The following is a 53620-nucleotide window of genomic DNA, read 5'->3' as shown; positions in this document are numbered from 1 at the left end:
GAACCCTTGGAGTGGGCCCCTTGGGGTGGACGGATTGGGCAAGGCTGATTGACCGACTGGCTGGGTCTTCGAAGGATGAAGACCATGGCACGACACCGTTCTCACAGCGTCGCGTTCAAGCGTCAGGTCGCGCAGGAGTACCTGTCGGGCGAGACGCTGCACGGCTTGGCCAAGCGCCACGATCTCTCGCGCAACCTCGTGCGCGTCTGGGTGCAGAAGTACGAGACGGGCGCGTTCGACGACGACGCGGCCGCCGCCGACACGATCCAGACCTATGAGGCGCGCATCGCTGCGCTCGAACGGCTCGTCGGCCGGCAGGCGCTTGAGCTTGAGTTTTTAAAGGGGGCTCTGCGCAACGGACCGCCGCCGCGAAGCGGGCCTATGTCCGTGATCACCGGCCCGGCAGCCTCTCCGTCGCTGCGGGATGCCGGCTGATGGGTCTGGCGCGCTCCACCTACTACGACGCTCCGACGCGGGCTGCCGACGATACCGCCCTCGTCGAGGCCATGGCCGCGATCTGCGACGCGTTCGAAGCCTACGGCTGGCGCCGCGTACAGGCGGCCCTGCGCCAGCAGGGCTGGCAGGTGAACCATAAGAAGGTCCGCCGCCTCATGCGGGAGCACGACCTGCAACCGCGCGTCCGGCGCCGCTACGTCACGACCACCGACAGCGATCACGACAGCCCGATCTTCCCGAACCTGGCCCGGGACATCGCGCCGAACGGGCCCGATCAGCTCTGGGTCGCGGATCTGACCTATGTCGCGGTAACGGTTGGCTTCGTCTACGTCGCGATCATCCTGGATGCCTGGTCGCGCCGCGTGGTCGGCTACGCGCTCGGCCGGTCGATCGACGCCCGCCTGACCCTCGCGGCTCTGCGCGCGGCGATCGAGCGGCGTCGGCCGGCACCGGGACTGACCCACCACACAGACCGCGGCAGTCAATACGCTGCCGAGGCGTATCGAAAGGTGCTGGCTGAGCACGGGATCGTCGGCTCGATGGGCCGGCGCGGCAATCCCTACGACAACGCCAAGGCCGAGAGCTTCATGAAGACGCTCAAGGTCGAGGGAGTGTACCCGATGGCGTTCGAGACCTTCGCCGATGTCGCAGCCGAGCTACCCCGCTTCATCGACGAGGTCTACAATACCAAACGGCTGCACGCCGCGCTCGGGTATCTCAGCCCTGTGCAGTTCGAGAAGCAACACGCCCGGCCGACGGTCAAAACCGCTGCCTGATCGTGCCCACCGTCAGGGGCCCACTCCACCTTCAGGGGCAATCCGGCACACCTCATCCCGGGACCGTACAGGGGTCGTGTCCCAGGCGGTGGTGTAGCTGACGGGTGGTCATCGGCGATTGCCGGGTAGGGTCGGGTTGCGACAGCCAACCCTGAACCCGAAAGCCCCCCGATGACCGATGAGATGATGACGTTGCGCGGCCTCATGGAGAAGAGCGCCGACGCGGATTTGCTGCGTGAGATGATCGGCTTTGCGGCCGAGCGGCTGATGGAACTGGAGGTGGGCGGCCGACCGGCGCAGCCCACAGCGAGATGAGCGCTGAGCGACTGGTCCAGCGCAACGGCTACCGCGACCGGGACTGGCAGACCCGGGCCGGCACGGTCGAGCTGCGTATCCTAAAGCTGCGCAAGGGTTCGTACTTCCCCGGCTTCCTAGAGCCTCGCCGCATGGCCGAGAAGGCGCTGACCGCGGTGATCCAGGAGGCCTACATCCAGGGCATCTCGACCCGCTCCGTCGATGACCTCGTCCAGGCGATGGGCGGCACGGGCGTCTCGAAGAGGCAAGTCAGCCGGCTGTGCTAGGGTCGGCGCGTTCCTCGACCGCCCCATCGAGGGCGAGTGGCCGTATCTCTGGATCGATGCGACCTACGTGAAGGTTCGCCAGGCCGTCCGGATCGTCTCGGTGGCGGTGATCGTGGCGGTCGGCGTGAACGCCGACGGCCGGCGCGAGGTCCTCGGCATGGACGTGGGCCCGTCGGAGGCTGAGACGTTCTGGACCGCCTTCCTGCGCAAGCTGGCCCGGCGCGGCCTGCGCGGGGTCACGCTCATGATCTCGGACGCCCACGAGGGCATCAAGGCCTCGGTGGCCAAGGTGATGAACGCGACTTGGCAACGCCGCCGGGTGCACTTCATGAGGAACGTGCTCGCCCATGATGGCCGCAGCGGGCGGCGCGTCGTCTCAGCCTTCATCGCCACCGCATTTGCTCAGGACGACGCCGAGGCGGCCCGTCAGCAATGGCAGCGGGTGGCCGACCAGCTCCGCCCCAAGATGCCCAAGCTCGCCGCCCTGATGGACATGGCCGGGCCCGACGTGCTGGCCTACATGGGCTTCCCGGCCGCCCACCGGGTCAAGCTGCATTCGACCAATCCGTTGGAGTGCCTGAACGGCGAGATCAAGCGCCGGACCGAGGTCATGGGCATCCTCCCCGACGAGGCTGCCATCACCCGCCTCGTCGGCGCGATCCTGCTCGAACAGAACGACGAGTGGGCCATGCAGCGGTCGCGCTACATCACCCTGGAAAGCATCGCCCCGATCGGCGATGATTCCCTCGTCAGCCTGCCAACTCTGGCAGCCTGATCGTCCCGGCCCGAGCCGGTGATCGTGGTGGCCCTCAACAAGCTACACCACGCCGCGGGACACGACCGAGGCAGATGCACGAATTATGAGGGACGCGGAGGCGCGGCGCAGCTTACCGACGCGCGTTAAAGCAATCACCTATGCTCCCGCGGTAAGCGGATTTTCGCGGTTACACACAAACGAAGGCAGTCAGCTCCATACACCGCTCAGCCGAAGAATACTGTGACTCTACCGGTATACAGAACCAGGGCAACAGAGATCTATGTCATTGAATAAACGCAGTTTTTAGGCGCTTCACGCACTTGCTGTAATATTGGGGCCATTTCGGTCCCTGCGCGGCCTTGTCGGCCACCGAGAGGGCGCGCCACTCGGCGCCGCACTTCTTCTGGCGCGCGCGGGCCGCGCTCTGGCCGACGCTGAGCTCCTTGGCGGGCTTGGGCGCCGCCGCGGCTTGTGCCAGCGCACCGCCGGAGACGACGGGGCTTGTCACAACCAGGGGACTTGCCAGAAGCAGCAAGCCCGCGAACAAGGCACCGGCGCGGCACGAACGGAACGACAGCATGACGACCCCCTGGACGTTTGTGCGCCGCCATCCGGCGGCCCGCCCGCATCACAGCCACAACCGTGGGCGAGGGCAAGTGCCATCTGTGCGGGTAGGCGTGCGATCCACTGCTCCCGCCACCGCCCGTGCCGATGGCACGGAGTCTGCAACCTTCCGCTCGCGTTCCGGATTGTTTCGGCGAATCGAGCGGGCCTGAACAGGGTCGGAAACATCAGCATGGCACACGCCCCGGGAAAACCCATCGACGTGCACACCTGGAGCACGCCGAACGGCTGGAAGATCCCGATCATGCTGGAGGAGTGCGGGCTGCCCTACCGGGTGGTGCCGGTGAATATCGGCCGGGGCGACCAGATGGCCCCGGACTTCCTGCAGATCTCGCCCAACAACAAGATCCCCGCCATCGTCGACCCGGACGGCCCGGGAGGCGAGCCGATCACGGTGTTCGAGTCGGGCGCGATCCTGCAATATCTCGGGCGCAAGACCGGCTGCCTCTATCCCGCCGACGAGCGCGCCCGGGTGGCCGTGGACGAGTGGCTGTTCTGGCAGGTGGGCGGCTTCGGGCCGATGCTGGGCCAGGTCCACCATTTCCGCATCTACGCGCAGGAGAAGATCCCCTACGCGATCGACCGCTTCACCGCGGAGGCCCAGCGCCTCTACGGCGTGCTCGACAAGCGCCTCGCGGACCGGGACTATGTGGCGGGCGACTTCTCCATCGCCGACATCGCGATCCTGCCCTGGGCCAAGTACCACGAGAAGCAGAGCATCGAACTCGCCGCCGTGCCCCACGTGCGGGCCTGGCTCGACCGCGTCATGGCGCGGCCGGCCGTGCAGAGGGGCTTCGCGGCGGTCTGAACGGAGAGCGCCCCGATCCCGGGCCGCCCCCCCTCGAAGTGCTGCCCTCACTCGGCCGGGGCGGCGGCCTTGGCAGGCGCGACCTTGGCGGCCTTCGGCGCCGGGCGCGGGGCCGATTCGGGCGTGGCGGCGGAAGCCTGCTGGTTCACGTCCGGCACCCGGGTCCAGGTCTGCGAACCGCACAGGACCTTGAGGAGGCAGCCGGAGACCGAGAGCTCGGAGCCGCTCTCCCGCTCCAGGCTGACCTGGTACATCTTGCCCTCGTCGGCGTTGTAGATCTCGCCGGAGAACTTCGTCTCCTCGGGCTTCAGGTTGTCGAGGAGCGTCAGGCCGAGCACGGGGCGGGAGCGCTTCTTCGGATCGGGGTTCTTGATGTCGGTGCGCGGGGTGCCGTCCTCGTTGGTCGCGGTCTTGGCCCAGACCACCTTGCCGCAGATGTTGGCGGCACCCGGACCGCAGCGGTCGATGCGGACCTTGGCGCGGCCGTCCCCGGTGAGCCAGGTCCCCGACGGGTCCTGGGCCGGCGCGGCGGAGGCGGGGGCGAGGCCGGCAAGGATGAAGGCGGCGATGAGGGCGACGCGCATGTCCTGGTCTCCATGTGGCGTGGCTGCGGCGGGACGCCGGCGGCCAGAGGTCGGCAGGGATCGGTATCGGCCCCTTCGGAGGAGGCCGTGATCGTCTGGCCACAGGAGGCGTCCGCATTCGGGCGATTTTCCGGCGCTGTTGCGCCAAAGCCATGGCGGCCGGAAAACCGGTGCCATGACCCCGGTTATCCCCCGCGAATCCGCCTCGGGTTGAGGGTCGGGAGTCCGCCCGCTATAAGCCCGGCGCCGAAGCCATTTTCGGCTGAGCGATCACAACCGGACGGACCATGGCCACCGAGCGCACCTTCTCCATTCTCAAGCCCGACGCGACGAAGCGGAACCTGACCGGCGCGGTCAACGCCGTGATCGAGAAGGCGGGCCTGCGCATCGTCGGTCAGCGCCGCATCCAGATGAGCCGCGCCCAGGCCGAGAAGTTCTACGAGATTCACAAGGAGCGCCCGTTCTTCGGCGAGCTCGTGGAGTTCATGACCTCCGGCCCGGTCGTCGTGCAGGTGCTCGAGGGCGAGAACGCCGTCGCCAAGTACCGCGAAGTGATGGGCGCCACCAACCCGGCCAATGCCGACGAGGGCACCATCCGCAAGACCTTCTCCGAGTCGGTCGGCGAGAACACCGTCCACGGCTCCGACAGCCTCGAGAACGCCAAGGCCGAGATCGCCCAGTTCTTCCAGGATTCCGACATCGTCGGCTGAAGCCCGCGGGGCGCCGGAGCTTCGCGGAAGCTCCGGCGTTTGCCGTCCCAGTGTGGCTCCGGCGCCCTTGCGCGGCGGGGGCACGGACGTGAAACCGGTTCGTTCCCGAATCGCTTTCACGGACCCATCATTCCATGCGCTCCATCGCCCCGCGCACCGGCCGGCTCCTGCTCGCCGCCGGCCTGCTCTCGCTCGTCGCCGCCTGCAACGCCAACAAGTCCGGCCCGACCGCGTCCCTCGAGGGCTACACCCCCGATCCGGCACTGAAGACGGCCTCCACCGGCAACCTCACGGGCCGTGTGCGCCACGCCTGCACCGTGACCCAGGCCCGACTGCAGAACGTCTCCGAGGTCTCCCTCGCGCGCCCCTGTGGCTGCTACGCGAACCAGACGCTCGCGAGCCTCGACAAGGGCGAGCTCGATGCCTACCGCAGCACCGGCTACTTCAACGATTCGGCCCGCGCCAAGGCCCTGAACGCCCTCGACAGCTGCAAGCTGCCGCGCCCGGCGTAAGGCGCGGCGCGCCCCGGGCTCAGGCCCGGGGTGCCTCTTCCGGCCGGCCCTGCGTGAAGTCCCGCCAGAGTAGGATCAGCGCGGCCATCACGGCCGGGCCGAGGAACAGGCCGAGGAGGCCGAAGGTCTCGACGCCGCCGAGGATGCCGAGGAGCACCCAGAGGAAGGGCAGGCGGGTCGTGCCACCGATCAGCGCCGGGCGCACGAAGTGGTCCGCCACGAAGGTGACGACGAAACCCGCCACCACGACCACCACCGCCGGCACCACCGCGCCGTTGGCGAGCAGGATCGCCGCCGCGATGCCGAAGACCAGGGGCGCCCCGAACGGGATCATCGCCGCCACCGCCGTCAGCGCCCCGAGCAGCACCGGGTGCGGCACACCGGCGAAGTAGTAGACGATCCCCAGGAGCACGCCCTCGCCGAGGCCGACCAGGACGAGGCCGTCCACGGTGCCGTGGACCGAGGCCACCATCTGCCGCGCCACCCGCTCGCCCCGGGGCCCGAACAGCTTCGCGCTGGCGGTCAGCGCCTGGGCCGCCACCGCCCGCCCGTCCCGGAACAGGAAGAACAGCGCCACCAGGGTGAAGCCGAACAGGACGACCCGCCGGACGATCTGCGCCCCGAGGCTGCGGGTGACCCCGATCACCGAGGAGTTGTCGAAGCGGTGCAGGAGTTCCGAGCCGGCCGCCGGATGGCTCAGGTTCTCCGCCCACCAGGCCTGCGCCTGCGCCGCGCCGAAGGGGAGATGACCGAGGAAATCCGGAACCGGGATGCCGGACGTCTCGAAGGAGCGCGCCCAGGCGACCACGTCGTGGGCCTCGCGCGCCGCCTGCACGCCCAGAACCACCAAGGGGATCAGGAAGACCAAGGCCACCGCCGCGGTGAACAGCAGGGGCAGCAGGATGTTGTGCCGGCCCGGTGGCCAGCGCCGCTCGGCGCGGGCGTAGAGGGGCCCGAGGGCGATCGCCAGGATCACGGCCCAGACCAGGGCCGGGATGAAGTGGTGCAGCACCCAGATCCCGAGGCCCGCGAGGACGAGGACCAGGGCGAAGCGGGCCAAGCGCTGCGACGGCCCCGACAGCGGGTGCGCGCCCGCACGCGGCGGATGGTCGGGGGCCAGGCGCGGGTCGGGCACGCCCGCCGGCGGCGCTCCGGCCGGCGTCACGGAGGGGAGATGTGCCATCGTGTTGATCGACCTCGTGGGGACCGGCCGCGGCGGCACGTCCTCAGCGTCCATCTAGTCCATCGCCGCAGGATCGGAATGGAGGCGGCCGCCCGATCGCGACGCCGTGATGGCCAAGGTTGCCCCTCCTACACCCCTCGTGTAAGGGACCGCCTTCACTGTCCAGGGCGGCGGTAATGCCGGCCGAAGGGGCATGCTGCGCGACCGGGGGCACCGGGCACCATGCGCCGGATCGCTCCGGCCCCCGATCGGCTCGGGCCGAACCCGGTGGAATACCCAGTCACACGGCGAGAACGCATGTCCGACCAGACCCATACCGCAACCTTCGACCGCGTCGCGGACATCATCAGTGACACCGCCGACATCCCGCGCGACACGATCACGCCCGAGAGCCACGCCATCGACGATCTCGGGATTGATTCGCTCGCTTTTCTCGACATCGCCTTCGCGGTGGACAAGGCCTTCGGCATCAAGCTCCCGCTCGAGCGTTGGACCCAGGAGGTCAACGAGGGCAAGGTGCCGGCCGAGGAATACTTCGTCCTCAAGAATCTCTGTGCCCGCATCGACGCCCTGGTGGCCGAGAAGGCCGCCAAAGCCTGAATCCGAGCCGCCCGGAACATCCTCGGCGACCGGCGCGGCCTCTTCGAAACACCCGCCCGTACGGGACCCTGGACGCCATGCGCCTCGAATATTTCGAGATGATCGACGCCGTGACCCGGTTCGACCGGGAGGCCGGCCGGATCGAGGCCCTGGCCCGCGTGCCGATGGAGAGCCCGGTCTTCGAGGGGCACTTCCCCGATCACCCGCTCGTGCCGGGCGTGCTGCTCACCGAGACCATGGCGCAGGCCTCGGGCTATCTCGTGCTCGCCCATCTGGGGTTCCGGCAGATGCCGTTCCTGATGGGCGTCGACAAGGCGCGATTCCGCTCCTTCGTCGGCCCGGGCGCCGAGCTGCAGATCGAGGCGAGCCTCGAACATGACGGTTCGGGCTACGCGGTGACCAAGGCGGCGATCCGTCACGACGGCAAGCCGCTGGCCAATGCCGAGCTGCGCTTCCGCACCATGCCGTTCCCGGCCGGCCTCGACGCGCCGATGCGCGAGCGGGCCCGCCGGATCGGGCTGTTCGATCTCGCGGGCGAGCCCGCATGAGCATGACCGCATGAGCGAACTTCGCGACGTCGTCGTCACCGGCATCGGCCTCGTCTCCTGCGCGGGCGAGGGCCTCGCGGCGCATCTCGCGGCCTTCGAGGCGGGGGCACCGGCGCGCACCGACACCGAGACCTTCGCGCCCTACACGGTGCATCCGGTCGCGCCCCTCGCCCTCGACGGACAGATCCCGAAGAAATCCGACCAGCGCCAGATGGAGCCCTGGCAGCGCCTCGGCGTCTACGCGGCTGGCCTTGCCCTCGATTCCGCCGGGGTGAAGGGCGATGCCGACCTCAAGGGGCGCATGCATCTCGTGGTCTCGGCCGGCGGCGGCGAGCGCGACACGGCGGTGGACGGCGCCATCCTCACGGGCCTGCGCGAGGCGGAGGACCCCGGCGCCTACCTCAACGAGCACCTGCAGAACGACCTGCGCCCGACCCTCTTCCTGGCCCAGCTCTCGAACCTGCTCGCCGGCAATATCGGGATCGTCCACGGGGTCACCGGCGCCTCGCGCACCTTCATGGGCGAGGAGGCCGCCGGCACCGACGCCCTGCGCATCGCCCAGGCGCGGATCGCCTCGGGCCAGGTGGACTGCATGCTGGTCGGCGGCTCCTACAGCGCTGAGCGCCCGGACGTGATGGTGATCCACGAGATGGGCGGCTACCTGCGCGCCCGCGACTTCCGCCCTGTCTTCGACCGCAAGCCGGAGGACGAGGCCGGCTTCATCCTCGGCAGCGCTGCCGCTTTCCTGGTGCTGGAAGCCGCCGAGCACGCCGCGGCGCGCGGCGCGCGGGCTCTCGCCCGCCTCGGCCCGGTGGGCAGCGACCGCACGAAGCGCGCGCCGGGCAGCACCGAGGCCAGCCTCGCTGGCCTCTGGGCGGCGGCGGGCGTCGCAGCGCCCGACGCCGTGCTCGCCGGCGCCACCGGCGTCGCCCCGGTCACGGCCGAAGAGGGCGCGGCCCTGGCGCGCCTCGCGCCGGGCGTGGCCGTGACGGCCCTGGGCGACCTCGCCGGCCACACCCTCGAGACGGTGGCCCCCTTCGGCGCGGCCCTGGCGGCGGCGCTCGTCGCCGAGCGGGGCCTACGCGAGGTGGCGGTGACGGTGGTGGGTCATCGCCGCGGCGAGGGCGTGATCCGGGTGACGGCGGCCTGACCCGGGGTGATCCCAGGCCTCGGTCGCGGCGAAAAGAGTGTAAGACGGCGCGATGACGAACCAATCTTTTCGTGATGCCAAGGTCCGGGACGCGAAGGGCCGGCCGCTGGTGGCGGTCACCGGCCTCGGCATCGTCACCTCCCTGGGACAGGGGCAAGCCGACAACTGGGCCGCGCTGACCGCCGGCCGGTCCGGCATCCACGCCATCCGGCGCTTCCCCACGGAGGGCCTGCGTACCCGCATCGCCGGCACCGTCGATTTCCTCGACACCGACCTGCTCGTGGCGCCGGCCCTGTCGCAGCGCTTCGCCGAGGCCGCCGCTGACGAGGCGATCGCCCAATCGGGCATCGGCCGCCCCGGCGACTTTCCCGGTGCCCTGTTCATCGCCGTGCCCCCGGTGGAGATCGAGTGGCCGCAGCGCCAGGCCCTGGCCGAGGCCTCGGGTCAGAGCGGCCCGATCACCTACACCGACCTGCAGCGCGCCGCTGCGAGCCGGCGCTTCGACCCCTGGCACGACCTCTTCATCTTCGGCACGGTGGCCGACCACATCGCCGACCGGTTCGGCACCAAGGGCTCGCCGATCTCCCTCTCCACCGCCTGCTCGTCCGGCGCCACCGCGATCCAGCTCGGCGTCGAGGCGATCCGGCGCGGCGAGGTCACCGCCGCCCTGTGCATCGGCACCGACGGCTCGGTGAACCCGGAATCCCTAATCCGATTCTCGCTGCTCTCGGCCCTGTCCACCCAGAACGATCCGCCGGAAGCCGCCTCGAAGCCGTTCTCGAAGAACCGCGACGGCTTCGTCATGGGCGAGGGCGCCGGGGCGCTGGTGCTGGAGGATGCCGAGGCGGCACGGGCCCGGGGCGCCAGGATCCTCGGCTACGTGCTCGGCTGCGGCGAGAAGGGCGATGGTTTCCACCGCACCCGGTCGAGCCCCGACGGCGCCCCCGGCATCGCGGCGATCCGCGCCGCCCTGGAGGATGCCGACACGGCCCCCGACGCCATCGACACCGTGAACGCCCACGGCACGTCGACGCCGGAGAACGACAAGATGGAGGCGATGAGCTGCGCCGCCGTGTTCGGCGACCGCATCCGCGCCCTGCCGGTTTCCTCCAACAAGTCGATGATCGGGCACACCCTCACGGCTGCCGGCGCGGTGGAGGCGGTGATCTCGCTCCTCACCATCGCGCACGGGCGCATCCCGCCGACGATCAACTACGCGGTGCCCGACCCTGCCATCCCCCTCGACATCGTGGCCGAGGCCCGGGACGTGCCCGTGCGCCGGGTGCTGTCGAACTCCTTCGGCTTCGGCGGCCAGAACACCTGCCTCGTGCTGGCGGACGAGCCGGCATGAGCGCGGGGGTCGATAGCGCGGGGGTCAATCGCCGCGTCCTCGTCACCGGCGGCGCCTCCGGCCTCGGCGCGGCGATCGTGCGGGCGCTGGCCGCCGCCGGCCACGACGTGGCCTTCACCTACCGATCCTCCGCCGAGGCCGCCGAGCGACTGGTGGCGGAGCTGTCGGCGGCCCATCCCGGCCGCACGATCACCGCGCAGGCCCTCGATCTCGCCGACCGCGCCGCCGTCGAGGCGTTCTGCGAAGAGATCGAGGCCGGCGAGGGTTTCCACGGCTTCGTCCACAATGCCGGCCAGTCCTACGACGCGCTGGCGGCGATGCTGGACCAGGACCGGGCCGAGGCGGCCATGCAGGTGAACTTCTGGTCGCTGACCCGCCTGGCGAAGTCCCTGGTCCGGGGCATGATCCGCGCGCGCGCGGGGCGCATCGTCGCCATCGGCTCGGTAGCCGCCCTCCAGGCCAATCCCGGCAACGCGGCCTATGCCGCCACCAAGGGCGCCCTCATCGCCTATTGCCGCACCCTGGCGGTGGAATCGGCCAAGCGCGGCGTCACCGTGAATGTGATCGCGCCGGGCTTCATCGATACCGGGATGATGGCTCCCTACGCCGCCTACCGCGCCACGATGGAGCGTCAGATTCCCGCCGGCCGCTTCGCGCGCCCCGAGGATGTCGCCGCGCTGGTCGCCTTCCTGATGGGCGAGGGGGCCGCCTACATCACCGGCGCGGTGCTGCCCGTCGACGGCGGACTGACCGCGATGATGGGCGTCCACCGCTCCTGAGGCCCGAGCCGACCATGGTCCCGATCCCCGCCGCGCTGGTCCTCCTGCTTCTCGCCGCCGGTCCCGCCGCCGCGGCCGAGGCGTTCCGAGTCGACGGGCTCCCGCGCGGCGAGACCCTGAGCATCCGCGAGACGCCCGATGCCGCCGCGCCCGCCCTCGGCCAAGCCCCGATGGGGGCCCGCCTGCGCGGCTTCGGCTGCACCGCCGAGACCCCGAGCGGCCTGACCTGGTGCCGGGTCAAGGCCGGCCCGATCCTCGGCTGGGCCCGGCGGCGCTACCTGTCGCCGGAGTGACCCGCACCGCCCTTGTGGCAGCCGCGCCCGGTTCCTAGACTGGCCGCTCCCACCAGGCGGACAGAGGAGGGCGTGCCATGGCGACCACGATCATCCGCGACGATGCCCTCTGGGCAGGCCAGATCGAGGGCGATCCGGACTTGGCTCGGCGTATCCGCACGCTCCCGGCGGACGACGCCATCGTCCTGCGCGTCGAGGGACGGACCATCCGCTTCCGCAAGATGCGCGATGATCGAGACGGACGCCCGACGGACGGCCTGAAGCCGGATCCGGATTTCCGGGAGATCTGGCGCAGCCTGCAGGCGCGGCGCGGCATGGCGGTAACGGTCGAGCCCGAGACCGGCCCGGACCCCTATCTCCTCTCCCTGACCGCGACGCTCACCGAGTGGAACAGTCCCGAGGACGCCGCGGCCTATGACGGCCTTTGAGCGATTCGACGTCCTGACCGCGCTCTTCCCGTTCCTCGATATTCCTGTCAGAAAGCCCCGGCCCGTCCTCGTCCTCTCGGCGCGCGCCTTCAATGCCGGGCACGGCCACGTCATCGGCGCCATGATCACCACCGCCGCAGTCGGTTCCTGGCCCAGCGACCACGTGATTCAGGACCTCGCGGCGGCTGGCCTGAAGCACCGCTCGGTGGTGCGCTGGAAGGTCTTCACCCTTCCGGACACGGTCATCGGCCAGCGGATCGGGGCCCTAGACGGAGCCGACCGGCACGCCGTCGAGGCGGCCTAGGCCCCACCTTCTCTCAGCGGTCGGCCTGAACGGGCCCGGCCCCGACACGGATCGTCCTGCCCCATGCAAGCCCTCCAGCTCCACGGTGACCGCGACCTGCGCCTCGAGGATGTCGCGGAGCCCGCCGCCCCCGGCCCCGGCGAGGTCCAGATCCGCGTGCGCGCGGTCGGCCTGAACTTCATCGACGTCTGGGGCTTCCGCGGCATGGCCTTCGCCAAGCGCAAGCTGCCGCTCGCGGTCGGCGCCGAGGCCTCGGGCGAGATCATCTGCGTCGGCGAGGGCGTCGAGGGGCTGGCGCCGGGCGACCGGGTGGCGATGTACGGCGCCCAGACCTGCGGGCGCTGCAAGGCATGCCGGGAGGGCCGCGACAACCTCTGCGAGGACGTGTCCGGCGTGATGGGCTTTCACATCGACGGCTTCGCACGCGAGCGCGTGATTATGCAGGCCCGCCTCGTGGTGAAGATGCCGGACGGCGTCAGCTTCACGGACGCCGCCTGCGCGCCCGTCGCCTTCGGGACCGTGCAGCACATGCTGTTCGACAATGCCCGCCTGGAGCCCGGCGAGAGCATCCTCGTGCATGCCGGCGGCTCCGGCATCGGCACCGCCGCGATCAAGATGGCCAAGGCCATCGGCTGCACCGTGTTCACCACGGTGGGCGACGATGCCAAGGGCGAGAAGGCGAAGGCGCTCGGCGCCGACCACGTCATCAACTATCGCGAGGAGCGCTTCGAGGGCGAGGTCCGGCGCATGACGAAGCGCAAGGGCGTCGACGTGGTGTTCGAGCATGTCGGGCCCGACACCTGGAACGGCTCGCTGCTCTGCCTCAAGCGCGGCGGGCGCCTCGTCACCTGCGGCTCCACCTCCGGCGTCTCGACCACCATGAACCTGATGCAGCTGTTCCAGCAGCAATACCGCATCACCGGCTCGTTCGGCTGCTCGATGGCCAACATCCGCGACGCGATGGCCAAGATGGCGCAGGGCATCACGCCGGTGATCGACACGGTGCTGCCCCTGGCGGATTTCGCGCAGGGGCTGGAGCGCCTGGAATCCCGGAAAGTGTTCGGCAAAATCCTCGTGACGCTCTGACAGGAGTCCCGTGACGCTCTGAGTTGCAGCGCACACGGGTGCCCACCCGCGTAAAAATGAATTATGCCAGGAACCAGGGTCGTCGCCGGAACGTCCCGCGTCACGGGATTCGTTTTGCTTCGCCTCGCCCTCGTCCTGAAGCGCAACCTGCCACGCCTCGCCGGGCTCGCGATGATTCCCCTGATCCGGGGCCTGTTCTGGCTGGCGCGGAGCCTCGGGGCGGAGCGCGCAAGCCAGCTCGGCGGCCGAATCATCCGGACCGTCGGGCCGTTCCTGCCCGCCCACCGCATCGCGATGGCGAACCTGCGGGCGGCCTTTCCCGAGCGCGACGAGGCCGCGATCCGCGCCCTCGCCCTGGAAGCCTGGGACAATCTCGGGCGCACCGGCGCGGAATACGCCCATCTCCACACCCTGATCGACATCGACCCGGCCGATCTCACGGCCAGCCAGCGCATCACGGTCGCGGGCGAGAGCCACTTCGCCGACCTGCGCGACGACGGCAAGCCGGGCCTGATCTTCTCGGCTCACTTGGCGAACTGGGAGCTGCCGGCGATCTGTGCGGCCCGGTTCGGCCTGGACGCCACCGCGATCTTCCGCCCCCCCAACGACGCGGCGTCCGCCCGCCTGGTGCAGGAGGTCCGCCGCCAGACCATGGGCGGTCTGGCCGCGGCGGGGCAGGGTGCGGTCTTCGCCATGCAGGGCGTGGTCGAGCGCGGAGGCCATCTCGGCCAGCTCATCGACCAGCACTTCACCCGCGGCGTCGTGGTGGAGTTCTTCGGCAAACCCGTGCTGGTCAATCCGCTGCTGGGCAAGCTCGCCCGGCACTACGAGTGCCCGGTCCACGGGGCCCGGGTGGTCCGGCGAGACGGATCGGGCTTCCACCTCGAGTTGACGCCGCCCCTCGAGCTTCCGCGCGACGCTTCCGGTGCCATCGACGTCCAGGGCGCCATGCAGGCCATGACGCGGGTGATCGAGGGCTGGATCCGCGAGAATCCCGGGCAGTGGCTCTGGATGCACCGGCGCTGGCGCCCCGCGATGCTGCCGAAGCCGAAACCGGCGCAGACGGACGCAGCGGGCCAGGATCGAGCGACCGTGATGACCGGGAATGGCCGGGCGGCAGTATCCTGAACTCATGAGCCGCGCCGCCACGCCCCTCCCGCGTCGAACCGCCGGCCTGCGCCTCGCCCTGCTCGTCGCGGCCGGCGTCCTGGTGTCGGCTGCCGCCCGAGTCTCGGCGGGCGAGCGCATGCCCGTGGTGATCGAGCTCTACACCAGCCAGGGTTGCGCCTCCTGCCAGCCGGCCTCGCGGGTGCTCGGCGAGTTCGCCCGCGACCCCGGCATCATCGCCCTGACCTTCCCGATCACCTACTGGGACTATCTCGGCTGGAAGGACGTCTACGCCCAGCCCGCCTTCACGGCGCGGCAGCGGGCCTACGCGTCCCTGCGCGGCGAGCGGCAGGTCTTCACGCCGCAGGCCATCGTCAACGGCGAGCCCTCGATGATCCGCTCGGACCGCAATTCGCTGGAACGGGCCCTGCGCCGCGCCCGGGCCGGGAGCCCGGCCCAGGTGTCGGTCCGAAGCTGGGAAGAGGGCGACCGCATCTGCATCGACGTCGGCGCGAGCACCGTGACGGACGCCAAGGCCGAACTCTGGCTGCTGCCGGTGATGCGCCGCCGCCGGATCGCCATCGGCGGCGGCGAGAACAAGGGCCAGGCCTTCGATTACATCAACGTCGTGCGGGGAATGCACCGGATCGGCCCCTGGACGGGCCATGCGGCCCATTACGAAGTGCCGCGCCACGCGGCCGAGATCGCCGAGGCCGATTCCTACGTGGTCGTGCTGCAGGGCGGCAACGAGGGTCGCCCCACCCGCATTCTCGGCGCCGCCAAGGCCCCGGGCTTCTGAAAGGCTTTCCGCCGCGGCACCACCCCGGGATCGCTCCCGGGGTGCCGTTTGACTGAGCGGCCAGTCTGATCGGGCTGGGGATGCTCAGGTCAAAAGGAGGTCCGGCCGACGCCTCAGTACGTGCCGAACTTGTAGTTCAGGCCGGCTCGGACGACGGCGAATTCGTCGGAGCGACGGCTGGCAAATCCCGTTGCGGCTGCATAATCCGTGCCGGAAACGCTGTACTGGGTCCCGGTGGAGTTCGAGTAGGCGAACACGCCGTTGCTGCTGTTGCGGTCGAGGCTGACATACAGCCCTTCGACCTTCAGCGTGACGGCCGAGGACCGGAAGAAGTTCAGGAACGAGTCGGTCGGCAGGGCATACTCGATGCCGCCGCCGGCGGCCCAGCCCGTGCGGAACGTGTCCCGGGCGCTGTTGGGCAGGCCGAAACTGGATCCGCCGCCACCGCCATAGGCGAAGCCGCCGGTGCCGTAGACCAGGGTCCGGTCGAAGGCGTAGCCGAGGCGACCGCGTACGGTGCCGAAATAATCGAGGTTCGACAGGCCGTTCGGGTTGACGAAGGTCAGGTCGGAATTGGGCGTACCGACGAAGGATGCCGTGTTGCGGCTGGTTTCGAAGCCGAGATACTGCGCATCGGCCTCGACGCCGACGACGAAGCCCGAGCCCGGCGTGAACTGATAATTGTAGCCGATCTGGCCGCCGCCGGTGAAGCCGTCGTTGGCGTTGCGGTTGCTGAAGGCGACGAGGCCCGGAGCGGCGCCGTTGGCGATGATGCCCGAGGCGGCCGTGGTGCCGATGACGGTGGCGCCGCGGCTGCCGTTGGCATCGAAGCCGTAGCCGGCGTTGAGACCCGCATAGAAGCCGGTCCAGCTGAAGACGGGCACCGCGGTGAAGACCGGCGGCGCCACGCGGCGCGGAAGGTCGGCGGCGGAGGCCGCCCCGGCGAGCAGCGCGGCCATCGGGCCGGCCAGCAGATAGGTCTTGGTCATGAGATCCTCGTTGTCTCCCGCGGGAGATCGCGAGCCCGGACGACGGGTCCGATCCGCGGGTCGATACCCGCCCATCCGTCCCGGGGCACGAGCGTGCATCCGGACGGCGTCGGGATCGGCCGATTCGATCGTCGCGCGCGCGTGCCGGCAAACGCGCGGCGCGGTGATCGGACGGTTTCCCGAACGATGGGCTCGGGAAGCGGGTTCGGAGCATCGGCCCGTCAGGGCGGCTGCAGGTCCGTGGCCGGTACGACCACGTCCTGACCTTGCGTGGGAATTTTGCCCACGTCAATCGAGCGAGCCGGAGTGGCGTGCGCCCGCACACGAGGGAGGCGCACGCAAATGGCTGCGGAGCTAGTCCGGCCGGAGGTGCCGGCTCAGGCGACCCATTCGCCGGCCCGCATCACGGGGATCGCCCGGCCCTCGGCGGACAGGCCGTCGACGTCGATCCGATCGGAGCCGATCATCCAGTCGATGTGGATCAGGCTGCGATTGGCGCCCCGCGCCGCGAGGTCGTCCTCGCTGAAATCCGCGCCGCCGTTGCGGAAGCACTTGCTGTAGGCTTGGCCCAGGGCGATGTGGCTCGCGGCGTTCTCGTCGTAGAGGGTGTTGTAGAACAGGAGCCCCGAGGCGGAGATCGCCGAGGAGGCCGGCACCAGGGCGACCTCGCCGAGGCGACGCGCGCCCTCGTCGGTCTCCAGCACCTTGGCGAGCACGTCGCCGCCGGTACGGGCGGTGGCCTCGACGATGCGCCCGCCCTCGAAGCGCACCTGGATGCCGTCGATCAGGGTGCCCTGGTAGGAGAGGGGCTTGGTGCTGGTGACGGTGCCGTCCACCCGGTCCTTGTGCGGAGTGGTGAACACCTCCTCGGTGGGGATGTTGGCGTTGCAGAGGATGCCGCTCCGCGAGGCCGAGGCGCCGCCGCACCATTCGTGGTCGTCGGCGAGGCCCACGGTGAGGTCCGTGCCGGGCCCGAAGAAGCGCAGGGCTGCGAAGCGATGGGTGTTGAGCGCGTCCATCCGGGCGTGCAGGGCGGCGTTGTGTGCTTCCCAGGCCGCCACCGGATCCGGGCCGTCGACCCGCGAGGCCGCGAAGATCGCATCCCACAAACGGGACACGGCCTCGGCCTCCGGCAGGTCGGGGAACACCGTGCGGGCCCAGGGCGTCGTCGCCGCCGAGACAATCGTCCAGTTGGTGGAGAAGTTGGCGATGAGCTCGAGGGCCGGCACGTAGGCCTTGGAGCGGGCCCGGTTCGCGCGGGCCACCTTGGCCGAGTCCTGGCCGGCGAGGAGGGAAGGGTCGTCGCCCGCGATGGCGAGGCGGGCGGCGCCGTTCCGGTAGGCCTCGGCCATGCCGCTGTATAGCCAACCGGCGGCGGTGTCGAAGGCCGCGTCGGGCGCGTGGGCGAACCGCGCCAGGGTGGCGGCGTCGTCCGTGTAGAAGGTGGTCACCAGCGAGGCGCCGGCCTTGTAGGCCTGCTCGGTGATCCGCCGGGCCAGTGGCACCGTCTCCAGAGGGGCGGTGATCACGAGTTCCTGTCCGGGCCGGAGGCCCAGGCCGACCTTCACGGCGACCTCGGCCAGGCGCTCCAGGCGCTCGGCATGCCGTGTACCCTGTGCAGGGGCAGCCCCGCTCGTTGCCTGCGCGATCCCGTCCATGCCTGTCTCCCGGTGCGTCCCGACGCGTCTCGCGCTCAAGATCAGGTCCCGGGACGACAGGTCAACCCTCCGCCGACGCGGACCGGGCCGACCGGCCGCGGCAGGAATTCAGGCGGCGCGCGACCAGGTGATCTCGCCGAGGTTCTCGCGGAAGGCGAAGCGCAGGAGATGATCGGACACCACGTTCTCCAGGCGCGTCAGGGCGGCGGGATCGGGCGTCGCGACCCGCATCAGCAGGGCGTCGGGGCCGGCCTCGAAGGTGCAGACCCGGTCCTCGCCGAAGGGCACGCGGCCGGCATCCTCGGTGGCTTCCACCGGGAACTTGTGGCTCCAGTGGCGGCAGAGCTGCTTGAGGTAGCGGCTCGCCTCCGCCGTGGGAACTCTCGCCTGGGAAGTCGGCATCGAACGTGTCTCCTGCTCGGTCTTCGATCGCGACGGCCGATCTGATCTCTCTTCCAAGAGAAGCGGCAAGGGTTAAGACCGGGCTAACCCACCGCACTGCAACCAGCCGTCCGTCGTTGTCGCGCAACCTTTTCCGCCCGCAGCCGAGCCGATTTATGGCGCGTTGCGGTCCATAATCTGGCAAGTCCTTGTGCGTCGCACAACGTCAATCCGGCGACGACAGGTCGGGTTCCGGCTAATTTTTTGTTGAGCCTTCCGAAAAACTGAATGATGCCGGACCGGCTGCCCCCTCCGTCCGGTGAACCTGGTCCGGCGAGTCCTTAGCGGAGCTCAAGACCTTGCCGGGGTTGAGGATATTGGCTGGGTCCAAGGCCGCCTTGAGGCTTCGCATCAGGTCGAGGGCGACCGGGTCGGCATAGCGCGCCAGTTCCGCGCGCTTGCGCAGGCCGACGCCGTGCTCGGCCGCGATCGAGCCGTCGAGCGCCGCGACGATGTCGTGGACGATCCGGTTGAAGCGCTCCCAGGCGGCGAGGAAGGCGGCGCGGTCCATACCCACGGGCTGGCTCAGGTTGAAGTGGATGTTGCCGTCCCCAAAATGCCCGAAGGCGCAGACGCGCAGGCCCGGCATCTCCGCCTCGCAGGCCCGCGTCGCCCGGGCGAGGAATTCCGGCAGGCGGGAGAGCGGCACCGAGACATCGTGCTTGATCGAGGCGCCCTCGGCCTTCTGCACATCCGACAGGCTCTCGCGCAGGTCCCAGAAGGCGTTCGCCTGCGCCTCGCTCGCCGCCAGGGCGGCATCGTCGAGAAGCCCCGCCTCCTGCGCCCGAACGAGGAGCGACTCCAGCAGGGTGCCGGCATCGTCGCAGGGGCGGGTCGTCGAGATCTCCACCAGGGCGTAGGCCGCGTGCGAGCCCGCGAGCGGCCGGCGGGCCCCGGCCCGGTAGCGCAGCACGATCTCCAGGGCGAAGGGCGCAATGTACTCGAAGGCGGTCAGCGCCGGACCGGCCTCGGCCCGCAGGCTTCGGAACAGGGCGAGGGCGGCCTCCGCCGAGGCGAGGCCGAGGAAGGCCACGGACCGCGAGACAGGCCGGGGATAGAGTTTCAGCACCGCCGCGGTGATCAGCCCGAGGGTTCCCTCCGAGCCGAGGAACAGGTGCTTGAGGTCGTAGCCGGCATTGTCCTTGCGCAGGCCCTTCAGCCCGTTCCAGATCCGACCGTCGGCCAGCACCACCTCCAGCCCGAGGACGAGGTCCCGGGCATTGCCGTAGGCCAGCACCGCGGTGCCGCCCGCATTGGTGGCGAGGTTGCCGCCGATCCGGCATGAGCCCTCCGAAGCCAGGGAGAGCGGGAACAGCATCCCGGCCTCCGCGGCGGCCGCCTGGACGTCGGCCAGCACCATTCCGGCCTCCACCGTGATGCTGGCATTGACGGGATCGAGCGCGCGCAGCCGATTCAGCCGCGCCAGCGAGAGGACGATGCCCCCCTGCGGCAGGCCGCCCCCGACATGACCGGTATTCCCGCCCTGCGCCACCACCGGCACCCCCGCCTCGGCACAGGCGCGCACCACGCAGGCGACGGCCTCGGTGTCGGCGGGCCGCACCACCGCCAGGGCATGGCCGCGCTCCAGGCCGCGGGTCTCGGCCAGATGGGGCGCGAGGTCGGCGGGGTCGGTCAGGACGTGGTCGGCACCGAGATGCGCGGCGAGGTGCGCCAGCAGGCGGGAAGGGTCGGTCACCACGGATCTCACAACGGCAGGCCGCGGGTGGCGGCGGGATGGCGCGGCCGGGCCTGCCGCCTATGATAGGGATGGCGCGCCGTCCTGTGCAGGGCGAGCGACCGGGCGCCGTGCCGCAGCGACCGAGAGAAGAGGTTGGAGAGACCCATGCTGTCCGTGATCCCGAACCCGCACCGCACCGCCCTCCCGATCGTCGGCAGCGACGACCTCTTTCCGGTACGGCGGGTCTATTGCGTCGGCCGCAACTATGCCGCCCACGCCCGAGAGATGGGCAAGGACCCCGACCGCGAGCCGCCGTTCTTCTTCATGAAACCCGCCGACGCCCTGCAGATCGTGACCGGCGACGCCCCCGTGGACCATCCCTATCCGCCGCGCACCGAGAACTACCATTTCGAGGTGGAGATGGTGGCAGCCCTCGGGCTGGGCGGCCGCGACATCCCGGAGGCCTCCGCCCTCGACCACGTCTACGGCTATGCGGTGGGCCTCGACATGACCCGGCGCGACGTGCAGGACGAGGCCAAGCGCCTGGCGCGGCCCTGGGACCTCGCCAAGTCCGCCGACGCCTCGGCGCCGATCGGACCGCTGCACCCGGCCTCGGCCATCGGTCACCCGGTGCGGGGGGCCATCACCCTGGCGGTGGATGCCGGCGAGCGCCAGCGCGGCGACCTCTCCGAAATGATCTGGTCGATCCCCGAGCAGGTCGCGCTGCTCTCGACCTATTTCGAGTTGCATCCCGGCGACCTCATCTTCACCGGCACCCCCTCGGGCGTCGGCGCGGTCCGGCGCGGCGAGACGATGACGGCCGCCATCGACGGCCTCGGCGCCATCCGCCTGCACGTCGTCTGAGCCGGATGCTCCTCGACCGGTCCTGGATGCGGCGCCTCGTCCATTACGGCGCGCTCGCGACCCGCGGCATGACCCTGGGCGTGCGCGGGGCCGCCATCGATGCGGAGGGCCGGGTCTGCCTCGTGCGCCACACCTACGTGGCGGGCTGGCACCTGCCGGGCGGCGGCATCGAGGCGGGGGAGAGCGCGGTGACGGCGATGATCCGCGAGTTCCGCGAGGAGGCCGAGATCGTGGTCGATCCCGGCAGCCCCCTGCAGCTGCACGGCTTCTACCACAACCGCACGGCGGCCGGCCGCGACCACGTCGCGCTCTACGTGGCCGCCGGCTTCTCGGTGCGGGCGCCGAAGCACCCCGACCGCGAGATCGCCGCCTGCGGCTTCTTCCCCCTCGATGCGCTGCCGGCCGAAACCACCGCCGCCACCCGCGCCCGCCTGCGCGAGATCCGCGAGGGCCTGCCCCCGGCCGCCCACTGGCAGGCCTGACGGCCGTCATGACGCCGGCAAACGGCCCCGGTGTCCGGCGCCCGGATTCAGCGCTTGCAACGCCCGGCGGAATGGTGTTTAGAGACGCCGTCCGGGGCCGCCGGCGGGTCTTTCCCACCAGCGGCGCGGTTGTGAGCGGGTGTAGCTCAGGGGTAGAGCACAACCTTGCCAAGGTTGGGGTCGAGGGTTCGAATCCCTTCGCCCGCTCCAAATTTTCCCAACCAGGATTGAGACGATGCAACGCCCTCCGGGGCGTTTTTGTGTTTCCTGACCGTGTGTTGACGGCGTCCGTTCACGCCTTTTCGAGGCGCGGGGCACGGCCGGCCCGATAGGCCGCGGGCGTCACCGCGAAACGGCGCCGGAAGTGCTGGCGCAGGGTCGCGGCCGTGGCGAAGCCCGCCGCCTCGGCGACGGCCTGAAGCGGCTGGTCCGCCTGGTCCAGCAGGTCCCGGGCCCGGGCGAGCCGCAGGTCGAGGAGCCAGCGGGCCGGCGTCGTGCCGGTGGCGGCGGAGAAGCGACGCAGCAGGGTCCGGGGGCTCATGCCGGCACGGTCCGCCAGATCGGCGACCGGCCAGTCGCGGGCCGGCGCCGCCCGCATCGCGTCGAGCAGCGGCCCGATCCGCGCCGCCTCGTGAAGCGTCGGGACCGCTCCCGCGACGACCTGGGCCTGGCCGCCGTCCCGGTGGGGCGGGACGACGAGGCGCCGGGCGACGGCGTTGGCGGCGCCTGGCCCGAAGTCGCGGCGCACGAGGTGCAGGCAGAGGTCGATCCCGGCGGCCGAGCCGGCGGAGGTCAGAATCGCTCCCTCATCCACGTAGAGCACGTCGGGGGTGAAGCGGATGCCGGGATGGCGTGCGGCCAGCGCCGCGGCGTGACGCCAGTGGGTGGTGGCGCGCCGCCCCTCCAGCAGGCCGGCGGCGGCGAGGACGAAGACGCCCGAGCAGATCGACAGGACGCGCGCCCCGCGGGAGGCGGCCGTGCGCAGGGCGGCGGCGAGGGCCTCGGGCACCGGCATCTCCGCCCCGCGCCAGCCCGGCACCACGATGGTGCCCGCCCGATCGAGGAGGTCGAGGCCGCCATCCGCGAGCAGGCGCACGCCGCCCTCGGCCCGCATCGGACCCGGATCGACCGCCGCCACGGCGAAGCGGTACCAGTCCGGACCCATCTCGGGGCGCGGCAGGCCGAAGATCTCCACGGCGACGCCGAACTCGAAGGTGCAGAGCCCGTCATAGGCCAACACCACCACGAGGCGGTCGGCGGGGGAGAGGCGGGCCTGCGGCTTTGGCATGATCGCGACGCTAACTGGCAATCCGGCCCGCCGCCAAGCGTCGCGCCCGCTGCTAGCTCTGTGCGGCCCCGAGACGGAGACCGACCATGAGCCCCGTGACCGCCATTCCCGCTTGCCCACCCGCGATCGCGCGCGACCACTTCCGCCGCCGCCTGGCCCTGGAGACCGATTGCGCCGACGTGGCGGCCGCCCTGGAGGCCGGCCCGCCCGATTTCGTGCTGCTGCACGCGGTCGGCTCGGAGGCGGCGTTCCGGCGCCGTCACATCCCGGGGGCCGTACACCTGCCGCACCGCCTGATCACCACCGAGCGCCTCGCCGCCTGGCCCGCCGACACGCTGTTCGTGGTCTACTGCGCCGGTCCCCATTGCAACGGGGCCGACCGCGCCGCCCTGCGGCTCGCCGAACTCGGCCGACCGGTCAAGCTCATGCTCGGCGGGCTCACGGGCTGGGCCGACGAGGGACTGGCCTTCGCCGAAGATCTCTCGGCGACAGGCGAAACCTGAAAGAGGCCCGCGTCGGCCGACCGGCTCTTCAACCTTCCTTTACCATAGGGAGAACAAAGTTGCCGTCGGGGCGGCGCCTGGGTCCGCCCCCAGCCGGACGGCCATGTTCCTCTTCACCACGCCTCCCGCCAATGCCCGCGATTCCGGCGCCAGCCGGGACCTGGGTCCGCGCGACAGCGCCGCGGCGCGCGCGGGTGGATCGGGCGGCGTCGTCGATGCGATCCGCGACGGAGCGCAGACGTCCGGCGCCGGGTTCGACTACCTGCTCGCGACGGCGCAGCGGGAATCCTCCCTCGACCCCTCCGCCAAGGCCGCCACCTCCTCGGCCACCGGTCTGTTCCAGTTCATCGAGCAGACCTGGCTCGGCACGATGAAGACCGCCGGGCCCCGGCTCGGCCTCGGGACCTATGCCGACGCGATCACCAAGGCGGCCGATGGCACCTACACGGTGAGCGACCCGGCGGCCAAGCAGACCATTCTCGACCTGCGCCGCGATCCGCGCATCGCCGCCACCATGGCGGGCGCCCTCACCGAGCGGAACCGCGAGGCCCTGACCACGGCCCTCGGGCGCGAGCCCACCGGCGGCGACCTCTACGCAGCCCACGTGCTCGGCGCGCGCGGCGCCGCCGCTCTCATCGCCACGGCTCAGGCGAGCCCGGCCCGGGCCGCCGCCCTCGACATGCCGGAGGCGGCCGCCGCCAATCGCGGCCTGTTCTACGATCGGACCGGGCGCCCGCGCGGCGCCGCCGAACTCTACGCCCATCTCGCCACCGCCCGCGCCGGCACCGCGCCGGCCTCACCGGCCGCCACGATCACGCTGCCCGAGGGGACCATCGCCTACGCCTCCCTCAACGAGGGCGGGCTGCGCTCGATGTTCCAGACCGACCCGCGCCAACAGGGTGGCGTCTCGGCCGGCGTCGCCCGCCTCTGGCAGGGGCGCAGCGCCGGGCAGGAGGCGAGCCGGCCGGAACCCGCCCGCCCCGCGCCGACCTACTTTCCGCGCTCGGACGGCACCGACGGCGGGACGGGAACGATCGTCTCCGCCATCCCCGCCCCGACGGCCGCCGCGAACCCGGTGCCCGCCGCGACGGCGGCCCTCGTCGGAGCGCCGCTGCCGCCGCGCCGCCCGGCGGAATTCGGCGCCTCCGCCCAGCCGGCCCGCTCCGGCGCCCCCCTCGACCTGTCCCTCTTCACGATCCGGAGCGGCTCATGATCATCCGCCAGTTCCTCGCCTGGACGCAGCACTCCTCCGCGGCGCGACGGGCGGAGGCCGCGGGTGCCCTGGCCCGCGCCTACCTCTACGACGGCCTCGGCGAGGACGTGGCCTGGGAGGCGGAAGCCGCACTCCTCGCCCTCCTCGACGATCCCTCCAGCCTGGTGCGTCGGGCGCTGGCCGAGGCCTGCGCGGCCTGCGCGAACGCGCCCCGCACCCTGATCGTGGCTCTGGCCGGCGACCAGGCCGAGATCGCCACCCTGGTGCTGGCCCGCTCGCCGGTGCTGAGCGATGCCGACCTCGTCGACGGCGTCGCCATCGGGTGCCTCGCCGCCCGCCGCGCCATCGCGAGCCGGCTCGACCTCTCGCCGGCCGTCGCGGGGGCGCTCGCCGAGATCGCCGAACCCGAGGCCCTGGTCGTGCTGGTCCGCAACCGCACCGCCCACATCACCACCGGCAGCCTGATGCGGATGGTGGAGCGCCACGGAGACGTGGCCGCCCTGCGCGAGGCCGTCCTGGCCCGGCCCTACCTGCCCCTCGAGGTGCGCCAGAGCGTGACCACGCGTCTCGCCGAATCGCTCTCCGCCTTCGCGGTGTCCTCCGGCTGGCTCACGCCTGCCCGCGGCGCGCGCGCCAGTCGCGAGGCGCAGGAGCGCACGACGCTCGCCTTCTGCGCCGAGGCCCATCCCGTCGATCTCGCCCGCCTCGTCGCCCATCTGAAGGCCTGCGGCCAGCTCAATGCCGGCCTGCTGCTGCGGGCGATCCTCTCCGGCAACATGGCCTTCGCCGAGATGGCGCTGGCCGACCTCGCCGGCCTTCCGGTCCGCCGGGTGGCCGGGCTGATGCACGACGCCTCGACCGCCGCCTTCGCGGCCCTGCACCGCAAGGCCGGCCTGCCGCCGGTGCTGCTGCCGGCCTTCAGCGCCGCGCTGTCGGCCTGGCGCGAAGCCGGGCAGGGCGCCATCACCAGCGCCGGAGCCGGCCTGTCGCGCCTGATGATCGAGCGGGCGCTGACCGCCTGCGAGACGATGCCCTTCGCCGAAGCGCAGAGCGTCATGGCGCTCCTGTCCCGCTTCGAGGCGGAGGCCGCCCGCGACGAGGCCCGGGTGCTCGCCCGCGAACTCGCCGCCGAGGCCGAGCGCAGCGAGATCCTGCGGATCGAGCGCGAGATCCTCGACGCCGAGTGGCGCGAGGCTCAGCGCCAGGTCCTCGCCGACGAGGAGGCATACCAGGCCCTGGAGACCGCTCCCGAACCCGTCGCCGAGACCGTCGCGGCGATCCCGGACGGGGCCGTGGACGGGACATGGGAGGCGGCCTCGGAAGAGGCCCGGCAAACGATCCCGCAAACGACCGTGCCGATGGCCGTCGATCTCGCTGCCGAGGCACCGCCCGCCGAGGCGGAGCTGCCGGGTCCGGATGGATCGGTGGAACCGGCCGTGACCGTGGCCGAAGCGATCCAGGAGATCGCGGAGGCCGAGGCGCCGGCCGACGTCGAGACGGCGCGCACCGACCCGGTGGGCCTGATCCTCGACGGACTCTCCGACGCGCTGCTCGCCGAGTTCGAGGGCAGCCGCGCCCGGAGCCGCGCCCTGGCGACCGAAGTCGTGCTCGATGCAATTCCCGAGGCGCTGATCGCGAGCTACCGCGAGGACCGGGCGCGCTTGGCCGCCTGAGGGCCGCTCAGCCGAACTGCTCGCGCAGGATGCGCTCGTCGAGGCTGTGGCCGGGATCGTGCAGCAGGGTCAGGTTGGTGGCGTGGTCGAGCCAGGTCTCCACCGTGCAGACCCGGCGGAACTCGGTGTGGTCCGCCACCGCCGCCACCGGCCGGTGTGCGGCGTCGAGCACCTCGATGAGGATGCGCGCGTAGTCCGGCAACAGGGCTCCGTGCCAGCGCCGGGGCCGGAAGGCGGAGATCGGCGTCAGGGCCAGGAGGCGGGCGTTGAGGGGCAGGATCGGCCCGCCCACCGACAGGTTGTAGGCGGTGGATCCGGCCGGGGTCGCCGCGAGCACGCCGTCGGCGATGAGCTCCGGCAGGCGGACATGGCCGTCGATCGAGATCCGCAGCTTGGCGGTCTGGTGCGTCTGGCGCAGCATGTAGACCTCGTTGAGGGCGCGGGCCTGGTGCCGGCGTCCCTCGGTGTCCACGGCCTCCATCATCAGCGGGTGGATGATGCTGCGCTTGGTGTTCTCCAGGCGCTCGATCAGCCCGTCCTCGCGGAACTCGTTCATGAGGAAGCCGACGGTGCCGCGGTTCATGCCGTAGATCGGCGTGCCGGCATGCATGAAGCGATGCAGGGTCTGGAGCATCAGCCCGTCGCCGCCCAGCGCCACCACCACGTCCGCCTCGTCGGGCGGCACATGGTCGTAGCGCCGCATCAGGGTCGCGGCCGCCTGGCGGGCGTCCTCCGTGGGACTTGCGACGAAGGCGAGCCGTTCGAAACGCCGGGCCATGGGCTCACATCCGCCTTGCCGACCACCTTGCCGACGCGGAGCGTTCGCTCCAGCGTCTCGATCCCAGTCCTGCCGGCATTCCCGCCGGCCCGCTCCCGCCGGTGGAGCGGCGTAGCCCTGGTCGGAGACCCATAGCATGGAGCGGCCGCTTCTCGTCTACACCACCTTCCCCGATGCCGGCACCGCCCTGGATGTCGGAGAGGCGCTGGTGCGGCTGCGCCTCGCCGCCTGCGTCAACGTCCTGCCGGGGATGCTCTCCATCTACGCCTGGAAGGGCGCGGTGGAGCGGGGATCCGAGGTCGTGGCGATCCTCAAGACCTAAGAGGGTCTGGCGGATTCCTTGAGCACCGCGCTGAAGGCCCGCCACCCCTACGAGACGCCGATCATCCTGCACCTGCCCGTGATGGGGTCCGACCCCGACACCGCGGCCTGGATCGCGGCGGAGACTCAAGGGCCGCCGATCGGGTAGCTCCGGCCCTTCCACAGGGGCGTGCCGCTGCCCTTGCGCCGCAGGAGGGCGGTCCACTGGATCGCCAGAGCGACCAGGACCGTCGCCGGGTGGAGGAGCACCGTGCCCAGGGGCTCGCGGGTGACGAGGGTGATCGCGGCCCGGGTCGCCAGGGAGGCGAGGGCGGCCGCGAAGGCCAGGAATACGGCGTGGCCCGACCCGAGCCCGAACAGCACGGCCAGGAGGAGGAGCCAGGGCAGCACGTGCCCGCCGACCAGGAGGAGCGTCCAGACCGGCAGGGCTCGCGGGGTCGCCATGCCCTCGTGGGCGTTCTTCGAGAAGCCGGCCCAGCTCTGGTCGAAGCCGCGATACATCCGGCAGGTGGCCAGGGCGTGGCCGGCCACCAGATCGGTCCGGTAGCCGGCCTGCCGGAAGCGCCGCGGCAGCACGACGCCGTCGTGCAGGCTGGTGCGCACGGCGCCGTGACCGCCGGTGGCCGCATAGGCCTCGCGCCCGACCAGGACGAGCTGACCGCAGGCGGCCCCGAGGCTGGGACGCAGGGAGGCCCGCATCATCGCCATCGGCAGGTAGCCGAGGAGGAGGAAGTTGATCATCGGCACCGTCAGGCGCTCGCCCAGCGAGCCCATCAGCTGGCGCGGGACGCCGCTGACCAGGGCGCTCTCGGTCCGGCGCGCATGGGCCGCGAGCGCCGCCGCCGCCGCGGGCGCCAGGCTCACGTCGGCATCGACGAAGAGGAGATGCGTCCCGGTCGCGGCCTCGGCCAGCCGCGCGCAGGCGTGGTTCTTTCCCGTCCAGCCCTCGGGCAGGGGCGGGATCGGAACGAGGCGCAGGCGCGGATCCTCGGCCGCGATGGCCGACACGATGGCGGCGGTGTCGTCGGTGGAATGATCGTCGCCGACGAGCACCTCCAGGGCGACGCCGGCGCTCGACAGCGCGGCCCGCACGGTGGCGGCGATCACCGCGGCCTCGTTCCGGGCCGGGATCAGCACGGAGACCCGGGCTCGGACGTCGAGGTCCGGCTCGGGGGTGCGCAGGATCGAGAGATTCACCCAGGCGACGAGGGCGGGCAGCGCCGCGCAGGCCAGGGCCAGGATCGCGAGACCGAGCATCACGGGACCGGATCTCCCTTCTGGCGGTGGGCCGACTCGAAGCGCCGGCCCGTGAGGACGGCGCCGAGGCGCCGCCAGAGATCGTAGATCCCGCCGATGCCCTTGGCACCGGAGGCAAGTGGCGTGAAGCGTCCGGCCTCGCGCGCGACCACGTCGGCGCTGAGCCGGTCGAGGGTCGCGGTCAGGTCCGCCTCCATCCGGGCCAAGCGCTCAGTCCGCGGCAGGGCGAGAAGGGCGGCGCCCGTTGCGGGCGTGCCGAAAGCCGCGAAGGCTTCGCCGCCGCGCTCCTCCCAGAAGGCGTATTCGAGGGCCAGCGGCACGAACAGCGCGTCGGGCGCGATCTCGGGCAGGCGACCGACGCCGGCGCGCAGAGCCAGGGGCCGGGCGCGGACATCCTGGAAGCGCCCCTGGGCGGTGATCCAGATCATCCGGTTCGGCGCCCCCAGGATTCGCCGGGTCGCCCTGAGGAACTGGGCCGCCCCGCGGGCCGAGTCGAGGTCCACCGCGAAGGCGCCCATCCGGGCGAAGACCGCGTATTTCTCCAGCATCCGCGCGTCGAAGGGGGCGTAGCTCTCGCGCGCCGGGAAGAGCTTGCCGGCGAGCAGGATGACCACGGCCGCGTCCCACCAGGCCGGGTGGTTGCAGTAGATCACCACCGGGCCGGGATGGTCAACGCCCTCCGGCACGCCCCAGCGGGCGAGCCGGAGGGCGTTGAGGTGGCGTCGGACGTAGCGGTCGAAATACCCGACCATGAACCGCCACAGGGCGGGTGATCGGGTGGGGCCGTCCTCGCGGGACACGGTCGGGCCTTCAGGCGCTAGCGCGCTCCTCCCCGTGGACGCCGACACCCCGCGCATCGGTGTCGAGGGCATCCGCCGCGATCCAGCCCGACATCATCACCATCGGCATGCCGGGCCCCGGATGGGCCGCGCCGCCGGCAAGGTAGAGGCCGCGCACCTGCCGCGAGCGGTTGCCGGGCTTGAACGCGCCCATGAACTTGCCGTGGGAAGCGAGGCCGTAGATCGCACCGTTGAGCACCTTGTAGCGCTCGTGGATGTCCTGCGGGGTGAGGTGGCGCTCGACGACGATGCGCTCCTCGAGGTCGGGCATGTTGGCCGTGCGCTTGAGCTTGTCGAGGATGACCTGGCGGTAGGCGGGGAACATCTTCGACCAGTCGTGGTGCGGGCGGAGATACGGCGTGTGAACGAGGACGTAGAGCGCCTCGCCGCCCTCGGGCGCCACCGACGGGTCGGTGGAGGAGGGGGCCGCCAGGTAGGCGGTCGGGTCCGGGGCCGGCTCGCCCTTGTGGTAGATGTAGTCGAACTCCTCCTCCGGATCGCGGGAGAAGACGAAGTCGTGGTGGTTCAGGTGCTCGTAGCGCTTGTTCAGCCCGAGGTAGAGCACCACGCCGGAGCAGGCCGGCTCGAAGGTCTTCTTCTCGTAGGCCTTGCCGACGTCGCCGCCGACGAGTTCGCGGTAGGTGCGCACCGAATCCATGTTCGAGATGACGGCGTCGAAGGGGGTGACGCCGGAGGCCGTCCGCACGCCCTTGACCGCGCCCTGCTCGATGGCGAGGCCGGAGACCTCGTCGCCGGGCCGCAGGGTGGCGCCGAGTTCGGAGGCCAGCTTCGTCAGGGCCTCGGCCACCGCGCGGGTGCCGCCCATCGGGTACCAGACGCCCTCGGCGGTCTGCATGTGCGCGATGGCGCAGAGCACGGCCGGGGCGCCATAGGGCGAGGAGCCGACATACTGCACGAAGTGGTCGAGCATCTGTGCCAGGCGCGCATCCTTGACCTTCGAGCGGATGGTGCCGGCCACCGACGAGCCCATGCGCAGGGACAGCACGTCCCGCAGGGTGCCGGGATTCATGTTGGCGCGGATGTTGATCGTGTCGAACAGGTCCTCGACCGGCTTCCAGAAGAAGAACTTGTTCGAGACGTCGTGCAGGTGCTCGGAGATCTCGAGGAATTTCTTGTAGCCCTCGCCGGCGCCGGTGCCGGGGGCGAAGCGTTCCATGTCGGCGGCCATGGTCGGCACGTCGGCCATGAGGTCGAGATGGGTGTTGTCGTCGAAGAAGCAGCGCCACTGCGGATCGAGGCGACGCAGGTCCAGGTAGTCGTGGATGTCGCGCCCGGCTTCCTGGAAGATCCGCTCCAGCACCTTCGGCACCGTGAGGATGGTCGGCCCCATGTCGAAGCGGAAGCCGCCCTCGTGCAGCACCGCGGCCTTGCCGCCGAGCCAGTCGTTCTTGTCGTAGAGCGTGACGGTGTGGCCGCGCGCGGCGCTCACGCAGGCGGCCGCCAAGCCGCCCAATCCTGCGCCGACGACGGCGACCGAAGACCCAGCCCGCATGTTCGTGTCACTCCCCGGGCCGGTCCGAAAGCCCATTCTCTATACGAAGCTAGACCGGATGGCCGCGCGGTCAACGCGCTAACCGGTCGCGGCGTGGACGGACGCCGTCTTCGCACGCACCTTCCTAGATCGCCCGCCGCGACACCAGCGCCAACGCGACGCCGAGGCCCGCCGCCGCCACGGCGGCCATCACGCCCCAGGCGGGCAGCGCCGCGGCCCAGCCCTCGCTGAGGGCGTTCTGGTAGGCCTCGATGGCCCAGGCATTGGGGGTGAGCCAGCCGGCCTCCTGCAGCCAGGGCGGCATGAGGAAACGGGGCACCATGCTGCCGCCCACCGCCGAGAGCAGCAGGACGCCGAAGGTGGCGGCCAGATGCGCCTGCTGGCGGGTGGCGGAGGCGGCGCAGGCGGCCAGCGCGAGGCCGGCGGCCATGGCCGAGACGAGCAGGCAGGTCACCAGCCAGGCGCCCGCATGGGGCAGGATGTCGACCCCGTGCAGCAGGGCGGCGGCCGAGAAGATCAGACCGGCCTGGACGAGGCCCTGGCCCACCAGGAACAGGAACTTGCCCAGCACCACCACACTGAGCCCGCCGGGGCCCGCCATCAGCCGGTCGGCGAGGCCGGACTGGCGCTCGTCCACGAGGGAGAGGGCGCCCTGCATGGCGGCGAAGAGCAGGAACACCGCCGTGATCGCGCCCGCATAGTAGCTGACGCGATCGTTGGTGGCGCCCGAGGCGGTGCTGCGCCGCTCCACCAGGGAGGCGAAGGCGAAGGGCTCCTTGCGGGCCCGCTGCTCGGCGAAGGCCTGGCTGAGGAAGGCGCGCTCGTCCGGGCCGATCTTGCCCGAGCGCTCGACGTCGGCGACGATCCGAGCCAGGACCACGTCGGGCAGGGCCTCGTTGAGGACTCGCTGGAGCTGGCCGAGGGCGATCGGGGTGGCCAGGGCCTTGGCGGGATTCTCGATCAGCACCACGGGCTGGTCGGCGCGGGTGGAACCGGCGTCGAGGTCGCCGCGCAGCACCAGGGCCACGTCGACCTCGCTCCGGCGCACAGCCGCGACGGCGCCGTCGAGGTCGGCGGCGGAGAGGCGTCCGACCCGGAGGGACGGGTCCGCCTCCAGGGCCTGCATCAGCCGCTGCGTCGTCGGCGTTTGGGCGAGATCGAGGAGGCCGACATGAATGCGGATGCGCTCGCCGAGCGCGCCGGAGAAGATCGCGGCGAAGATCGTGAAGATCACGGTCGGCAGCACGAAGGCCATGACCAGGGCGGCCCGGTCGCGTACCAGGCCGAGCAGCATCACGCGAAAGGCGGCCGAGATCATGCGGCGGCTCCCGTCTCGGGCGAGACGTGCACGTCATCGGCCGCGGATGCCGCCAGCGCCTCGCGATAGACCGCCTCCAGGCCGGGCGCGCGGATGCGGATCTCGGCGATGGGCACGCCCGCGTCCCGGAGGGCGGCGAGGAGGTCGGCGCCGTCGCGGGGCGTCCCGCTGAGGCGGCGCGCCCGCCAGGTCGAGCCGGTGTCGACGGGCAGGAACCCGCTCCGGCGCAGCACCGCCTCCGCCGCCGCGTCGGCGGGAGCGACGAGCGCCGCCTCGTGCTCGGGAGCGTCGGCGCGAATGCGGGCGAGCAGTTCGGACAGGGGGCCGTCGGTGACGATCCGGCCCCGCGCCAGGATGGCGACCCGGTCGGCGAGGCGCTCGGCCTCGGCGAAGTCGTGGGTGGCGACGAGGAGGGCCGTGCCGGCCTCGCGCAGGCGCCCAAGCACCGCATGGATGGCCGCCCGGGCATGCAGGTCCACCCCCTGCGTCGGCTCGTCGAGGAGGACAAGACGGGGCCGCGCCATCAGGCTGGCGGCGATGTTGACGCGGCGCTGATAGCCGCCCGAGAGCAGCCCGACCGGGCGCCGGGCCACCTCCGCGAGGGCGCAGAGCGCGAGGCCCGTCGCCACCGCCTCGGCCCGCTCGCGCCGGGCGATGCCGGCGAGCTGGGCGAAGACCGACAGGTTCTCGACCACGGAGAGGCGGGGATAGAGAGCGATCTCCTGCGGCACCCAGCCGATCGCCCGGCGCGCGGCCGGCGTCCGGTGAGGGTCGTCGCCGGCGACGCGGACGCTGCCGGCGCCGGGGGCCAGCCGTCCCGCGATGAGGCGCATCAGCGAGGTCTTGCCGGCGCCGTTGGGGCCGAGGAGCGCAAGCGTCTCGCCCGCCTCGAGGGCGAGGTCGACGCCTTCCAGCACGCGGCTGCCCCGATAGGCGAGGGCGGCGCCGGCCACCCTCAGGAGCGGCTCGGAACGGGGGCTCACGCGGCGCTCAGCGGGGCGGCAGGGCGCGCGACAGGCGAACCCGCACGGCCACGCCCGGCTCGCGCACGGTGAAGCGCGCGCGCGCGAAGTCGGGGCGGGCGGATCGGGAAGATTCGCCGGAGAACCCGTAGGGCTCGAGGGGCAGGCCGAGACCGGTCCGGTCGAGGCGGCCATTGCCGTTGGTGTCCTGATAGGCCAGGGCCGCGTAGATCCCGGGTGCCACGTTCGGGAAGACGAAGCGCTGCGCGGCGGCCCGGGGCTCGGCCTGCTGCCCGGTCCGGCAATCGGCCTCGGACAGGCCGTCCTGGCACAGTGCGACGGAGAGGACGCCGCCGGGCTCGATGCCCTCGACCTCCACCGCCACGGAGGCGGCCTGCGCCGCCCCCGTGGCGAGGAAGAGGGTGCAGATGGCGACCGTGAGCCTCGACCGCCGCCTCAAGTGGCGTCGCCCGATGCGGCCAGGGGTGCGGTCGCGGGAATGCCGGCGCTGGCGGCGCCGACACGGCCGGCGGACAATTCCTCGATGAGGAGGCGGGCGGTGATGCGCGCGCCCTCGTAGATCACCGGCAGGCCCGAGCCCGGATGGGTCCCGCCGCCGACGAGGTAGAGGCCCGGCCCGAAGCGGTTGTGGGGGCGGAAGTAGAGCATCTGCATCAGGTCGTGGGCGAGGTTGAAGGTGGCGCCCTCGTGAACGAAGAACTCGTCGCGCCACTCGGTCGGATCGACGATGCGCTCGTAGCGGATGCGCGATTCGATGTCGCCGAGGCCGAGAAGCTTAAGGCGGTCGAGGACGAGGCGGCGATAGGTCTCGCGCAGGCCCTTCCAGTCGATGCCCGCCTTCAGGTTCGGCACCGGCACCAGCACGTAGAGGCTGGTCTGGCCCGGGGGCGCCATGCCCCCGTCGGTGAAGCCCGCGTGCTGCACGTAGAGCGAGGGCTGCATCGGCAGGATGCCGTCGGTGATCTCCCGGATGTTGCGGGCGTAATCCTCCGACAGCAGGATGGTGTGGTGGCCGAGCGCCTCCGGCATCGGCCCGTCGAGGCCGAGATAGAGCATGAAGGTCGAGCAGGAGAGGCGCGCCTTCTCGATCTTGGCGTCGCGCCAGCGCGGCCGGTGCTGTTGCGGCACGAGGTCCTGGATCACCTTGGCGAAGTCGCCGTTGATGACCACCGCATCGGCCTGCAGGGTCTCGCCGTTGCAGACCACGCCGCTGGCGCGCTTGCCCTCGAACAGCACGCGCTCGACGCCCGCCCCGAGGCGGATGTCGACGCCCATCCGGCGGGCGAGCCCGGCCATCGCCTCCGAGACGGCGCCGCAGCCGCCGACCGGGTGATAGACGCCGTGCTCGTATTCGAGGAACGATAGGATGGTGAACAGGCTCGGGCACCGGAACGGCGACATGCCGAGGTACTTGGTCTGGAACGCGAAGGCGAGGCGGACCCGCGGATCCTTGAAGTAGCGCCGCAGATCCTTGTCGACGCTGCGCCCGGGATGGAGATGGGGCAGGGCGGCGATCATCGCCGGGGAGGCCATGGCCCGCAGGGTGTGGAAGGCCTGCTCCAAGACCGGCTTGAAGAACTTCAGCTTGACCCGGTTGTCGGCGAAGAACTTGCGCACGTTCTTCGCGTCGTCCGGCGCGATGCGCGCCACCTCGGCCTCGAGCCGGTCCATGTCGTTCGTGGCGCGGATCTCGCCGCCCGCCTCGAACACGAGATGGTACTGCGGATCCAGGCGCTCGAGCTTGACGTGGTCCTCCAGCCGCTCGCCGCAGGTCTCGAAGATGTCGGCGAGGATCTGTGGGTAGAGGAAGAAGGTCGGGCCGATGTCGAAGCGGAAGCCGCCGGGGGCTTCCACCGTCTTGGTGCGGCCGCCGACCGCCGGGTCCTTCTCCAGCAGCGTGACGTGGACGCCGGCCCGGGCGAGGAGGAGTGCGGTGGCGAGGCCGCCGGGACCGGCACCGACGATGATGACGCGGCGTCCGGACAGGGTCCGCAAGCCGTCCCGTGACTGCAACAACGCTCGCAACTCCCTCGTCCACGCTCCCATCTTTGAGCGCATCTGGCGCGCAAGAATGGTCCGTCCAGACCTCGTGCGGCCCGGTGCGTAATCTTGACCGTAGCCGGGCGCGCGGCAATGGGGGCGCAGTGTCGCGCGTGGCGGTGGCCCTCGAAGCGGGCCACCAGACAGCTAAGCCGATCGGGACAGGTGATGCAGCGCGATCGCCCCCGCCGTCGCGACGTTGAGCGAATCGAACTCCGGCGCCATCGGGATGCGGACGGTGCGCAGGCCCACCATCAGCTCCGGGGGCAGGCCCGGCCCCTCGCTCCCGAGCAGCAGCAGGCTGCGGGCGGGGGGCGCCAGGGCCGCGAGGGTCTCGGCACCGCCGGGGCTCAGGGCCAGGGCCTCCAGGGCGTGGCGCTCCGCGAAGGCCAGGATCGCGTCGGCATCGGCCAATTGCCGGAACGGGACGATGAGCGCGGCACCGGCCGAGACGCGGATCGCCTTGCGGTAGAGCGGGTCGCAGGTCCCGGCGTCGAGCAGCACCGCGTCGGCGCCGAACGCGGCGGCGTTGCGGAACAAGCCGCCGACATTGTCGTGGTTGGTCAGGCCGACGAGGCCGACCACGAGGGCCGGTGCCGGGGCGGGCGGCAGGCCGGGGAGCGCCGCGCCGGGCGCCTCCGTTCCGCGCAGGCCGACGCCGAGGACGCCGCGGTGGATCGGGAAACCGGTGATCGCACTCATCACCGGCTTCGTCGCCGTGTAGACCGGTACGGCCTCGGGCAGCCGGGCCAGAGCCTCCGCCAGGCCGGCCAGGCGCTCGGGCGCGAGCAGGACCGATTCGAGGCCGAACCGCGCCCGGGCCGAGAGCATGACTCGCAGGGTCACCTCACCCTCGACGATGAAGCGGCCGGCGCGCCCGACGAGGTCGCGCTCGCGCATCGCCGTGTAGGGCGCGAGGCGCGGGTCTGCGGGATCGTCGATGGCGACCGGCGCGGGCCGGGGAGCTGCGGCCAAGGCGGCGTCAGGCGCTCGCCGGACGCCCGCCCATGCGCACCGCGAGGGGATCGGCCTCGGCCTTGGTCGGCACCTTCACCAGGGCCTCGCCGTCGAGGACGACCTCGCCCGCCACCGAGCAGGTGCATTTCAGGCGGGCCCGGCGGCGCTCCGGGACCAGTTCGGCCACCTCGACGGTGACCTCGACCGTGTCGCCGATGCGGACCGGCGCGCGGAAGTTCAGGGTCTGGCTGATGTAGACCGCGCCGGGGCCGGGCAGGCGGGTGCCGAGCACCGCCGAGATCAGGCCGGCGGTGTAGAGGCCGTGGGCGATCCGGGTCCCGAAGGGCGTCCGCGCCGCGAAGTGCTCGGACAGGTGGATCGGGTTGCGGTCGCCGGTGATCTCCGCGAAGCCCACCACGTCGGAAGAGGCGATGACCTTGTTCAGCGTCTCGGACAGGCCGACTTCGAGATCCTCGAAGTACAGGACGCGCAGTTCGGGCATCATCGGCGGTTTCCCCTGACTTTGGTGGTTGGCACGCGGGTCTCGTGCGGCTTGGCCTTTCGCCTCGCACAGGCGGCGGGCCAAATCCAGTATCTGGTGCCCGAAAAGCATCGGCCCGGATCTTGAGCCTCGACAGCCGGAGGCATCTCGCGCCATGGAGCCCCTCGTCGCGAGGTGCCGGGCCCGGGTCCGGTCCGATCCCCCGCCCCCGTCAGGTCGAGACGCCGCCTTTGTCCGCCACGCCCACCCCGTCCGCCACCCTGCGCCCGGTGGTCGCCCGCGTCGCCGGGCTCAACCTCGCCTATTTCGGCATCGAGATCAGCGTCGCCCTGGCGATCGGTTCGCTGGCGCTGATCGCCGACAGCCTCGACTTCCTCGAGGACGCGGCGATCAACCTGCTGATCTTCACCGGCATCGGCTGGAGCGTGCGCAACCGGGCCCGGCTCGGCGCCGTCCTCGCCGTCATCCTGCTCCTGCCGGCTCTCGCCACCGCCTACGCCGCCTGGATCAAGTTCGCCACGATGGCGCCGCCGGCCCCGCTGCCCCTGACGCTCACGGGCCTCGGGGCGCTGGCGGTCAACCTCGCCTGCGCGGCGATGCTGGCCCGCCACCGCTCGGGGGGCGGCAGCCTGACCCGGGCGGCCTATCTCTCGGCCCGCAACGACGCCTTCGCCAACCTCGCGATCATCGCCGCCGGCCTCGCCACCGCCCTGACCCTGTCGGCCTGGCCCGACCTCATCGCGGCGGCCGGCATCGCCGTCCTCAACGCGGATTCGGCGGGCGACATCCTGAAGGCCGCGCGGGCCGAGTGGCGCGCGGCGAAGGCCGCGTCCGAGAATCCAATCTCCTGAGAGGCGTCGAACCCCGTCATGCGCCTGTTTCCCATCTCCGACCTGCACCTGGAGCGCCGTCGCCTCGACGTCATCCCGCGCCCGCGCCAGCCCTTCGACGTACTGGTCTGCCCGGGCGACCTGCACGAGGGCCGGCCCGAATCGGGCCTCGCGGCCCTGATGACGCTGGCGCAGGGGCACCCGATCGTGCTCGTGCCGGGCAATCACGAACACTACGCGCCGACCGGCGACGGGCGCACGGCCCCCGAGCTCATCGCCGCCCTGGAGGCCGAGGTCCTTCGCCTGAACGGGGAGGGGGCGCAGATCCACCTGCTCCAGCGGGGGGCGACCGTGGTCCTCGACGGCGTCCGCTTCGTCGGGACGACCCTGTGGAGCGACTGGTCGCTGGCCGGGCGCTGGCTCGACGGTCGGGTGGCCGATCCGCCGGAGGACCCGGTCGCCTACGCGGCCGCGCGGATGACCGACCCGGTCACCGGTTCGCGCGAGTACCGCGGCTCGATCCGCAACGGCGACGGCACGATCTGGACGCCCGCCGACGCGATGGCGGCCCACGAGCGGGAGCGCGCCCTGCTGGCGGCAGCCCTGGCCGAGCCCCATGACGGACCGACCGTCTGCGTCACCCATCACCCGGCGAGCCCGCGCGCGGCCGATGCGTTCCGGGAGACCCCCGGCGTGCCCTGGTGGGTCCCGGCCTTCTACGCAACCACCGTCCTGGAGGACCTACCGGCGGCGGACCGGCCCGACCTCTGGGTCTCGGGCCACTTCCATGCCGGGCACGACATGCGGATCGGGGAGACCCGCTGGGTCGCCAACCCGGTCGAGGGGCGGGACTTCTCCACTGATCACATTCTCACGATCGGTTGAGACCGGACGCCGCCCGGCCGCGTACCTGTCCGGCATCGCATCGCCGGAGCTCACCCCATGAACGCCTTCATCGCCGTGGTCCTCGTCTGCGCCAACGGGATCCCGATCGAGGCCTGCACCGACGAGAAGGCCAGCGAAGTCCGCAAGGTCCGCGTCGCCAACGAACTCGGCTGCACCAATGGCTGGCAGGAGATCATCGCCCGCACGGACCTGCGGGACGAGGTCGGCAAGACGAGCTACCTCAAGACCGAGTGCCGCCGGGTGAAGCAGGCCGACTGAGCCGGCCGCTCCCCGGCTCGTCGGATTACCTGTCGTACTTGATGTAGGCGAAGCGCGGATCGGTGGGGGTGCCCTCCAGCGCGCCGCCTTCGGTGCCGGGCTGCCAGCCGACCACCTCCTCGATCTTGGCGGCCAGCGCGAAGTCCTTCTCGGTGATGCCCTTGGCGGCGTGGTTGGTCAGGCGCACCTCGACCCAGGCGTAGGAGGCGGTGATGTCCGGATGGTGCCAGGCGGCCTCGGCGAGATGGCCCACGGTGTTGATCACCATGAGCGTGCCCTTCCAGCCCGCGGTCTTGTAGGTGCGGCGGATCCAGCCCTCCTCCAGGCGCCAGGCCGGGAGTTCGCGCGCAAGGCGCTCCGTGACGGTGGCGTCGTCGATCACGTCGTCCCGCGTGCCGGCCATGGTTCCAAGCTCCCTCGAACAAGTATCGTGGCCAAATCTCTGCGCCGGGGCCCGGTTGCACGCAAGGGATCGCGCCGGCTCGGCGAGGGCTCGCGGCAGATTCGCAAGGGTTTGCCGGTTCGGGGGCGACCATCCGCCCGGCGGACTTGCCAATTCGTCCTGTGGACGCCCTGTGCCCGACCTCCTATGAAGACTGCCAACCAACGCCGGCCTTCGCGGGACAACCCGAGCGTTCGACTTCGAATCCAGGGAGAGTCCCTCATGCTGTCACGGCGCGGATTGCTCGCGACAGCGGCATTGTTGCCTCTGCCATGGAGCCTCGCCCGGCCTGCGCGGGCGGCGGGGCCGGCGTTCCGGGTGGGCAGCCTGCCCTTCGGCACGGTCTCCTGGGAGGCGGCGGTGATCAAGGCGCGCGGGCTCGACAGCGCCAACGGCTTCACCCTCGACGTGGTCAAGCTCGCCGGCAACGATGCCGCGCGGATCGCCTTCCTGGGCGGCCAGGTCGACACCATCGTGGGCGATCTGCTCTGGGCCGCCCGGCTCGGCAACGAGGGCCGCGCGATCCGGTTCTTCCCCTACTCGACCACCGAGGGCTCCCTGATGGTGCCGGGCGAGAGCCCGATCCGGACGCTGGCCGACCTCAAGGGCAAGCGCCTGGGCGTCGCCGGCGGCCCCCTCGACAAGAACTGGCTCCTGCTTAAGGCCCAGGCCCGCGACACCGCCGGCATCGACCTTGAGACCCAGGCCACCATCGCCTTCGGCGCGCCGCCGCTCCTGGCACTCAAGCTGGAGCAGGGCGAACTCGATGCCGGGCTGCTGTACTGGACCTACTGCGCGCGCCTAGAGCCCAAGGGCTTCCGCCGCCTGATCGGTTCGGACGACATCATGCGCGCGTTCGGCGCCACCGGATCGATGGCCCTGATCGGCTACCTCCTCGACGATGCCACCGTGAAGGACAAGGGCGAGGCGGTGGTCGGCTTCGCCCGCGCCTCCAAGGCCGCCAAGGACATCCTCGCCAACGACCCCGCCGCCTGGGACGTGGTTCGCCCGCTGATGGCGGCCGAGGACGAGGCGACCTTCCAGGCCCTGAAGCGCGACTTCCTCGCCGGAATCCCGCGCCGCCCCCTCGCCACGGAGCGCAGCGACGGCGAGAAGCTGTTCACCGTCATGGCCCGCCTCGGCGGCGAGCGCCTGGTCGGGGCCGGCACGACGCTCCCCGCCGGCCTCTACTTCGACGGTACCGGCAATGGTTGAGGCCGCCTCGCGCGCCGCGACCTCGACGCCCTGACCCCATGGGCTTTGCCACCCGCCTCGCCTCCGTGCTGGTCCTCCTCGCGGGGTGGCAGGTCGCGGCCTCCGCCGCCGGCTCGCGGCTGCTGCCCGCGCCGCTGGCAATCGTCGACTTCCTCGCGCGCGAATCCGCCACCGGCGACCTGTGGTGGAACGTCGGCATCACCCTGTCGCGAGTCGGGATCTCCTTCTTCCTGGCGATGACCCTCGGGGTGCTCCTCGGCATCGCCCTCGGCCGCTCGCGCCGGCTGAACCTCGTCCTCGACACCCCCCTGCTCATCCTCCTCAACACGCCAGCCCTGGTGATCACGGTGCTGGCCTACATCTGGGTCGGCCTCAACGAGGCGGCCGCCATCGTCGCCGTGGTGCTGAACAAGCTGCCGAACGTCGCCGTGATCCTGCGCGAGGGCGCCCGCGGACTCGATCCGCAACTCGAGGAGATGGCGCGCAGCTACCGCTTCGACCGGCGGACCTGGATCGCCCATGTGCTGATCCCGCAACTGCAACCCTTCGCGGTGGCGGCCGCGCGCTCGGGGCTGTCGCTCGCCTGGAAGATCGTGTTGGTGATCGAACTGCTCGGCCGACCCAACGGCGTCGGCTTCGCGATCAACTACTACTTCGTCCAGAGCCTGAACGTGGCGGCCATCGTCGGCTACAGCATCGTGTTCATGAGCGTGATGATCGCCATCGACATCCTCATCCTGCAACGGCTCGAAGCCTATGTCCGACGCTGGCGCTGAGAGTGGACTCGCGTCCGGCGGGACGGCCCTCCGGGTCGCGATCGTCCGGAAGGTCTATGGCGGGGCCGGCCCCGAGCCGGTCGAGGCCGTACGTGATCTCGCCTTCTCGATCATCGGCGGGAAGATCACCTGCCTGATCGGCCCGTCCGGGGCCGGCAAGACCACCACCCTGCGCATCCTCCTCGGCCTCGATCCCGATTATGAAGGCAGCGTCACCCCGCCGCCCGATCAGGCCAGCATCGCCATGGCGTTCCAGGAGCCGCGCCTGCTGCCCTGGCGCACCGTCGAGCAGAACGTGCGCCTCGCCCTGCCGCGGACCGAGCGGCGGCAGGACCTCGACGTCCTGTTCGAGTCCCTCGGGCTGGCACCCTGGCGCGGGCGCTATCCGGGCGCGCTATCCCTCGGCATGGCCCGGCGGGTCTCCCTCGCCCGGGCGCTGGCCCAGAAGCCGCGCATCCTGATCCTCGACGAGCCCTTCGTCTCCCTCGACGACAACGCGGCGGCGGCCCTGCGCGGCCTGGTGGTCGCGGCGGTGGGGACTTCGGGGATGGGCGTCCTGATGGTGACCCACAACGTCGCCGAGGCCCTGGAGATCGCCGACCGTTTGCTCCTGGTCTCGGCCCGCCCGGCGAGCCTCCTCGGGACCATCACCCTCGACCGGCCCCGCGGGCAGCGCGACCGCACCTGGGTGGAAGCGAACCGCGCCGACCTCGCCGCACGGTTTCCTGGTGTGATCGCCGTCTGATTCGATCCCGCGCCCGACCGACCGTGGGATTTCCCCATCTCTTCCGGAACCAGATGCGGCGAGACCGCGCATCGGATCACGCGCACACCCCGTCGATCGGCAGGAACGCGGATCTGCCAACGCGAACGCCCGACGCATGATTTTTTGCATTATATTGCATGCATTGCATTTTATATCATGCTAATCCGTCAATCCGGGGTACGATGAGACAGCGGCGCGCCACGGAGGACATGCCCGTTGCGGTCAAGCTAGCGCGACATGCGTCGACCGCATGAAGACCCGGCAAAGTCCTATAAAACACTTTATCTTACCGTTTTGAGATATTGCGCCGCACAATCCAATGGTGCGTAGCGTGAGCCCTCCTGAGCGAAGCTGGATCGCTCACGACGACTTGTGCGAAGCCTGGATGCACGGCGCGCAAGCGTGTTGACGCCGCCCGAATTTTTCTTAGAGTTCGTTCAAGCTTCGGTTTCGAGGGGCGCCGCAAAGGGATAGCGGCCCCTGACCGCACAGACCCCGCTCAAACCTTTTATGGTTTGGTGATCAGGGTTTGGCGTCCGCTACCGAGGCGAACCTATCCCTGTCGCAAACAGTCAGATCACGGCGTGATCCTGCAGCTTCTGCTGCATGATGACGGCTGGAAGATCTGTCGGAGGAATCCATGAGAGCGGTACATCTTCTCGCACTCGGCGCCGGCATGGTCGCTTCGACCACGGCGTTCGCCAACGAAGACGTCCTGAAGCGCACGGCCAACCCGGCCGAGCAGGTCCTTCAGACCGTCGACTACGCCAACACGCGCTATTCGAAGCTCGACCAGATCAACGCCAGCAACGTCAAGCAGCTCCAGGTGGCCTGGACCTTCTCGACCGGCGTGCTGCGCGGCCACGAGGGCTCCCCGCTCGTCGTCGGCAACATGATGTACGTGCACACCCCCTTCCCGAACATCGTCTACGCCCTCGACCTCGACAAGGACGGCGTGATCGCCTGGAAGTACGAGCCCAAGCAGGACCCGTCGGTCATCCCGGTGATGTGCTGTGACACGGTCAACCGTGGTCTCGCCTACGCCGATGGCGCCATCATCCTGCACCAGGCCGACACCACGGTCGTCTCGCTCGACGCCAAGACCGGCAAGGTGAACTGGTCCGTCGTCAACGGCGACCCCAAGAAGGGTGAGACCAACACCGCCACCGTTCTCCCGGTGAAGGACAAGATCATCGTCGGCATCTCCGGCGGCGAGTTCGGCGTGAACTGCCACGTCACCGCCTACGACGCCAAGACGGGCAAGAAGGTGTGGCGCGGCCACTCCCAGGGCCCCGACGCCGACATGATCATGGACCCCGAGAAGACCACCTCGCTCGGCAAGCCGGTCGGCAAGGACTCCTCGCTGAAGACCTGGGAAGGCGATCAGTGGAAGACCGGCGGCGGCTGCACCTGGGGCTGGTTCTCCTACGATCCCAAGCTCGACCTGATGTACTACGGCTCGGGCAACCCCTCGACCTGGAACCCCAAGCAGCGTCCGGGCGACAACAAGTGGTCCATGACCATCTGGGCGCGTAACCCCGACACGGGTGCCGCCAAGTGGGTCTACCAGATGACCCCTCACGACGAGTGGGACTACGACGGCATCAACGAGATGATCCTCACGGATCAGAAGGTTGACGGCAAGGAGCGTCCGCTCCTGACCCACTTCGACCGTAACGGCTTCGGCTACACTCTCGATCGCGCCACCGGCGAGCTCCTGGTCGCCGAGAAGTACGATCCGGTCGTGAACTGGGCCTCCAAGGTCGACATGGACAAGGGCTCCAAGAACTACGGCCGCCCGCTCGTCCAGGCCAAGTACTCCACCGAGCAGAACGGTGAGGACACCAACTCCAAGGGCATCTGCCCCGCGGCGCTGGGTTCGAAGGATCAGCAGCCTGCTGCTTACTCCCCGAAGACCAACCTGTTCTACGTGCCCACCAACCACGTCTGCATGGACTACGAGCCGTTCCGGGTCTCCTACACCCCCGGCCAGCCCTACGTCGGTGCGACCCTGGCCATGTACCCGGCCCCCAACAGCCACGGCGGCATGGGTAACTTCATCGCCTGGGACGGCGTGAACGGTAAGATCAAGTGGTCGAACGCCGAGCAGTTCTCGGTGTGGTCGGGCGCCCTCGCCACCGCCGGTGACGTGGTGTTCTACGGCACCCTGGAAGGCTACCTGAAGGCTGTCGACTCCAAGACGGGCAAGGAACTCTACAAGTTCAAGACCCCGTCGGGCATCATCGGCAACGTGATGACCTACAGCCATAAGGGCAAGCAGTACGTCGGCATCCTGTCGGGTGTCGGTGGCTGGGCTGGCATCGGCCTCGCGGCCGGCCTGACCGACCCGAACGCCGGTCTCGGCGCGGTGGGTGGCTACGCTGCCCTCTCGAACTACACCAACCTCGGTGGTCAGCTGACCGTCTTCTCGCTGCCGAACTAATCGGTCGCACGTTACGGTAAGGCCTTGGGTGCCGGCGCGGGTTTCCGCGCGGGCACCTTTATGATTAGAGTTGGAAGAACAAGATGTGAAACACGCGGCCGGTGGCCGACGTGGTGTTCCTGGGAGAAACGTCGTTGCATATCATTAGCAAAGCCGCCATCCGTCCTCTCGTGGCGGCCCTCGCCCTTGCGTCCATCTCGACCCTCGCCGTCCAGGCCCAGGATGCGAAGAAGGCTGATCCGGCACTCGCCAATCAGCTGGACCCGAATGCTCCGGAGAAGGACGCCAAGCTGATCGACAAGTTCGCGGCCGTGAAGGTCGAGGACGGAAAGTATCAGGACGCCGAGGGCCACCCGACCTTCCACATCACCAACGATGGCAAGAAGTTCGACTGGTACGCCTACTCGGGCTACCGCCGCTATCACGCCGAGTGCCACGTCTGCCACGGCCCCGATGCCATGGGTTCGACCTACGCGCCGGCCCTGAAGGACTCCCTCAAGACGATCGGCTACGAGGAGTTCATCGGCATTCTCGCCGGCGGCAAGCGCGACACGCAGGCAGGCCAGGAGAAGGTCATGCCGGCCTTCGGCGACAATAAGAATGTCATGTGCTACGCGGACGACCTGTACGTGTACCTGAAGGCTCGTGCGTCCGGCGCCATGCCGCGCATCCGGCCGAGTGACAAGGAAGAGAAGCCCGAGGCTGCCAAGACGGCCGAGAAGGAGTGCCTGGGCGGCTGATGACGCATCCAGGCTCACGGACGAGCCTCGCGCTCGCGCTCCTGCTGCTCGCGGCAGGGGCGCGACCGGCGCTGGCCCAATCGCTGCCGGACCTCGTCACGACGGACACCCTGCGTGTCTGCGGCGATCCCGGCAACATGCCGTTCTCCGAACGCAAGGAGGATGGCTTCGAGAACAGGATCGCGGCGATCATCGCCGACGAGCTCAAGGTCAAGATTCGCTATTATTGGCTGACGCAGGGGCCCGGCTTCGTCCGCAACACCCTCGGCACCGGCCTGTGTGACATCATCATCGGATCGGCCGCTGGCGGCGAGCTCGTCCAGCACTCGAACCCCTATTACCGCTCCGCCTACACGCTGGTCACCCGTACGGGCGAGTTCGACGGCGTCACGCGTCTCGACGATCCCAAGCTCAAGGGCAAGTCGATCGGCGTCATCGGCGGCACGCCACCGGTCAACCGGATGGGCGAGGTGGGCCTCGTCAGTACGATGAAGGCCTACGCGCCCTACCAGCTCGATCCGGCCCGCAAGCATCAGACCGTCTCGGCCGAGGTCATCGCGGATCTGGCCGAGAAACGCATCGACGCGGCGATCCTCTGGGGTCCGGCCGCCGGCTGGCTCGCCAAGCAGAGCGGCGTGCCGATGACGGTCACACCGCTGCTGCAGGAGCCCGATCGCCCGCCGCTCACCTTCCGGATCGCCCTCGGGGTCCGGCTGGAGGAGAATGACTGGAAGCGCACCCTCAACACGATCCTGCGCAAGCGCCGCGCCGACATCGAGCGGGTGCTGCGCGACTACGATGTGCCGCTGCTGGAGGAAGAGGGCAACAAGCTCCTCGACGCTCCGGCCCCCTGAAACGGAAGGCGGCGGATCGGTTCCGCCGCCATCGTGTGTCCGAGCCGCGAGCCTGCGCAGCGTCCCCCCGGCTCGCTGAGGCCTCCTCTGCGACGTCGGCGCGGGCCGGCAGCGGCGCGCACGAGGGCCGCACGTCTCGCGTCGACCTCCCGGATCCATGGTCTGCACGACGGCCCGTACTGATTCGGCAACCTGCACCGCCTTCCTCCCGGGGATCGACGGCTACGTTGGCGCAAGAGACGCAGAGCGGGTCGCGACCTGAGCGGGATCGAGATCCGATCCTGATCAGACCCGCTCGATGCCAGCCGCGTCGAGCTTGGCCAAGGCCTCGGTGACCGTCTCCGGGCCGATGCGCAGGTCCGGAGCGATCTCGGCCAAGGGCACCAGCACGAAGGCGCGCTCGCGCACGAAGCGGTGCGGAAGCACGAGGCGCGCATCCGAGATCGCCGCGCCCTCGTAGGACAAGACGTCGATGTCGATCACCCGCGGCCCCCAGCGGCGCTCGCGCACCCGGCCCATGGCGGCCTCGATGGCGAGGCCCGCCTCCAGGAGGTCATGGGGGGTCAGGCTGGTCTCGATCCCGACGGCGGCGTTGAGGAACCAGTCCTGGTCGGTGTCGCCCCAGGGCGGGGTCCGGTAGTCGGACGAGCGCGCGGTGATGTGGATGCCCGGCGTGGCGGCCAACCGCGCCACCGCGTCCGCGAGGGTCGCGGCCTTGTCGCCGATGTTGCTGCCGAGGCCGAGATAGGCTGCATGAAGCCCCGATGCCGCGTTCATCGGGCCGTCTCGCGGGCGCGCACGATCTCGATGGCGACGCCGTCGATCACCGCCGGCACCGGCGCGCTCGGCTTGTCCACCCGCACCCGGATCTCGGTGATGAGTGGGTGCCGCGCGAGAATCTCGCCCGCGATGGCCTCGGCCAGGGCTTCGATCAGGGCGAAGCGCCGCTGCGTGGCGATCCGGGTCACGATCTCGGTGAGATCGGCATAGCTCACGGTGCGGGCGACGTCGTCGGAGCGCCCGGCCGCCGCGAGGTCGAGCCGGACGTCGAGGGAGACGTAGAAGCGCTGGCCCAGCCGGGCCTCCTCCGGCAGGAGGCCGTGGAAGGCGAAGACGGCGATGCGGTCGACGAGGATGCGGTCGCTCATACAGCGTGTCCCATCACGGCGTCGACCACCCGGAGCGCGTCCACGTGCGGACGAACATCGTGGACCCGCACGATCTGCGCCCCGAGCGTGGCGGCGAGCACATGACTGCCGATGGAGCCGAACAGGCGGTCCACAGGCTTGGTCTCGGCGTCGTGCAGGCGCCCGAGGAGCGATTTTCGCGAGACGCCGACGAGGACGGGAAAACCCAGGGCGACGATCTCGGGCAGGCGCCGCAGGGCTTCGAGGTGCTGGGCCCAGCTCTTGCCGAAGCCGATCCCGGGGTCGAGCACGATGTCGCCATCGCGCAGACCGGCGGCCCGCGCGATGGCGAGCGAGCGCTCGAAGAAGCGCAGCATGTCGGCGACGATGTCGATGGCCGGATCGATGGTCTCGCGGTTGTGCATGATCATCACCGGCGCGCCATGGTCGGCCGCCACCCGGGCGATATCGGGCTCGCGCTGGAGGCCCCAGACGTCGTTCACGATGCGGGCGCCGGCCTCCAGCGCCGCCTGCGCGGTCGAGGCCTTGTAGGTGTCCACCGAGATCGGGACGGGCAGGCGCGGGGCGAGGTCGCGGATCACCGGCAGGATGCGGGCCTGCTCCTCCTCCGCCGAGACCGGCACGTGGCCGGGGCGGGTGGATTCGCCGCCGATATCCACCAGGGCCGCGCCCTCCGCCACGAGGGTCTCGGCCTGCGCGCGGGCAGGATCGAGATCGGCGAAGCGGCCGCCATCCGAGAAGGAATCGGGCGTGACGTTGAGGATGCCCATCACGAGCACGCGCCGTCCGAGATCGGGCAGGAGCGACGTCAGCGGGGACGGCAGGTCTGGGGGCACGGGATTGCTCGGGTTCGAAGGCGGGCGCGTCCGGGGCGCGTCCTCGGCCGGGATGCCGCTGTCTTTGAACGCAATGCCGGGTCTGAGCAACGCCCATGCCGGCGTCGGGGCCGAACGCGGTCCGGTCCTGCGGCGCCGCCTCGAGGCGGCGGCGTCGCGGCAAGGTCGAGGGCCCCGGTCAGGTCCCGCCGCGGTAGCAGCGGATCTCGGCCTCGGCCTGGGCGCGGCGAAGTTCAGCCACCTGGTCGTCGAAGACCTTGGTCGACTTGAACGCCGTGGTGCGCTGGCCGATGCCCTGGCGCAGGGAAAGCACGGTGCTGGCCTGGACGTACTTGTCGTAGGGCAGCAGCGAGGCGAGGGCATCCAGGGAGCAGGAGCAGCGCGACAGGGATTCGCGCGACTGGCCGTTCGCCGCCATGCAGCCGAAGATGTAATCGGCCCGGGCCTCGGTCGGGTAGTCGTTCTCGGGCTCGGCCGCCGCCGCCGTGCCGACCAGGAGAGCCGCGGCGCAGGCGCCGGCGGCGAGGCTCGGAAGCCGCTTAACCAGCGTTTGGATCATAGCTCAGATTCTCCTGGAGGAGTTCGCCACCCTCGGCGTTCTTGGAGCTCGCCTCGATCGAAACGAGCTCGCCGGGCACGGCCTCGGAGGTGACGAAGGTGTATTTCAGGTTCTCGAAGCCGCGCATGCGCTCCTTCATCTTGTCGTCGATGAAGGGCTGCGTCTCGATGCGCCAGGCGTCGACCTTCCGACCCTTGTAGTCGATCTGCGTCGGCGTCACGGTGGCGTTGTCGCGCAGGCCCTTACGGATGGCGTTCTTGATGTAGCGCGGGTTGGCCATCAGCACGCGGGCGAGGTCCATGAGGTGATGCTCCAGGAAGAGCGTCATCACGGGGTTGCCGGGCATGTCCTCGAACGGGCCGGCCGGGAAGCGGTTGGCGCCGGAGAACATCTCCACGCGGATATTGCGGTTGTCCGCGGCGTTGCCGGGTTCCACACCGAGCTTGATCGTGTCGTTCAGCGGCGGCCCGAACGGCCCCTTCGAGATGCCGCTGCGGCGCAGGTAGTCGTAGGTGAGCTTCGACCCGGGCGGAACGTTCTTCATCTGCGGCTGCTCGAAGAGCAGGTCCGAGGCGTTCGGAGGTGTCGCGGTGTTGGCCTGGGTGACGGCGGGGGTCTCGGGCGCCGGAGGCACGGCGGGCGCGGTCTGGGCGAGCGCGGGCGCGCCCGCGAGCATCACGAACGCGGCAAGGGTGACGGGCTTCAAAGCGGCGCTTCCTCATTCAGCGGCGTACGCACATTGGGCTGCACGTTACTGCCGATGGTCCGGTAGACGTAGTCCGGCGGCGTCTCGGCCGCCTCCTCGGTGGCGAGATCGCGCACCTTGGCGTGGAGCGGCGACAGGGAGCAGGCCGGGTCAGTGGCCGCCGCATCCCCGGCGAGCGCCAGGGCCTGACAGCGGCAGCCGCCCCAATCCTTCTCCCGCCGGTCGCAGGAGCGGCAGGGCTCCTTCATCCAGTCCGTGCCGCGATAGGCCGTGAAGGCCGGGGAATTCGCCCAGATGTCGCCGAGCGAATGGTCGGAGACGTACCAGAATTCGAGGTTCGGGATCGTCTCGGCGGCGTGGCAGGGCAGCACCTTGCCCTGCGGCGTCACGTTCATGAGCTTGCGGCCCCAGCCGCCGGCACAGGCCTTCGGGTACTTCGCATAGTAATCGGGCACCACGAGATCGATGACGAGCTGCCCCTTCAGGCGCTCGCGGGCGGCCTCGACGATGCGGATCGAGCGGTCGACCTCGGCCTTGTTCGGCATCAGGGCGGCGCGGTTCACGTAGGCCCAGCCGTAATACTGGGTGTGGGCGACCTCCAGGCGCTTGGCGCCGAGCTTCACGGCCAGGTCGATGAAGCCCTCGACCTCGTGGATGTTGCCCCGGTGGATCACCGAGTTCAGCGTCAGCGGCAGTCCGAGCTGTGTCACGCGCTCGGCGAAGGCGAATTTCTGCGGCTGGGCGTTCTTGAGGCCGCCGATCTTCTCGGCATTGGCCGCGTCGACGCCCTGCACCGAGAGCTGAACGTGGTCGAGGCCGGCATCGTAGAGCGCGTCGAGCTTCTGCAGGGCGCCGCCGACGCCGGAGGTGATGAGGTTGGAATACAGACCCAGTTTCGCGCAGGTCGCGGTGATCTCGACGATGTCGTTGCGCGCCGTCGGCTCGCCGCCCGAGAGGTGGACGTGCAGCACGCCCAAGGCCGCCGCCTCCGTCAGCACCCGCTGCCACGTCGCCGTGTCGAGCTCGCCCGAGCGCCGGTCGAGTTCGAGCGGGTTCGAGCAGTAGGGACAGCGCAGGGGGCAGCGATGGGTCAGCTCCGCGAGGAGCCCGACCGGAGCCGGCAGGGTGGGGGCGTTCGGCGTGATCGCGTTCATCGCTCCAGGACCCGTTTCGTGGCCAGATCGTTCAGCATCACGAGGATGTCGGCCTCGATCACGGACGCGTCGGCCGTGAACTTCTCGGCCAGCACCCCGGCGATGTCGCGCACGCTGCGCTGCCCGTCGACCAGTTCGAGCACCGCCACCGCGTTGGCGTCGAGGTCGAAGGTGCGCTCGGGCGCCAGGAGGACGTGCTGGTCGCGCACGGCGTCGTGGCGCAGGCGCACGCCGCGGGGCAGGCGCGGCACGTCGTGCGCCGTCAGGGTGCCGGTGCCGGCCGCCAGCGGTCCGGAAGCCTGGGCCACCGCCGGCTCGGGCACCAGGCCGGTGCCGGGCGTCCAGGCATCGGGCGGGATCAGGCCGGGGGCGACGTAGGCGAAGTAGAGCGCGTCGAGCTGCGTCCAGAGCACATTGCACTTGAACGTCAGCGCATCCATCGCCTGGCGCTGCAGCGCCGGCGTGGTGGCGTGCTCCTTGACGTAGGCGATGGCGAAGTCCGCGTCGCGCGGGGCCTGGGTCAGGCGCTTGTCGAAATACGCCAGCGTGTCCTTGGTGATGAAGTCGTAGTTCTTCAGCATCCCGGCGACGCGCTCCGAGATGATGGTCGGCGAGAACATCTCGGTGAGCGAGGAGGCGATCGCCTCCAGGAGCGAGCGCTCCTTCACGAAATGCACGTAGGCATCCACCGAGAACCGGGTCGCCGACAGGATGCCCTGCGTCGATTCCACGTAGGCGCGGGCAAAGCCCACGCCCTCGGCGAGCTTGAGCCAGCGCTCGATGCCGCCGTCGCCGGGCGCGTCGCCGTCATGGTCGACGATGCGCTGGCGCCAGACCCGGCGCAGCGCGGCGTCGGTCATCCGGGCGAGCACGGCGGCGTCCTTCACCGGGATCATCGCCTGGTAGTAGTAGCGGTTCAGCGCCCAGGCCCGGACCTGATCCTTGCTGAGCTTGCCGTCGTGCAGCAGGCGGTGGAACGGGTGCAGGTTGTGGTAGCGGCGCGCGCCGATGTCGCGCAGGGCCGCCTCGAGTTCCTCGGGCGAGAGCAGGCGCTGAGCCTCGTCGGTCTTCGGGGTCGGGAAGGGCGCGGTCATGGCGTGGCTCGCGGATCAGCGGGGAGCGGTTTTCGGAACTTTTCTTATCAATCGCGCCGCGCCCCGTGAAGGCCGCCGGCGTGAACAGGCAATTCAATCGGACACAATGTATGTCGTCGGCACTAAACTGCCAGATGGCCGCATCACGAAAGGGACAGCGTCAATCCGTCATGGGCCACGGTCCAGCCCGCGGCCTCGACCTGAAGGCGCTCGTCGGAGCCCTCGATCAGCACCGGGTTGGTGTTGTTGATGTGGACGAAGACGCGCCGGCCGATAGCGACATCCGCGAGGGCCGCGATGGAGCCGCCGTCCCCGGTCATCGGCACGTGCCCCATGCGCCAGCCGGTCTTGGTGCCGACGCCGGCCCGAATCATGTCGTCGTCGAGAAGCACCGTCCCGTCGAACAGCAGGGCGTCGACCCCGCCGATTCGGGCCTTCAGGTCCTCGGTCACGCGGGCGCAGCCGGGGATGTAGGCGAGGCGCCGCCCGCCGGCCTCGATCATCGCGCCCACCGTGGTCTCGGTCTCGGCGCCGATCTCCAGGGTCTCGTCCTCGAGCCACAGGGGCACCTTGCCGGGCACCGCGAACAGCGTGACGCTGAGGCCCGGCACCGGCTCGAAGGCACGGTCGAGGGCGATCGGCTCGCGGGCCACCACGCCGGCGGCCATCACGTCGAAGACCCGGTTGGCGTTGACCGACTCGAGGATGCCGGCGGTGCCGTAGAGGGTGAAGGGCTGGCCCTCGCGCAGCGTCAGCAGGCCGGCGACATGGTCGACGTCGCCGTTGGTCAGCAGCACGGCCTGGATCGGCGAGTGCCGCAGCCCGCTGCGCGGATGCATCGCCGCATTGTCGAACAGCTGCTGGCGGATATCGGGGGAGGCGTTCACCAGGAGCCAGCTTTCTCCATCGGGGGAGACGGCGATGCTCGACTGGGTCCGCGGCCTGACGCGGGTCTCGTCCGCGCGGGCGAGGGAGCAGATCGGGCAGCGGCAATTCCACTGGGGAAGGCCGCCGCCCGCGGCCGAGCCGAGGATCAGGACATGCATGGTGGAACCGACGCTGCCTTGGGACCCTCGGGTTCGACGAAACTTAGTTGAAGGTGTCGATCTCAGCCGACTCGTAGCTGGTGACTTCCATGCCGACGCAGATCTCGGAAACGATGGGGGCGGCCCAGGTCATGGTGTTTCTCCTGAAAGTTTCTTCTGAACGTCAGCAGCATCCCGATCGCCTCTAAGAAGATCGTAAGACACTGACGGCGCAGTGGTTTCTGTCGCCGCGCTGGTATCGACAATTTGGCTCGGCAGTTCAAGCGCTAAATTGCCGGTTCCTCCCATCCACCCCCGCGAATCCGCGGCCGGCGTTAACGCGGCGTGCCGGATCAGTGCCGGAAATCCTGCCCCTTGAGGTCCAGCATGAAGCCCCGGCCCCGCACCGTGACGATGACCGGGCCGCCGAGGCGGACGAAGTCCGACAGCTTGGTCCGCAGGTAACCCACGTAGACATCGACGACATTCAGCGAGAGGCCGCCCTGGCCGGCCCAGAGCTTGTCGAAGATGTCGCCCCGCGAGACCGGGTGGTTGGCGTTGTCCATCAGCAGGGCGAGGAGCTCGGCCTCGCGCGGGGTGAGGCGCGCCGTCGCATCCGCGAAGCCGACTTGCCGGATGGTCAGGTCAAGCATGAGCTTGCCGGCCGTGACGATCGAGCGCGGCGCCTCCGAGGCCTTGCGGCGCAGGAGGTGGGTCTGGAGGCGGGCGAGCAGCTCGTCGAAGACGAAGGGCTTCACGATGTAGTCATCGGCGCCGAGCGCCAGCCCCTCGGCGCGGTCGCGCACCTCGTCCCGGGCCGAGAGGAAGAGAATCGGCCCCGGATAGCCGCCCTCGCGCAGGGAGCGGCAGACGTCGTGGCCGGAGCCGTCCGGCAGGGTGATGTCGAGCACCACCGCCTCGGGCGCCTCGGCGCGGGCGGCCGCGAGGGCGTCGTCGACCCGGCCGGCGACGCCGACGGAGAAGCCCTCCGCCTCGAGCCCGCGGGCGAGCATGGCGCGGATGTCGCTGTCATCCTCGACGATCAGTACGCGCGTCATGCCACGGTCTCCTGGGTGCCCGTCGGGTGAGGCGAGGGGGGAAGGTCGGCGTCGCCGGCCGGGTCGACGACGCCCTC

General features: G+C 70.6%; 58 protein-coding genes, 1 tRNA gene and 4 pseudogenes (1 of these 63 cut by a window edge). 34 read left to right on the top strand and 29 right to left on the bottom strand.

The window, feature by feature from the left end:
• The 4 genes and pseudogenes from AC3WLN_RS11250 to AC3WLN_RS11235 all read left to right on the top strand — a co-directional run.
• Window positions 1-48: pseudogene (locus tag AC3WLN_RS11250) on the top strand (integrase core domain-containing protein) (its annotated part extends 264 nt beyond the left edge of the window); the annotation flags it as partial.
• 36 nt (window positions 49-84) lie between these two features.
• On the top strand, window positions 85-435 hold the full coding sequence (locus AC3WLN_RS11245; protein WP_492481244.1) for a transposase: 351 nt from the start codon (window positions 85-87) through the stop codon (window positions 433-435).
• Window positions 426-1232 (top strand): annotated as a pseudogene (locus tag AC3WLN_RS11240) (IS3 family transposase); the annotation flags it as partial. The gene AC3WLN_RS11245 and the pseudogene AC3WLN_RS11240, both read left to right, overlap by 10 nt.
• A gap of 171 nt (window positions 1233-1403) precedes the next feature.
• Window positions 1404-2588: pseudogene (locus AC3WLN_RS11235) on the top strand (IS256 family transposase).
• Between the two features lie 265 nt (window positions 2589-2853).
• On the opposite strand, the gene AC3WLN_RS11230 reads toward AC3WLN_RS11235, so the two are convergent.
• Window positions 2854-3150 carry a hypothetical protein gene (locus AC3WLN_RS11230; RefSeq protein ID WP_492481242.1) on the bottom strand — a complete coding sequence of 99 codons (297 nt, stop codon included), beginning with the start codon at window positions 3148-3150 and terminating at the stop codon, window positions 2854-2856.
• Window positions 3151-3366: 216 nt separating this feature from the next.
• Here AC3WLN_RS11230 and AC3WLN_RS11225 point away from each other — a divergent pair, with 216 nt between their 5' ends.
• Window positions 3367-4002 carry a glutathione binding-like protein gene (locus AC3WLN_RS11225; RefSeq protein WP_492481240.1) on the top strand — a complete coding sequence of 212 codons (636 nt, stop codon included), beginning with the start codon at window positions 3367-3369 and terminating at the stop codon, window positions 4000-4002.
• Window positions 4003-4049: 47 nt separating this feature from the next.
• On the opposite strand, the gene AC3WLN_RS11220 is transcribed toward AC3WLN_RS11225, so the two are convergent.
• Window positions 4050-4586 (bottom strand): DUF2147 domain-containing protein, encoded by a 537-nt coding sequence (locus tag AC3WLN_RS11220; protein ID WP_492481239.1) that lies wholly within the window; start codon window positions 4584-4586, stop codon window positions 4050-4052.
• A gap of 287 nt (window positions 4587-4873) precedes the next feature.
• Here AC3WLN_RS11220 and ndk point away from each other — a divergent pair, with 287 nt between their 5' ends.
• Both ndk and AC3WLN_RS11210 read left to right on the top strand, forming a co-directional pair.
• Window positions 4874-5296 (top strand): nucleoside-diphosphate kinase, encoded by a 423-nt coding sequence (gene ndk / locus AC3WLN_RS11215; RefSeq protein WP_056468908.1) that lies wholly within the window; start codon window positions 4874-4876, stop codon window positions 5294-5296.
• A 134-nt stretch (window positions 5297-5430) separates the two neighbouring features.
• Entirely contained in the window at window positions 5431-5808 is a 378-nt protein-coding gene (locus AC3WLN_RS11210) for a hypothetical protein (RefSeq protein WP_492481237.1), read from the top strand.
• A gap of 19 nt (window positions 5809-5827) precedes the next feature.
• On the opposite strand, the gene AC3WLN_RS11205 is transcribed toward AC3WLN_RS11210, so the two are convergent.
• Window positions 5828-6991 carry an AI-2E family transporter gene (locus AC3WLN_RS11205; protein WP_492481235.1) on the bottom strand — a complete coding sequence of 388 codons (1164 nt, stop codon included), beginning with the start codon at window positions 6989-6991 and terminating at the stop codon, window positions 5828-5830.
• Between the two features lie 297 nt (window positions 6992-7288).
• Here AC3WLN_RS11205 and AC3WLN_RS11200 point away from each other — a divergent pair, with 297 nt between their 5' ends.
• The 11 genes from AC3WLN_RS11200 to AC3WLN_RS11150 all read left to right on the top strand — a co-directional run bounded on the left by AC3WLN_RS11200 (window position 7289) and on the right by AC3WLN_RS11150 (window position 15436).
• Entirely contained in the window at window positions 7289-7591 is a 303-nt protein-coding gene (locus AC3WLN_RS11200; RefSeq protein WP_243913336.1) for an acyl carrier protein, read from the top strand.
• Window positions 7592-7668: 77 nt separating this feature from the next.
• Window positions 7669-8139: a 3-hydroxyacyl-ACP dehydratase FabZ family protein gene (locus AC3WLN_RS11195; protein ID WP_492481233.1), complete on the top strand. Its 471-nt coding sequence runs from the start codon at window positions 7669-7671 to the stop codon at window positions 8137-8139.
• A gap of 10 nt (window positions 8140-8149) precedes the next feature.
• Complete coding sequence (locus AC3WLN_RS11190) at window positions 8150-9289, top strand: beta-ketoacyl-ACP synthase (RefSeq protein ID WP_492481231.1); 1140 nt, start codon at window positions 8150-8152, stop codon at window positions 9287-9289.
• 52 nt (window positions 9290-9341) lie between these two features.
• Window positions 9342-10640, top strand: coding sequence for a beta-ketoacyl-ACP synthase (locus AC3WLN_RS11185; RefSeq protein WP_492481229.1), 1299 nt, complete (start codon window positions 9342-9344; stop codon window positions 10638-10640).
• A complete protein-coding gene (locus tag AC3WLN_RS11180; protein WP_492481228.1) occupies window positions 10637-11419 on the top strand; it encodes an SDR family NAD(P)-dependent oxidoreductase in 783 nt (260 codons plus the stop codon). The genes AC3WLN_RS11185 and AC3WLN_RS11180 overlap by 4 nt, the downstream gene beginning before the upstream one ends.
• A gap of 14 nt (window positions 11420-11433) precedes the next feature.
• On the top strand, window positions 11434-11712 hold the full coding sequence (locus tag AC3WLN_RS11175; protein ID WP_492481226.1) for an SH3 domain-containing protein: 279 nt from the start codon (window positions 11434-11436) through the stop codon (window positions 11710-11712).
• A gap of 77 nt (window positions 11713-11789) precedes the next feature.
• A complete protein-coding gene (locus tag AC3WLN_RS11170; protein ID WP_492481224.1) occupies window positions 11790-12140 on the top strand; it encodes a hypothetical protein in 351 nt (116 codons plus the stop codon).
• Window positions 12127-12444, top strand: a complete 318-nt coding sequence (locus AC3WLN_RS11165) for a type II toxin-antitoxin system PemK/MazF family toxin (RefSeq protein WP_492481222.1) — start codon at window positions 12127-12129, stop codon at window positions 12442-12444. The genes AC3WLN_RS11170 and AC3WLN_RS11165 overlap by 14 nt, the downstream gene beginning before the upstream one ends.
• 63 nt (window positions 12445-12507) lie before the next feature.
• On the top strand, window positions 12508-13530 hold the full coding sequence (locus tag AC3WLN_RS11160) for a zinc-binding dehydrogenase (protein WP_492481220.1): 1023 nt from the start codon (window positions 12508-12510) through the stop codon (window positions 13528-13530).
• A gap of 114 nt (window positions 13531-13644) precedes the next feature.
• Entirely contained in the window at window positions 13645-14658 is a 1014-nt protein-coding gene (locus tag AC3WLN_RS11155; RefSeq protein WP_492481219.1) for a lipid A biosynthesis lauroyl acyltransferase, read from the top strand.
• Between the two features lie 4 nt (window positions 14659-14662).
• Entirely contained in the window at window positions 14663-15436 is a 774-nt protein-coding gene (locus AC3WLN_RS11150; protein WP_492481217.1) for a DUF1223 domain-containing protein, read from the top strand.
• Window positions 15437-15549: 113 nt separating this feature from the next.
• Here AC3WLN_RS11150 and AC3WLN_RS11145 read toward each other — a convergent pair whose 3' ends face one another.
• The 4 genes from AC3WLN_RS11145 to AC3WLN_RS11130 form a co-directional block, all read right to left on the bottom strand.
• Window positions 15550-16425: an outer membrane protein gene (locus AC3WLN_RS11145; protein ID WP_492481215.1), complete on the bottom strand. Its 876-nt coding sequence runs from the start codon at window positions 16423-16425 to the stop codon at window positions 15550-15552.
• Window positions 16426-16802: 377 nt separating this feature from the next.
• Complete coding sequence (locus AC3WLN_RS11140) at window positions 16803-18083, bottom strand: aminopeptidase (RefSeq protein ID WP_492481213.1); 1281 nt, start codon at window positions 18081-18083, stop codon at window positions 16803-16805.
• A gap of 108 nt (window positions 18084-18191) precedes the next feature.
• A complete protein-coding gene (locus AC3WLN_RS11135) occupies window positions 18192-18485 on the bottom strand; it encodes a DUF2218 domain-containing protein (protein ID WP_056468938.1) in 294 nt (97 codons plus the stop codon).
• A gap of 235 nt (window positions 18486-18720) precedes the next feature.
• Entirely contained in the window at window positions 18721-20220 is a 1500-nt protein-coding gene (locus AC3WLN_RS11130; protein WP_492481211.1) for an FAD-binding oxidoreductase, read from the bottom strand.
• A 147-nt stretch (window positions 20221-20367) separates the two neighbouring features.
• Here AC3WLN_RS11130 and AC3WLN_RS11125 point away from each other — a divergent pair, with 147 nt between their 5' ends.
• The 3 genes from AC3WLN_RS11125 (at window position 20368) to AC3WLN_RS11115 (ending at window position 21758) form a co-directional block, all read left to right on the top strand.
• Window positions 20368-21066: a fumarylacetoacetate hydrolase family protein gene (locus AC3WLN_RS11125; RefSeq protein ID WP_492481209.1), complete on the top strand. Its 699-nt coding sequence runs from the start codon at window positions 20368-20370 to the stop codon at window positions 21064-21066.
• Between the two features lie 5 nt (window positions 21067-21071).
• On the top strand, window positions 21072-21548 hold the full coding sequence (locus AC3WLN_RS11120; protein ID WP_492481207.1) for an NUDIX domain-containing protein: 477 nt from the start codon (window positions 21072-21074) through the stop codon (window positions 21546-21548).
• Between the two features lie 135 nt (window positions 21549-21683).
• Window positions 21684-21758: transfer RNA gene (locus AC3WLN_RS11115), tRNA-Gly, on the top strand.
• Window positions 21759-21840: 82 nt separating this feature from the next.
• Here AC3WLN_RS11115 and ftrA read toward each other — a convergent pair.
• Entirely contained in the window at window positions 21841-22836 is a 996-nt protein-coding gene (gene ftrA / locus AC3WLN_RS11110) for a transcriptional regulator FtrA (protein WP_492481206.1), read from the bottom strand.
• 86 nt (window positions 22837-22922) lie between these two features.
• Here ftrA and AC3WLN_RS11105 point away from each other — a divergent pair, with 86 nt between their 5' ends.
• The 3 genes from AC3WLN_RS11105 to AC3WLN_RS11095 all read left to right on the top strand — a co-directional run bounded on the left by AC3WLN_RS11105 (window position 22923) and on the right by AC3WLN_RS11095 (window position 26225).
• Entirely contained in the window at window positions 22923-23339 is a 417-nt protein-coding gene (locus AC3WLN_RS11105) for a rhodanese-like domain-containing protein (protein WP_492481205.1), read from the top strand.
• Between the two features lie 103 nt (window positions 23340-23442).
• Complete coding sequence (locus AC3WLN_RS11100; protein ID WP_492481203.1) at window positions 23443-24552, top strand: lytic transglycosylase domain-containing protein; 1110 nt, start codon at window positions 23443-23445, stop codon at window positions 24550-24552.
• Window positions 24549-26225 carry a DUF2336 domain-containing protein gene (locus AC3WLN_RS11095; RefSeq protein WP_492481201.1) on the top strand — a complete coding sequence of 559 codons (1677 nt, stop codon included), beginning with the start codon at window positions 24549-24551 and terminating at the stop codon, window positions 26223-26225. Before AC3WLN_RS11100 ends, AC3WLN_RS11095 begins: the two co-directional genes overlap by 4 nt.
• 7 nt (window positions 26226-26232) lie before the next feature.
• Here AC3WLN_RS11095 and AC3WLN_RS11090 read toward each other — a convergent pair whose 3' ends face one another.
• Complete coding sequence (locus tag AC3WLN_RS11090; protein WP_056220208.1) at window positions 26233-27003, bottom strand: NAD kinase; 771 nt, start codon at window positions 27001-27003, stop codon at window positions 26233-26235.
• Window positions 27004-27139: 136 nt separating this feature from the next.
• Between AC3WLN_RS11090 and cutA the strand changes: the two are divergent.
• Window positions 27140-27472: pseudogene (cutA, locus tag AC3WLN_RS11085) on the top strand (divalent-cation tolerance protein CutA).
• Here cutA and AC3WLN_RS11080 read toward each other — a convergent pair.
• The 9 genes from AC3WLN_RS11080 to croR all read right to left on the bottom strand — a co-directional run bounded on the left by AC3WLN_RS11080 (window position 27451) and on the right by croR (window position 36736).
• The gene (locus AC3WLN_RS11080) at window positions 27451-28581 is read right to left on the bottom strand and encodes a glycosyltransferase family 2 protein (RefSeq protein WP_492481254.1); all 1131 of its coding nucleotides are present in this window, start codon (window positions 28579-28581) and stop codon (window positions 27451-27453) included. The pseudogene cutA and the gene AC3WLN_RS11080 sit on opposite strands and share 22 nt — an antisense overlap.
• Window positions 28581-29333: a lysophospholipid acyltransferase family protein gene (locus tag AC3WLN_RS11075; RefSeq protein WP_492481252.1), complete on the bottom strand. Its 753-nt coding sequence runs from the start codon at window positions 29331-29333 to the stop codon at window positions 28581-28583. Before AC3WLN_RS11075 ends, AC3WLN_RS11080 begins: the two co-directional genes overlap by 1 nt.
• Before the next feature lie 58 nt (window positions 29334-29391).
• Complete coding sequence (locus AC3WLN_RS11070; protein ID WP_492481199.1) at window positions 29392-30933, bottom strand: phytoene desaturase family protein; 1542 nt, start codon at window positions 30931-30933, stop codon at window positions 29392-29394.
• A 124-nt stretch (window positions 30934-31057) separates the two neighbouring features.
• Window positions 31058-32251 (bottom strand): ABC transporter permease, encoded by a 1194-nt coding sequence (locus AC3WLN_RS11065; protein WP_492481197.1) that lies wholly within the window; start codon window positions 32249-32251, stop codon window positions 31058-31060.
• The gene (locus AC3WLN_RS11060) at window positions 32248-33234 is read right to left on the bottom strand and encodes an ABC transporter ATP-binding protein (protein ID WP_492481196.1); all 987 of its coding nucleotides are present in this window, start codon (window positions 33232-33234) and stop codon (window positions 32248-32250) included. Before AC3WLN_RS11060 ends, AC3WLN_RS11065 begins: the two co-directional genes overlap by 4 nt.
• Before the next feature lie 7 nt (window positions 33235-33241).
• The gene (locus AC3WLN_RS11055) at window positions 33242-33673 is read right to left on the bottom strand and encodes a DUF2141 domain-containing protein (RefSeq protein WP_492481194.1); all 432 of its coding nucleotides are present in this window, start codon (window positions 33671-33673) and stop codon (window positions 33242-33244) included.
• Window positions 33670-35250 carry a phytoene desaturase family protein gene (crtI, locus tag AC3WLN_RS11050; RefSeq protein WP_492481192.1) on the bottom strand — a complete coding sequence of 527 codons (1581 nt, stop codon included), beginning with the start codon at window positions 35248-35250 and terminating at the stop codon, window positions 33670-33672. The genes AC3WLN_RS11055 and crtI overlap by 4 nt, the downstream gene beginning before the upstream one ends.
• A 171-nt stretch (window positions 35251-35421) precedes the next feature.
• Window positions 35422-36174: a TrmH family RNA methyltransferase gene (locus tag AC3WLN_RS11045; RefSeq protein WP_492481251.1), complete on the bottom strand. Its 753-nt coding sequence runs from the start codon at window positions 36172-36174 to the stop codon at window positions 35422-35424.
• 82 nt (window positions 36175-36256) lie between these two features.
• Complete coding sequence (gene croR, locus AC3WLN_RS11040) at window positions 36257-36736, bottom strand: 3-hydroxybutyryl-CoA dehydratase (protein WP_055949554.1); 480 nt, start codon at window positions 36734-36736, stop codon at window positions 36257-36259.
• Between the two features lie 227 nt (window positions 36737-36963).
• Between croR and AC3WLN_RS11035 the strand changes: the two genes are divergently transcribed.
• Genes AC3WLN_RS11035 through AC3WLN_RS11025 form a run of 3 tightly spaced genes read left to right on the top strand, consistent with a single transcriptional unit; the run spans window position 36964 to window position 38727 of the window.
• A complete protein-coding gene (locus tag AC3WLN_RS11035; protein ID WP_492481190.1) occupies window positions 36964-37584 on the top strand; it encodes a cation efflux transmembrane domain-containing protein in 621 nt (206 codons plus the stop codon).
• A gap of 18 nt (window positions 37585-37602) precedes the next feature.
• Window positions 37603-38448: a metallophosphoesterase gene (locus AC3WLN_RS11030; RefSeq protein WP_492481188.1), complete on the top strand. Its 846-nt coding sequence runs from the start codon at window positions 37603-37605 to the stop codon at window positions 38446-38448.
• Window positions 38449-38505: 57 nt separating this feature from the next.
• On the top strand, window positions 38506-38727 hold the full coding sequence (locus tag AC3WLN_RS11025; protein WP_492481186.1) for a hypothetical protein: 222 nt from the start codon (window positions 38506-38508) through the stop codon (window positions 38725-38727).
• Between the two features lie 25 nt (window positions 38728-38752).
• Here AC3WLN_RS11025 and AC3WLN_RS11020 read toward each other — a convergent pair whose 3' ends face one another.
• Window positions 38753-39130 (bottom strand): 4a-hydroxytetrahydrobiopterin dehydratase, encoded by a 378-nt coding sequence (locus tag AC3WLN_RS11020; protein WP_056469000.1) that lies wholly within the window; start codon window positions 39128-39130, stop codon window positions 38753-38755.
• 261 nt (window positions 39131-39391) lie between these two features.
• Here AC3WLN_RS11020 and AC3WLN_RS11015 point away from each other — a divergent pair, with 261 nt between their 5' ends.
• The 6 genes from AC3WLN_RS11015 (at window position 39392) to xoxJ (ending at window position 45963) form a co-directional block, all read left to right on the top strand.
• Window positions 39392-40384, top strand: a complete 993-nt coding sequence (locus AC3WLN_RS11015; protein ID WP_492481184.1) for an ABC transporter substrate-binding protein — start codon at window positions 39392-39394, stop codon at window positions 40382-40384.
• A 38-nt stretch (window positions 40385-40422) separates the two neighbouring features.
• Entirely contained in the window at window positions 40423-41160 is a 738-nt protein-coding gene (locus tag AC3WLN_RS11010) for an ABC transporter permease (RefSeq protein WP_463777035.1), read from the top strand.
• Complete coding sequence (locus AC3WLN_RS11005; protein ID WP_492481182.1) at window positions 41141-41905, top strand: ABC transporter ATP-binding protein; 765 nt, start codon at window positions 41141-41143, stop codon at window positions 41903-41905. Before AC3WLN_RS11010 ends, AC3WLN_RS11005 begins: the two co-directional genes overlap by 20 nt.
• A 661-nt stretch (window positions 41906-42566) precedes the next feature.
• On the top strand, window positions 42567-44369 hold the full coding sequence (gene xoxF5, locus AC3WLN_RS11000) for a lanthanide-dependent methanol dehydrogenase XoxF5 (RefSeq protein ID WP_492481180.1): 1803 nt from the start codon (window positions 42567-42569) through the stop codon (window positions 44367-44369).
• 134 nt (window positions 44370-44503) lie between these two features.
• Complete coding sequence (locus tag AC3WLN_RS10995) at window positions 44504-45109, top strand: c-type cytochrome, methanol metabolism-related (protein ID WP_492481250.1); 606 nt, start codon at window positions 44504-44506, stop codon at window positions 45107-45109.
• Window positions 45109-45963, top strand: coding sequence for a rare earth element methanol dehydrogenase accessory protein XoxJ (gene xoxJ / locus AC3WLN_RS10990; protein WP_492481178.1), 855 nt, complete (start codon window positions 45109-45111; stop codon window positions 45961-45963). The genes AC3WLN_RS10995 and xoxJ overlap by 1 nt, the downstream gene beginning before the upstream one ends.
• A 285-nt stretch (window positions 45964-46248) precedes the next feature.
• On the opposite strand, the gene folK is transcribed toward xoxJ, so the two are convergent.
• From folK to AC3WLN_RS10940, 10 genes are all read right to left on the bottom strand, one after another.
• On the bottom strand, window positions 46249-46740 hold the full coding sequence (gene folK, locus AC3WLN_RS10985; protein ID WP_492481176.1) for a 2-amino-4-hydroxy-6-hydroxymethyldihydropteridine diphosphokinase: 492 nt from the start codon (window positions 46738-46740) through the stop codon (window positions 46249-46251).
• Window positions 46737-47111 carry a dihydroneopterin aldolase gene (gene folB, locus AC3WLN_RS10980; protein ID WP_492481174.1) on the bottom strand — a complete coding sequence of 125 codons (375 nt, stop codon included), beginning with the start codon at window positions 47109-47111 and terminating at the stop codon, window positions 46737-46739. Before folB ends, folK begins: the two co-directional genes overlap by 4 nt.
• Window positions 47108-47881, bottom strand: coding sequence for a dihydropteroate synthase (gene folP, locus AC3WLN_RS10975; RefSeq protein WP_492481248.1), 774 nt, complete (start codon window positions 47879-47881; stop codon window positions 47108-47110). The genes folB and folP overlap by 4 nt, the downstream gene beginning before the upstream one ends.
• Window positions 47882-48125: 244 nt before the next feature.
• Entirely contained in the window at window positions 48126-48506 is a 381-nt protein-coding gene (locus AC3WLN_RS10970) for a hypothetical protein (RefSeq protein ID WP_492481172.1), read from the bottom strand.
• The gene (locus AC3WLN_RS10965) at window positions 48487-49212 is read right to left on the bottom strand and encodes a hypothetical protein (protein ID WP_492481170.1); all 726 of its coding nucleotides are present in this window, start codon (window positions 49210-49212) and stop codon (window positions 48487-48489) included. Before AC3WLN_RS10965 ends, AC3WLN_RS10970 begins: the two co-directional genes overlap by 20 nt.
• Complete coding sequence (pqqE, locus tag AC3WLN_RS10960) at window positions 49209-50366, bottom strand: pyrroloquinoline quinone biosynthesis protein PqqE (protein ID WP_492481169.1); 1158 nt, start codon at window positions 50364-50366, stop codon at window positions 49209-49211. Before pqqE ends, AC3WLN_RS10965 begins: the two co-directional genes overlap by 4 nt.
• Window positions 50363-51460, bottom strand: coding sequence for a pyrroloquinoline-quinone synthase PqqC (gene pqqC / locus AC3WLN_RS10955; protein ID WP_492481167.1), 1098 nt, complete (start codon window positions 51458-51460; stop codon window positions 50363-50365). The genes pqqE and pqqC overlap by 4 nt, the downstream gene beginning before the upstream one ends.
• Window positions 51461-51603: 143 nt before the next feature.
• Entirely contained in the window at window positions 51604-52506 is a 903-nt protein-coding gene (gene pqqB / locus AC3WLN_RS10950; RefSeq protein ID WP_492481165.1) for a pyrroloquinoline quinone biosynthesis protein PqqB, read from the bottom strand.
• A 43-nt stretch (window positions 52507-52549) separates the two neighbouring features.
• Window positions 52550-52639, bottom strand: coding sequence for a pyrroloquinoline quinone precursor peptide PqqA (gene pqqA / locus AC3WLN_RS10945; protein WP_055889187.1), 90 nt, complete (start codon window positions 52637-52639; stop codon window positions 52550-52552).
• Window positions 52640-52838: 199 nt separating this feature from the next.
• The gene (locus AC3WLN_RS10940) at window positions 52839-53543 is read right to left on the bottom strand and encodes a response regulator transcription factor (RefSeq protein WP_463777071.1); all 705 of its coding nucleotides are present in this window, start codon (window positions 53541-53543) and stop codon (window positions 52839-52841) included.
• Between the last annotated feature and the right edge of the window lie 77 nt (window positions 53544-53620).

This window comes from Methylobacterium sp. FW306-05-D, from assembly GCF_058782155.1.
Note: the sequence above shows the minus strand (reverse complement) of the source record. Positions and strands in the feature narration are given on the sequence as shown.

Bases quoted from the DNA above. Each gene is read 5' to 3' on its own strand.
- AC3WLN_RS11245 (WP_492481244.1), top strand. From the start codon at position 85: ATGGCACGACACCGTTCTCACAGCGTCGCGTTCAAGCGTCAGGTCGCG.
- AC3WLN_RS11230 (WP_492481242.1), bottom strand. From the start codon at position 3,150: ATGCTGTCGTTCCGTTCGTGCCGCGCCGGTGCCTTGTTCGCGGGCTTG.
- AC3WLN_RS11225 (WP_492481240.1), top strand. From the start codon at position 3,367: ATGGCACACGCCCCGGGAAAACCCATCGACGTGCACACCTGGAGCACG.
- AC3WLN_RS11220 (WP_492481239.1), bottom strand. From the start codon at position 4,586: ATGCGCGTCGCCCTCATCGCCGCCTTCATCCTTGCCGGCCTCGCCCCC.
- ndk (WP_056468908.1), top strand. From the start codon at position 4,874: ATGGCCACCGAGCGCACCTTCTCCATTCTCAAGCCCGACGCGACGAAG.
- AC3WLN_RS11210 (WP_492481237.1), top strand. From the start codon at position 5,431: ATGCGCTCCATCGCCCCGCGCACCGGCCGGCTCCTGCTCGCCGCCGGC.
- AC3WLN_RS11205 (WP_492481235.1), bottom strand. From the start codon at position 6,991: ATGGCACATCTCCCCTCCGTGACGCCGGCCGGAGCGCCGCCGGCGGGC.
- AC3WLN_RS11200 (WP_243913336.1), top strand. From the start codon at position 7,289: ATGTCCGACCAGACCCATACCGCAACCTTCGACCGCGTCGCGGACATC.
- AC3WLN_RS11195 (WP_492481233.1), top strand. From the start codon at position 7,669: ATGCGCCTCGAATATTTCGAGATGATCGACGCCGTGACCCGGTTCGAC.
- AC3WLN_RS11190 (WP_492481231.1), top strand. From the start codon at position 8,150: ATGAGCGAACTTCGCGACGTCGTCGTCACCGGCATCGGCCTCGTCTCC.
- AC3WLN_RS11185 (WP_492481229.1), top strand. From the start codon at position 9,342: ATGACGAACCAATCTTTTCGTGATGCCAAGGTCCGGGACGCGAAGGGC.
- AC3WLN_RS11180 (WP_492481228.1), top strand. From the start codon at position 10,637: ATGAGCGCGGGGGTCGATAGCGCGGGGGTCAATCGCCGCGTCCTCGTC.
- AC3WLN_RS11175 (WP_492481226.1), top strand. From the start codon at position 11,434: ATGGTCCCGATCCCCGCCGCGCTGGTCCTCCTGCTTCTCGCCGCCGGT.
- AC3WLN_RS11170 (WP_492481224.1), top strand. From the start codon at position 11,790: ATGGCGACCACGATCATCCGCGACGATGCCCTCTGGGCAGGCCAGATC.
- AC3WLN_RS11165 (WP_492481222.1), top strand. From the start codon at position 12,127: ATGACGGCCTTTGAGCGATTCGACGTCCTGACCGCGCTCTTCCCGTTC.
- AC3WLN_RS11160 (WP_492481220.1), top strand. From the start codon at position 12,508: ATGCAAGCCCTCCAGCTCCACGGTGACCGCGACCTGCGCCTCGAGGAT.
- AC3WLN_RS11150 (WP_492481217.1), top strand. From the start codon at position 14,663: ATGAGCCGCGCCGCCACGCCCCTCCCGCGTCGAACCGCCGGCCTGCGC.
- AC3WLN_RS11145 (WP_492481215.1), bottom strand. From the start codon at position 16,425: ATGACCAAGACCTATCTGCTGGCCGGCCCGATGGCCGCGCTGCTCGCC.
- AC3WLN_RS11140 (WP_492481213.1), bottom strand. From the start codon at position 18,083: ATGGACGGGATCGCGCAGGCAACGAGCGGGGCTGCCCCTGCACAGGGT.
- AC3WLN_RS11135 (WP_056468938.1), bottom strand. From the start codon at position 18,485: ATGCCGACTTCCCAGGCGAGAGTTCCCACGGCGGAGGCGAGCCGCTAC.
- AC3WLN_RS11125 (WP_492481209.1), top strand. From the start codon at position 20,368: ATGCTGTCCGTGATCCCGAACCCGCACCGCACCGCCCTCCCGATCGTC.
- AC3WLN_RS11120 (WP_492481207.1), top strand. From the start codon at position 21,072: ATGCTCCTCGACCGGTCCTGGATGCGGCGCCTCGTCCATTACGGCGCG.
- ftrA (WP_492481206.1), bottom strand. From the start codon at position 22,836: ATGCCAAAGCCGCAGGCCCGCCTCTCCCCCGCCGACCGCCTCGTGGTG.
- AC3WLN_RS11105 (WP_492481205.1), top strand. From the start codon at position 22,923: ATGAGCCCCGTGACCGCCATTCCCGCTTGCCCACCCGCGATCGCGCGC.
- AC3WLN_RS11100 (WP_492481203.1), top strand. From the start codon at position 23,443: ATGTTCCTCTTCACCACGCCTCCCGCCAATGCCCGCGATTCCGGCGCC.
- AC3WLN_RS11095 (WP_492481201.1), top strand. From the start codon at position 24,549: ATGATCATCCGCCAGTTCCTCGCCTGGACGCAGCACTCCTCCGCGGCG.
- AC3WLN_RS11090 (WP_056220208.1), bottom strand. From the start codon at position 27,003: ATGGCCCGGCGTTTCGAACGGCTCGCCTTCGTCGCAAGTCCCACGGAG.
- AC3WLN_RS11080 (WP_492481254.1), bottom strand. From the start codon at position 28,581: ATGCTCGGTCTCGCGATCCTGGCCCTGGCCTGCGCGGCGCTGCCCGCC.
- AC3WLN_RS11075 (WP_492481252.1), bottom strand. From the start codon at position 29,333: ATGGTCGGGTATTTCGACCGCTACGTCCGACGCCACCTCAACGCCCTC.
- AC3WLN_RS11070 (WP_492481199.1), bottom strand. From the start codon at position 30,933: ATGCGGGCTGGGTCTTCGGTCGCCGTCGTCGGCGCAGGATTGGGCGGC.
- AC3WLN_RS11065 (WP_492481197.1), bottom strand. From the start codon at position 32,251: ATGATCTCGGCCGCCTTTCGCGTGATGCTGCTCGGCCTGGTACGCGAC.
- AC3WLN_RS11045 (WP_492481251.1), bottom strand. From the start codon at position 36,174: ATGCGCGAGCGCGACCTCGTCGGGCGCGCCGGCCGCTTCATCGTCGAG.
- croR (WP_055949554.1), bottom strand. From the start codon at position 36,736: ATGATGCCCGAACTGCGCGTCCTGTACTTCGAGGATCTCGAAGTCGGC.
- AC3WLN_RS11030 (WP_492481188.1), top strand. From the start codon at position 37,603: ATGCGCCTGTTTCCCATCTCCGACCTGCACCTGGAGCGCCGTCGCCTC.
- AC3WLN_RS11025 (WP_492481186.1), top strand. From the start codon at position 38,506: ATGAACGCCTTCATCGCCGTGGTCCTCGTCTGCGCCAACGGGATCCCG.
- AC3WLN_RS11020 (WP_056469000.1), bottom strand. From the start codon at position 39,130: ATGGCCGGCACGCGGGACGACGTGATCGACGACGCCACCGTCACGGAG.
- AC3WLN_RS11015 (WP_492481184.1), top strand. From the start codon at position 39,392: ATGCTGTCACGGCGCGGATTGCTCGCGACAGCGGCATTGTTGCCTCTG.
- AC3WLN_RS11010 (WP_463777035.1), top strand. From the start codon at position 40,423: ATGGGCTTTGCCACCCGCCTCGCCTCCGTGCTGGTCCTCCTCGCGGGG.
- AC3WLN_RS11005 (WP_492481182.1), top strand. From the start codon at position 41,141: ATGTCCGACGCTGGCGCTGAGAGTGGACTCGCGTCCGGCGGGACGGCC.
- xoxF5 (WP_492481180.1), top strand. From the start codon at position 42,567: ATGAGAGCGGTACATCTTCTCGCACTCGGCGCCGGCATGGTCGCTTCG.
- xoxJ (WP_492481178.1), top strand. From the start codon at position 45,109: ATGACGCATCCAGGCTCACGGACGAGCCTCGCGCTCGCGCTCCTGCTG.
- folK (WP_492481176.1), bottom strand. From the start codon at position 46,740: ATGAACGCGGCATCGGGGCTTCATGCAGCCTATCTCGGCCTCGGCAGC.
- folB (WP_492481174.1), bottom strand. From the start codon at position 47,111: ATGAGCGACCGCATCCTCGTCGACCGCATCGCCGTCTTCGCCTTCCAC.
- folP (WP_492481248.1), bottom strand. From the start codon at position 47,881: ATGGGCATCCTCAACGTCACGCCCGATTCCTTCTCGGATGGCGGCCGC.
- AC3WLN_RS10970 (WP_492481172.1), bottom strand. From the start codon at position 48,506: ATGATCCAAACGCTGGTTAAGCGGCTTCCGAGCCTCGCCGCCGGCGCC.
- pqqE (WP_492481169.1), bottom strand. From the start codon at position 50,366: ATGAACGCGATCACGCCGAACGCCCCCACCCTGCCGGCTCCGGTCGGG.
- pqqC (WP_492481167.1), bottom strand. From the start codon at position 51,460: ATGACCGCGCCCTTCCCGACCCCGAAGACCGACGAGGCTCAGCGCCTG.
- pqqB (WP_492481165.1), bottom strand. From the start codon at position 52,506: ATGCATGTCCTGATCCTCGGCTCGGCCGCGGGCGGCGGCCTTCCCCAG.
- pqqA (WP_055889187.1), bottom strand. From the start codon at position 52,639: ATGACCTGGGCCGCCCCCATCGTTTCCGAGATCTGCGTCGGCATGGAA.
- AC3WLN_RS10940 (WP_463777071.1), bottom strand. From the start codon at position 53,543: ATGACGCGCGTACTGATCGTCGAGGATGACAGCGACATCCGCGCCATG.